We start from the raw sequence: 57,671 nt of genomic DNA, 5'->3' as shown, positions 1-57,671 counted from the left end.
GTTGGAAAGCCGCGGACCCGATAGCGCCCGGCCAATTTCATGTTCTCGCCCTCGTCCACTTCCACTTTTGCCAGGCGCAGGCGCCCATCATAATCACTGAGCACACGCAATAGATGGGGCGCAAGCGCGTGACAGGGGCTGCACCAGGCAGCCCAGAAATCGACCAACACTGGGGTGCGATGCGAGGCGTCTAGCACCGATGCATTGAAGTCCTCGAGTCCGGTACTGAAGTCATCCGAGTGATCATAAGGCTGCGACGACATAAGAAAGTCAATCCTTATTAAGATTTACTAAGTAATTAATATAAAAGGTAATCTGGTATTAATTCCGAGTGCTCTCGCCAGATCCCTCCACGGCCAGGCGGACGCGCTCAGGGGCGTTCATGTTATTATTGGGAGTTTACCGAATTCGCCGACATTTCGCCTGCGAGCGCCCGCTTCTTCACGGCGATTTCGCATCATCACCCCAACCAGTCTCTTAGCGAACAAGCTGATTAGCCACGCCCATGCCGGATTTTGCCAAGGAAGTCCTGACCGTTAATCTCGAGGACGAGATGCGGCAGTCGTATCTTGATTACGCCATGAGCGTGATCGTCGGCCGCGCCCTGCCCGATGTGCGCGATGGTCTCAAACCCGTGCATCGTCGCGTACTCTTCGCGATGAACGAACTGGGCAACGACTGGAACAAGCCCTACAAAAAATCCGCGCGCGTGGTCGGCGATGTCATCGGTAAATATCATCCGCATGGCGACACGGCCGTCTACGACACCATTGTGCGCATGGCACAGCCTTTTTCCATGCGCTACATGCTGGTGGACGGGCAGGGTAACTTCGGCTCGGTCGATGGCGACTCACCCGCCGCCATGCGCTACACCGAAGTGCGCATGGCGCGCATCGCCCACAGCCTGCTTGATGATCTCGACAAGGACACGGTCGATTTCATCCCTAATTACGATGAGTCCGAGCACGAGCCAACCGTCCTGCCGGCACGCTTTCCCAATCTGCTGGTCAATGGCTCCTCTGGTATAGCGGTGGGCATGGCGACCAATATCCCGCCGCATAATCTGGGCGAGATCATCGACGCCTGCCTGAAGATGATCGATGAACCCCTGACCACCCTCGAAGACCTGATTGAGCTGGTGCCGGGACCGGATTTCCCCACCGCGGCCATTATCAACGGCGTGCGCGGTATCCGCGAGGCCTACCGCACCGGGCGCGGGCGCATTCAGTTGCGCGCGCGCACCGAGATGGAGACCCAGAAGCGCAGCGGGCGCGAGGCCATTGTTATCACCGAGCTGCCCTATCAGGTCAACAAGGCCCGGATGCTCGAAAAAATGGGCGAGCTGGTCAAGGAAAAGCGACTTGAGGGCATTGCCGAGCTGCGCGATGAGTCCGACAAGGACGGCATGCGGGTGGTGATCGAGATCAAGCGCGACCACCACGCCGAGGTGGTGCTGAATAATCTCTATCAGCACACCAACATGCAGACCGTCTTTGGCATCAATATGGTGGCCCTGGTCGACGGCCAACCGCGCCTGCTCAATCTCAAGCAATTGCTGGAATACTTCCTGCGCCATCGCCGTGATGTGGTCACCCGGCGCACCCTGTTCGAGCTGCGCAAGGCCCGTGATCGCGCGCATTTATTGGAGGGCTTCACGGTCGCCCTGGCCAACATCGATGAGGTCATCGCGCTGATCAAGGCCTCGGCCAGCCCGGCCGAGGCACGCGAGGGCCTGATGGCGCGGACCTGGGCAGCGGGGCAAGTGACCGGCATGCTTGAGCGCGCCGGTGCCGCCGAGACCCGCCCGGATGAACTCGACGCCCGTTTCGGACTGATCGGGGAGGGCGATCAAAGCGGCCGTTATCGTCTCAGCGAGCGCCAGGCGCGCGCCATCCTGGACCTGCAACTGCAGCGTTTGACCGGCCTGGAGCAGGACAAGATCATCAAGGAATTCGGCGAGATCCTCGAGAAAATCGCCGACTTGCTGGAAATCTTGCGCAATCCGGAGCGCCTGATGCAGGTGATTCGCGATGAACTGACAGCGATCCGAGATCAATACGCCGACGCACGCCGCACCGAGATTGTCACCGACCAAACCGATCTCACGCTGCTGGATCTGATCGCCCCCGAGGATGTGGTGGTGACGCTCTCACATGCGGGTTATGTCAAGGCGCAGCCGCTCTCGGAGTATCAGGCGCAGCGCCGCGGCGGCAAGGGACGTATCGCCGCCACCACCAAGGACGAGGACTTCATCGACCGACTGTTCGTGGCCAATTCCCATGACACCGTGCTGTGCTTTTCGAGCTTCGGCAAGGTCTACTGGCTCAAGGTCTACGAGATGCCCCAGGCCGGTCGCGGCGCGCGCGGGCGGCCCATTGTCAACCTGCTGCCGCTTGAGCAGGGCGAGCGCATCAATGCCACCCTGCCGGTGGCGGAATATGATCAGGATCGCTTTATCTTCATGGCCACCAGCAAGGGCACGGTCAAGAAGACGCCGATTAGCGAATTCTCACGACCGCTCTCGCGCGGCCTGATCGCCATCGATCTGCACGAGGACGAGTATCTGATCGGCGTCGCCGTGACCGATGGTCGCCAGGACATGATGCTTTTCACCAGCGCCGGCAAGGCGGTGCGCTTTAACGAGGAAAACGTCCGCTCCATGGGACGCACCGCCCACGGTGTGCGCGGCGTGATGCTGGAAGAGGGCCAACGCGTCATTTCCCTGGTTGTCGCCGAGCCGGGTGCCGTGCTGACAGTGACCGAAAACGGCTATGGCAAGCGCACCCCGGTCGAGGAATTTCCGACCAAGGGTCGCGGCGGCAAGGGCATCATTGCCATTCGCACCAGCGAGCGCAATGGTGATCAGATCGGCGCCGTCTTGGTGCGCCCGGGCGATGAAATCATGCTGATCACCAACGGCGGCACCCTGGTGCGCACATCAGTCGATGGCATTTCCCTGCTTGGTCGCAGCACCCAGGGCGTGCGGCTGATCAATCTGGGCGATGGCCAGCGTTTGGCGGGTATCGAACGCATTGTGCCGCTCAATGGCGACAATGATGGCGAGGATGACGAGGCTGGCGACCCGCGCGGCGGCAATGATGGGGACAGGCCGGAGAGTGAACCTGGCGCCGGAGAGGTTCATGGCCCGGATCTCGAGGGTGAGGGTGAGGCTGAGGATGGTGAAGACTAGGTGACGGATATGGGGCTGATACACACACGGATTGAGTTAATCAATCCGAGGGATACGTCCTTGAAGCCAATGAGTGTTGATGCCCTGGTCGACACAGGTGCAATAACGCTCTGCATACCAGAGCATATTGTCATCCAGCTAAAACTCAGTGAGCTGGAAAAGCGGGAAGTCACAACAGCGGATGGCAAGAAAACCCTTGTCCCTTACGTGGGCCCCATCCAAATTCGCTTTGAAAACCGCAATTGCTTTACCGGCGCATTGGTTTTGGGGGACTCCGTCCTGTTGGGGGCGATCCCGCTTGAAGACATGGACTTGGTGATTAACGCCAGATTGCAAGAAATGACAGTGAATCCGCAAAGCCCTAACATTCCCGCCGCTGTCGTCAAGAGGGCGAGCCCCTAACAGCCGTCGCGGCCAAGCCGGTTTCGCTCTCGATCAACCGAAATGGAGAAGACTGAATGACCCGACCCTACAACTTCAGCGCCGGCCCGGCCATGCTCCCGGAGCCAGTGCTCCAGCGCGCGCGCGAGGAAATGCTTAATTGGCACGATAGCGGCATGTGCGTGGCCGAGATGAGCCATCGCGGTAAGGAGTTCATGTCCATCGCCGAGGGCGCGGAGGCTGATCTGCGCGAGTTGCTCGGCATTTCGGACGAATACCGGGTGCTCTTCCTGCAGGGCGGTGCATCAAGTCAGTTCGCCATGGTGCCGATGAATCTGCTGCGCGGACGCACCAGCGCGGATTACATCAACACCGGCAGTTGGTCAAAAAAGGCCATTGCCGAGGCGCGGCGCTTCTGCACCCCAGCCATCGCGGCCAGCACCGAGGATGATCGCTTCAGCCGCGCGCCGGTGCAGGATGAGCTCAAGCTCTCCCCCGATGCGGCCTACGTCCATTACACGCCGAACGAGACCATTGAAGGGGTTGAATTCCCAGAGATACCCGACACTGGCGATGTGCCCTTGGTCGCTGATATGTCCTCAACGCTCTTGTCGCGGCCGCTCGATGTGTCCCGCTTCGGACTCATCTATGCTGGGGCGCAGAAGAACATCGGCCCAGCTGGTTTGACCATTGTCCTGGTGCGCGCGGATTTGATCGGCGAAACCCTGCCCGGGACGCCGGCCATGTTCGACTATGGCATTCACGCCAAGAATGATTCCATGTACAACACCCCGCCAACCTATGCTTGGTATCTGGCCGGTCTGGTGTTTGCCTGGCTCAAGGAACTTGGCGGGCTTGCGGCCATGGCGGAGATCAACCGGCGCAAGGCGGCCAAGCTCTACGCGGCCATTGATGATTCCAGCTTCTACGCCAATCCGGTCGAACCGCGCGCGCGCTCATGGATGAACGTGCCTTTCACCCTGGCCGATCCGGCGCTGGATGGCGATTTTCTCGCCGGCGCCAAGGCGGCTGGACTGCTGACACTCAAGGGTCATCGCTCGGTCGGCGGCATGCGGGCCAGTATTTACAATGCCATGCCAGAGGCGGGCGTCGAGGCGCTGGTCGAGTTCATGCGCGAATTTGAGCGCACGCGTGGGTAATAGGTCAGGAAATCCAATAGCAGGTCAGGGAATTCAAATAGCAGGGCAGGGGATTCACATGTTTAAAATTTTAACCCTCAACAATATCTCCCTCGCCGGACTGGAGCGCTTGCCGCGCGACCGCTTCGAGATCGCTTCGGAAATTGCTCACCCCGATGGCATTTTGGTCCGGTCGGCGAAAATGCACGACATGCAGATTCCCGAGAGTGTCCAGGCCATCGGCCGCGCCGGCGCTGGCGTCAATAATATTCCGCTTGAGACGATGAGCGCGCGCGGCGTGGCAGTATTCAATGCGCCCGGGGCCAATGCCAACGCGGTCAAGGAACTGGTGCTTGCCGGCATGTTGATCGCGGCGCGCAATCTGGCGCAAGGCTGGTCCTTCGCGCGTGGCCTCTCCGGGGAGGACGCGGCGATCAGCAAAGCTGTCGAAGCGGGCAAGAAAGACTTCGTCGGCTTCGAGCTGCCCGGGCGCACTTTGGGGGTCATCGGCCTGGGCGCCATTGGCGTGCTGGTGGCCAATGCCGCGCGCGCGCTGGGCATGAAGGTGATCGGCTACGATCCCAGCATCACGGTGCGGAGCGCCTGGAAGCTGGAATCCAACGTGCAGGCAGCCGTGTCCATTGACGATCTGGTGTCGCGCGCGGACTTTATCAGCTTTCATGTCCCCCTGACCGAGCACACCCGCCACATGATCAACGCCGAGCGCATCGCGGCCATGCCCGATGGGGCGGTGCTGCTGAATTTCTCCCGTGATGGCATTATCGACGACAGCGCGGCCATCGCGGCACTGGACAGCGGCAAGCTCTATGCGTACGTTTGCGATTTTCCCAGCAATCTGCTGAAGGATCATCCGCGTGTGGTGACCCTGCCGCATCTCGGGGCATCGACACGGGAGGCCGAGGAAAACTGCGCGGTCATGGTAGCCGACCAGCTCCGCGCCTATTTGGAAGACGGCAATGTGCGCAATTCGGTGAATTTCCCTGACATCGATCTGCCGCGCAACGGCGGCTATCGCATTTCAGTGGTGAACAGCAATGTGCCCAACATGGTCGGGCAGATGTCTACCCTGCTGGCCGAGTCTGATTTGAATATCATCGATATGCTCAATCGCTCACGCGGAGATCTCGCGGTGACGCTCATCGACATCGACCAAGCCTGCCCGCCAGCGACGCTCGACCACATCCGAGGTATCAAGGGCGTGTTGCGGGTGCGAGCCTTGGGTTAATAAGCCAATGACTGACTCCACCGCTCGCTTGAAAGCGGTGCGCGAGCGCATCGACGCCACCGATGCCGAGATTCTGCGGCTGTTATCCGTGCGCGCACGTTGTGCGCAGGAAGTCGCCGAAATCAAGTCCGCGCAGGCCCCCCAGAGCCACTTTTATCGTCCCGAGCGCGAGGCCGAAATTCTGCGCCGCATCAAGGCGGACAATCCTGGCCCGCTGCACGACGAGGAAGTCGCGCGCCTGTTTCGTGAGATTATGTCCGCCTGTCTGGCGCTGGAAAAACCTCTCTCGGTGGCCTATCTCGGTCCCGAGGGCACCTTCACCCAGGCCGCCGCGCTCAAACACTTTGGCCACTCTGTGCACACCCTGCCATTTGGCGCCATTAGCGACATTTTTCGCGAAGTCGAGGCGGGAGCCTGCCATTTTGGCGTTGTGCCAGTGGAGAACTCCACCGAGGGCGTGGTCAGTCACACTCTCGATACCTTCATGCAGTCGCCGCTGCATATTGCCGGAGAGGTCACCCTTCGTATTCATCATCACCTGATGAGCCGTGCCAGCGCGCTCGATGGGATCAAGCGTGTCTATTCGCACCAGCAGTCCCTCGCCCAGTGCCGTGCCTGGCTGGATCGGCACTTACGGCAGGCCGAGCGCATTCCGGTTGGCAGCAATGCCGAGGCCGCGCGCTTGGTGGCCAATACCGAGGATGCCGGCGCCGTGGCTGGCGAGGCGGCGGCGGAACTCTATCAGCTGAATCTACTGGCCAATCGCATTGAGGACGACCCGCGCAATACCAGCCGCTTTCTGATCATCGGCCCCGAGGATGCGCCACCCAGTGGCAAGGACAAAACCAGCCTACTGCTCTCCTGCCGCAACGAGGCCGGTGGTCTCTATCGGCTCCTGACCCCCATGGCCGAACATGCCATCAGCATGACGCGGATCGAATCGCGCCCCTCGCGCCAGGGTGTCTGGGATTATGTGTTCTTTGTTGACCTGTGCGGTCATCGCGACGATGCGCGGGTGGCCGCGGCGCTCGACACGCTAAAATCCTCCGCCAATCTCTTCAAGATTCTCGGTTCCTACCCTGAAGCGGTGCTTTAAGCCGTCACTGCCGGGTATCACCGCGACATACCAGCCAAGGATATTTCACAATGTCCCCAACCAAAGCTCCTTTTCAGCCCACCCCGGCGCCGCAGATCGCGGCGCTGAATCCCTACGTACCCGGCAAGCCCATCTCTGAACTGGAACGCGAACTGGGTATCCGCGAGTCGGTCAAACTCGCCTCGAACGAAAATCCGCTTGGGCCTGGCGAGAAAGCGCGCGCTGCCTATGCCCAGGCGGCGATGGAGCTTGGGCGCTATCCCGATGGCGGCGGCTTCGCCTTGCGCCAGGCCCTTGCCCGTCATCATGGCGTCGATGCCGAGATGGTCACCATCGGCAATGGCTCCAATGATGTCTTGGACCTGGTGGCGCGGACCTTTCTGCATCCCGGACGGGAATCCGTCTTTTCCCAGCATGCGTTCGCCGTTTATCCCATCGCCATTCAGGCGGTCGGCGCGACACCCCAGGTCGCGCCAGCGCTCGACCATGGCCATGACCTGGACGCCATGGCGACGCTGGTCAATGAAAAGACCGGCGTTGTATGGATCGCCAACCCCAATAATCCCACCGGCACCTGGCTGACGGCCGAACCACTGAAAGACTTTATCGCCAGCCTGCCCAAGACCTGTATCTGCGTGCTCGATGAAGCTTATATCGAGTATGTTTCAGATCCTGATTTTCCCAATGGAGTGGCCTGGCTGGACGATTTTCCCAATTTGATTGTCACCCGCACCTTCTCGAAAATTCACGGCCTGGCGGCACTGCGAGTCGGTTATGGGCTGAGTCACCCGCGGGCGGCTGAGTTGATGAATCGGGTGCGCCATCCATTCAATGTCAACGCACCCGCTCAGGCCGCCGCCGTGGCCGCGCTCGAGGATCAAGATCATATCGCGCGCTCGGCCGAGCTTAATCGGGTTGGTCTCGCGCAGTTTAGCGGTGGGTTGCAGGCGCTTGGCCTGGAGATAATCCCCTCGCTGGGTAATTTTGTCACCGTCGATCTTGGCCGTCCGGCTGGCCCGGTGGACCAGGCGCTGCTGCGCGAGGGTGTGATTTGCCGCCCGGTGGCCAATTATGGCCTGCCGAATCACTTGCGCATCAGCATCGGGCTTGAAACGGAAAACGCCCGCTGCCTGGCGGCGCTGGGCAAGGTACTGGGCAAGGAACCGGGGGGCGAGGTGCTGACGGCATGATCGAACGCTTGGCGGTCATCGGCGTCGGGCTGATTGGTGGGTCGCTGGCACGCGCGCTGCGCATGGCGGGGCAGGTCGGCGAGATCATCGGCTGCGGTCGCTCACGCGAGAATCTGGAGCTGGCGGTCGAGCTGGGCGTGATCGACCGCTATGCGCAAGATCCATCCATCGCGGTACGCGATGCCGATCTGGTATTTCTGGCCGTGCCCATGGGCGCCATGCGCGAGCTGATCAAGCAGATCGCGCCACTGCGCCGCGCCGATGCCGTGGTCACGGATGGTGGGAGCGTCAAGAGCAGCGTGGTGGCCGATACCCGCGCCGCCTGTGCCGGCATGCCAGCTTGGTTCGTGCCCGGGCATCCCATCGCCGGCACCGAGCGCAGTGGGGTAGGGGCCTCATTTCCAGAATTATTCCGCCAGCGCCGGGTGATCCTGACCCCGCTGCCCGAAACCGACCCACAGGCCACTGAACGCGTGCGCGCCATGTGGCAAGCCACGGGTGCGGAGGTGAGCGAAATGAGCGTCGCCCACCATGACGAACTTCTGGCCGCCACCAGCCATCTGCCGCACATGCTGGCCTTCGGTCTGGTCGATGCCCTGACGCGTATGGACTGTCGTGATGAAATTTTCCGTTACGCCGCCGGGGGGTTTCGTGACTTTACCCGCATTGCCTCCAGCAACCCTGTGATGTGGCGCGACATCTGCATCGCCAATCGCGAGAGCCTCAGCGCCATGCTCGCGCGCTTCAGCACCGAGATGAGCGACCTGGCCGCCAGCATCCGTGATGCCGATGGCGAGCAACTGCTGGATATCTTCACCCGCGCCAAGGCAGCGCGGGATGCATTTGTTGATGGTGCCTCACCGCTAGATTAGGTTCTGCTGCCCCCCCCTGGTGCACCAGGTGGCAAGAGGTCCGCTCGAGTTTCATTGTTCCTCCAAAATCCCCTGTTCACCCTCGGATTTCGCAATAATCACCGCCCCGCAGGAGTCACTGGTGATGTTGACCGTGGTGCGCATCATATCGAGCAGACGGTCCACCGCTAGCACCAGTCCGATGCCTTCCAGTGGCAGGCCGACCGCCGATAGGATAATGGCGATGGCCACCAGGCTGGCGGCGGGAATACCCGCCACGCCAATGGAGGTGGTCAGCGCCAGCAGCACGACCACCAACTGGGTGGCCAGGCCCATCTCTATACCATAGGCCTGGGCGATGAAAAGCACCACCACGCATTCATAGAGCGCTGTCCCATCCATGTTCACCGTGGCACCCAGAGGTAGCACGAAACTGCTGGTGCGATTGGATACCCCGGCGTTTTTCTCCACGCACTCCATGGTGATGGGCAGGGTGGCCGAGGAAGAGGCCGTCGAGAAGGCCGTGAGCTGCGCGGCACTGACAGCCCGATAATGTCGCAGCGGACTCACGCCGCCAAGAAAGCGCAGCAGCAAGGGTAGGGTGACGAAAAAATGGAGACTGAGCGCCAGCACCACAGTGAAGAAAAACTTCGCCATCGGGATAAAAGCCTCCAGCCCGGTGCTAGCGACCGTTTTGGCCACCAGCGCGAAGACGCCAATGGGCGCGAATTTCATCACCAGATCCGTGATTTGGATCATGATTTGGAACATGCCGTTGAAAAAATTGAACTGAGCCTCGCGATAGGGTGTCTCGATGCGGGTCAAGAAAAACCCGTAAAGCAGGCTGAAAAAAATCAGTCCCAACATCTGTCCGGCACTGGCGGCCTCGACCACATTGGTCGGTATCATGCGCAGAAAAATCTCGACAATGTCGCCGCTGTCCTTGTCGGCAAAGCGTTCGGTCAGGGCACCGCTGTCGGCTTCCAATCCGAATATCTCGGCCGCGTTGCCCTCGACCACTCCCGGTTGGATCAGGTTGACCACCGAAAGACCCACGACCACGGCCAGAAAGCTGGTCATCACATAGTAGCCAAGGGTTTTCAGCCCCAGTCGCCCCAGAGCATCCGATTGGCCAATGCCAGCAATGCCGATGATGATGGAGGAAACAATCAGCGGCACCACCAGCATTTTGAGCGCATTGAGAAAGAGCGCGCCAATAAAGCTGAAAACCGCATGGAAACTGACCCCGAAAAGAGCCGCTTCTTCGCCAGTGAGCAGACCGAGCAGGACCCCGAACGCGAGACCAAGCAGAATCTGCCAATGCAGTTTGAGTTTCATAATCGACATGGGTTTCTCCAGCGGCAGCCTCCGCGGTTGGATTCATCCGAGTACCAAAAGCCAGCCGTCAGGCAAAAACGGAAAGACCACGGATTGGGAGGACTGCGGATTGGAAATTATTCGTGGTCGTTAACTGGTGCTATGATCTCCGGTTTGGACTTCACTTGCATCGCCCACCGCAAGCCTGGCGGGCAGTGCTTTCGGGGCAGGTAGAATCATGGGTTTTCGTGTTTTCTATTTGATCAACCGCTCGGGCGAATGCGTCTCTTCGGTCAGTGCCGTGGCCATGAGCCCAAAGCAAATTTGCGAGCAGATGGTTGGCCGCCTGCATTCGCCAGACGACTATCTGGGCATACTCGATGCCGAAGATCGTGTGCTGCAAATTCTGCCCGAGCCAGAGCAGTCGCGCTACTACATTGAGGTGCCATTGGATGCCGCCAAGGCATCTTACGGGCGCTATGTTGATCGCGATGAATTGCTGCAGCTGATACTGCATCTGCCAGAGCGGCTCGATGAGCGCAGCATTCCAGGGTTGAAGTACAAACCCTGGTAGTGTTCGGCCAGAACAATGCGCGCGACTCGGACATCAATTCAGTGCCCGGTCGCTGGCATTTTCCATCATCCCGGACGCCTCCGTTAGAGATACAGATTGGTCGCCACCAGAAAGAACACCAGCACGGCGATGATGTCGTTGCCGGTCGTGATAAAAATCCCCGTGGCCATGGCCGGATCAATGCCAAAATGCTTCAGCAGCATGGGCACGGATGCCCCCATGGCCACCGCCAGCAGGGTCACGCAAAAGAGCGCGAGCCCAGCGGTGCCGGCCAAGCGGAGCGGTGATTCCAGGTCAATCACCAGCCCCAAGCCAAAGACCACCGCCGCCAGGACAGTGGCGGCTGTCAGCCCATTGACCATGGCGCCCAGCAGTTCACGGCCCAGGCGCCAGGGCAGGTCACCGATCCAGAGTGTTCCGGTCGCGATGCCCTGAATCGCCACTGTGGCGGCCTGAATGCCGGCATTGCCCGCCATGGACATCACAATGGGAATGAAGCTCGCCAGAATGGCGGCGGCAGCAATTTCCTCCTCGTAAGAGCCCACGATAGTGCCAGATAAGGTCGCGCCCAGCAGACCAGCGAGCAGCCAGGGTAGGCGAGTTTTGACGATGCTGAACACAGGCGCGTCCGGGCGCGCCTCGGGCGACAGGCCGCTCATCAGGTGCGCGTCTTCCTCGGCCTCGTCGCGGGTCACCCGCTGGAGTTCATCGGAGGTGATACGCCCAAGCAGGCGGCGCTCGCCATCCACCACGGGCACCGAGGTGAGCGCGTGGGTCAGGGTGATTCGGACCACTTCTTCCTGGTCCATCTCGGAGCTGACGGCGATGGGATCCGTGCGCATGGCCTCGGCCGCGCGCCTTTCCTTCGGGCTTAGCAGCAGATCGCGCAGCTTGAGGTAACCGAGCAGGTGCCGTTCATGATCAACTACATAAATAACCGAGATTTTCTTGATCACACTGGCGTTGCGGCGCACCTCCGAAACCACTTGATCCAGGGTCCAATCAGGTGGCACGGCGACCAGCTTGCGAGTCATGATGCTGCCGGCTGATTCTTCGCGGTAGCCCTTCAGCTCCAGGATGTCATTGGCGCGCTGAAGTTGCGGTAGCAGGCGTTCCTGGACTTCCTCGGGCAATTCCTCGAGTGCATCAGCTCCAGTTTCTGGATCAAGGGAATCGAGAATCTCCACCAGACGCTCAATGGTGGCATCCTCAAGCAGCGCGGCGCGGAAGTCGTCGTTGAGTTCAGCAACAACTTTGGCCGCAGCCCCGGCGGGCATATAGAAAAAAAGCTTTCGCGCTCGTTTGAGCGGCAGGTTGACCATCAGCTCAATGACATCGCGCGGGCGCCAGCGTCGCACAATGGCGCGCACCCGGTCGCGATCGCCAGCCTTGATTAACCGGCCGATCTGCCTGATGACAGTCTTGTTCTCAGAGGACAATTCGCCGGTTGCGGAATGCGTCCACCTTAAAGGTGCTTGGTCAGCGCTACCCGATGGCGATGTCAGAGTATTTGCTTGATTTGGCATGACAGGCAGAGCGCGCTTAAGAAGGATGCGGCTTAAGCAGATTGTTTAGACAGATTCAGCACTCGGTCGCACTCAAGCTCGTTGTAGATCACATATTCCTTGAGCTCTCGTCTGAGATTGCGAATATGGGTCTGGATTAGCACGGCCGAGGATTTGGACTCAACTAGACGACACCAGGGAACCGACTTGAGCGTCCGATGACGCAGGTAATCGGCGCCTTCGCGCACGTCTGTGATGTTTTGCGTGATGCCGGTGAAATAGGAATTATCCGTACATTCGGCAATATAAACGTACCAACCCTCAGGCATCGGCGGCAGACTCCCAACGTCTCATGGCAACAGCGATCAGGGCGGAAGGTTACCACAGCCTGGCCCTGCAGCCATGAGGGCTGGTCAAGATTCTTTCGGGATTCTGGCGCGCATCGGAGATCGCGCTTGGGCAATATGCGCTAGATCAGTAATCACTACTTTACATAATATAGATTATGCGCAATCTCCAAGGGGGCTCCGTCCAGCGCCAAGCCGCGCCAGGACTGGGCGCTGGCGGATTCGCGCGCGCTGCTGGCCGCTGGCTTCGCGGCTGATTCGTCCGCGCTGCCGGCACTGCTGCAACGCCTGCATCTGAGCACCGCCGATGCCGCTGCAACGGTCGGCGTCCATCCCCGAACCTTGCGCGCTTGGCTCGCGGGTCGCTGCGCGCAACCGGCGGCCGTGCGACTGCTGGCGATCCTCGCGGGCTTCGCGCCCTGGGATGGCTGGGACGATTGGGAGGTCGACGGCGGATATTATTTTTAGACAGTCGACATGGGAGATCTGGCGTCAGGACTTACCACCTTTGGCACCAACCGCCCACTCGGCCCTGGGCGCATCAGCACAATCTGCCGGTTGTGCTCGGGACCATAGCTGACATGCAGCGGAAGATTCGGACCATAGAAATACAGCCGGTCGAAAGGCGTCTCGGCGATGATCCATTGCGCCACCTCGTGCATGTCTTCGTCTTCGATAATGAAATCCACCGCCGCGCCCAGGCGCGGGCAGATGGGGTTGCCGAGGCGATTACGCTCATGCGCGGCATGTTGGTCGCGCTTGGGATCGATGCGACCGGGGATCTTTTTCGCCAATTCCGGTGAGCAGAAACCGTAGGTGAGCCGGATCATGCCGAACCAGTCGATGACCGGGTCGAGCACCTGCTCGGTCAGCTCCAGCAAGGCGTTCCAGCTCTGCGGCTCTTTGGGCTGATTGGCGAGACCGGTGGCCGCTTGCGTCTCGCCGCATTCGATCAGATCGCGAAAGCGCAAAAAGCGTCCGCAGGGATCATCCAGCGCCGGCGGGGTTTGGCTAGGTTGCAGGTTTAAGCCATGCACCTCCCAGCGGTGCCGGGCGAGTGTCTCATCGACCACCTCGGCCGCGGGTCCGTAGCCAGACAGATCGAACAGCCCAAGCGCGTCGAGTTGCTCATCAAAGGCAAGCTGCGCCGGGTAGTCGGGATGTTCTTCGTTGATGTAGCGCGACTTCCAGAACAGATAAGGCGGCGTGAAAGGCTCGACGTAATCGAAGGTGTCGATGTCCTGCTCGCGCAGCTTAATCTTGATCCGCTCATGCAGGCGTGGCAGTGCCTGGCCGTCGAAGGCATCGAAGATCAGCAGGGTCAGCTTGCCGGAAGCGATATGAATCTTGATCAGATCGGCCTGCTGCACCTCGCCGTAGAGCATGGCGCCGGCGCCGACATAGACCCGCAGCAATGCTGGGAGTTGATCAACCAGACTGGCATGCAGTTGCAGAGACTGGCCGGGTTCCAGCCAGCCGAGGCCATGCTCGGCGGCGTCCTGACAGGCTGCGGCGATGGCCTCGGGGTCGGCGATGGCGCGCAGGCGCTCCAAACCGGCCTGTTGGGCGCTCGGGTAGTCGCCGAAAAAGGCTTTGATGTCGCGTTGCAGACCAGGTTCGAGATGCTTGTAGGGTCGGCGCCGCTCGAACTGACGCAGAGCAAAATAGACCTCGAGATCCGCCTTGCGCGCTTCGGCAGCCTGTTCGAGCAGCGCATCAATGTAGTCGTCGCCCGGCCCCTCGCCTAACGGGTCACCCAGCTGATCGCCCAACTGGTCGCGCTGATGTTCTTCAATAAAGCGCAGCGCCTTGCCGAGGGTGCCGAAGGTTTCGGTCAGCGGCAGTAAGTCCACGACCTCCTCCTTGTGGGGTTGTCGCCCGAGGGTCAGCCACTGCGCCCACAGCCGCTCGAGCGCGTCGCGGTGTTCGGCATAGCGCTCGGCGCGGCGATCGCGGCGCGTGGCAGGGGCTTCGCGCGGTCGCGGTGCCGAGGGCGCGCGTAGCCGGTTGCGCCGACCGCGACTGCGCTCAAGCAGAAAGCGCTGCTCGGCGTCTTTGTCGCGAAAAACATAGAGCACCCCGGGCGCGACAGTGATGGGCTCTTCATCCAGCGCACTGGTGAGGAACTGGCGGATTTCGGCTGGGGTGAAGTATTTCTGGAAGGTGCCGCGCTGGGTCAGCAGGCCATCGCGAAAGCGCTCGCCCCCGCCAGCGTGCTGGCGTTCACCGATCATCACCGAGACCACCAACAGCCGCTCGGCCAGCGACCATGCGCGGGTCAAGGCCTCGATACGCTCATCGAAGTCTTCGATCACATTGATAACGAAGCCGAGATTGACAATGTCGGCGGATTCGATGGGCTGATCGGGCGCGTAATAGGGATCCCAGCCTTCGGCGGAGATGCCGTTTTCCTGCAAGCCGCGCAAGTCATCACCACGCCCGCAGCCATAATCGAACAGCCGCTGGCTGCCGTCGAGAAAGCCATGGCGGGCGAGACTCTGAATCGGCGCCGAGAAGCCATAGCGGACCATGGCGGTGCGCTGGCGGGCGGCTTCCCAGTGATCGTGCAGTTGGCCGCCGAACTGAATCGGATCGCCGCCCTGCCCCGGCTCATCGGCCGCATCGGCCTCGCCTTCGACATTACCCAGCGGCAGTAGCTGGTGACCCTCAATGCGATAGCCACGCTCGCGCACTAGCGCCAGCCACTGACGTTGATAGCCGATGCGGGTGGTGTCATCGAACAGCCCGATGGATTCAGCCGCAGCGGTAAGCGCGGCGTATTCCTCCCGGCGCGGATGCTCGGGCGGTAGCAAGAGTTCCTTGCGATGCAGAATGGGCGGATTGAGCGAGTCGGAGTAGGTGCGGTAGCCGACCTGGCCGCTGTCGAGCTGGATGCGCCAGCTGGCCTGCAAGGCTGGGAAAGGATCCTCGAAGAAATCCGCATAGGCGAGCAGCGCGATGTCTCCGTCCCGGCCAAAGCGCACAACATTGAAGGACTTTTCCGGCTCCAACTCAGCAAAGGCGGCCGCTTGCAAAACAACCCGCTGCCGTTCCGCATCGAGTTCCTGCAGGGCATTCAAGTGCACATAGGTGCCGTGGCCGACAATTTTGCCAGGCTTGGCCTTCTTCGCCGTCATGGACTGGTTTCCGCCTTCGTCCCGGTGATAATTATCAGGTAGTTCAACCTAGCCAAATTCAGTTATTCTGCAAGGTATGTATCTTACAGATCAGGGCAAATTACGGAGCCTGTCCATGCGTATGATCTCCTCGGCCGAGTTTCAGCGCCATTTTGGGCGCTACCAAGATGAAGCCATCAAAGCACCGCTTGCGATCACCCGCAATGGTCGCGAACGCCTTGTCTTGCTCTCTGTCGAGGAATACCAGCGAATGAAACGACGGAGCCGGCAAGTGATGGGCATCGAGGACTTCACTCCGGCTGATTTGGATGCCATCTTGCAGGCGGAGCCTCCACCGGAAGCAGCGGCCTTTGACCATGAATGTTCCACTTAACGCCGGTGTCATTCCCCGTCCCGACTCCTGGTCTTGTAATCCGCTACGCTTACCTGTGGCGAGAAGAACACCAAAGAGGCATGGAAGAAGGTCGCAAGGACCGCCCCTGCGCCGTGATCTTGGTCACAACCGATGCCAAGGACGGAAAAAACGTCACCGTTCTCCCCGATTGGTTCGAATGCTTCGATGGCATCTGGGCTTGCGCCAGTCTGCTGCATGTGCCCCTCGACCAGCTCGCCGATGCACTCGCACGCCTGTCAAGAGCGCTCAAAAAGGACGGCGTGCTCTATGCCTCATTCAAATACGGTCGTGGCGAACGCGAGCACAATGGGCGGCGCTTTACTGACCTTAATGAGTCCGGTCTCGCCGAACTTTGATTAACTGGAAGCCAAATATCAGGTAATGGCTGAACACTGGCAATGACCAAGCTCTTCTAACCTGCGGAAATCAAACCCCGAGAGATCTAACCGCACCCCTCTCGAATAAAAGCACCAATGGAGGAAAAATAATCATCCATCACGCCGTACGACACAGGATGCTGACAAGCAATGAAGATTGTCTGACCAGATTGAAGGGAAAACCAACCCTGCTTCGACAGCTCTAGTGGACCTCCAGCAATGCTTTCCCAATAGTCAGGGTATGGCGGCGTTACTCCATACATGACAACAGCCTTTGGAGAGTGTTCGGCGATCTGCCTTTTCAACCAGGCCACTCTATGCGGCGCAAGCTGATGGAGGTAGTCTGCTTTAGACGAAAATAGATTTTTGTGGCTCCAATCGGGAAGCTTCTGGTGCGGTAGTGGCATGAGTTCCAGCAATGCCTCAGTCGCAGTCGCAAGGCGAGCTCTCTGATACATTCGAATATCCTCCTTATCCCGCGCTTCGTCCAAATAGGCAAGGGAGATGGAGATCAACCTCCTCCAGGTTTTTTGAATCCGCGGCATCATCGAGAACCAGCGCGTTTCCCCGATCCTCTCGTGAAATGCGCGGATATCCAGCAGCGAACCTTCCCCCAAATTTCGCCAAGCATTTAGGCGATCCTCAAGGCTCTCGTCCCCGACCCCCTCTTCCATGCCAACGAACCATATCGGAGCAGCCAGCGAGCCGTAGCCAAAAAAGCCGTGAATGTAACCTGCAAGAACGGAGTCATCAGCAGTTGCTGATGCCGTTTTGACAGCCTCGGGGCCAGCATCCTTCAGCTCAGCTGCAAAATTTTGTGAAGCTGCCCCGCCTGGAGAATTTCCCGAACTGGAATGCACTGGTTCCGTCGGTGCTGGAACCAGCCATCCGTTAGTAATACAGTAGTCGATGAATCCTCCCCCCCCTCCTCCATCGTCGTGTCCCTTAGCCCAAGAGACAAGCTGATAGTAATTGGCAACGCTGACCTCGGCGAGTTTCTGCGCAACGATGCTCCACGTCTTAATATTCCGCTGGGCGGTCATTTCGGGTATCCGGCCAATCTTGTATTTCTTTGTGTCTGGGTTCTTTTTTTCCTGCACGAGCGCATCGAGTCTTAAATTGACGGATTCCTCTCCCTGTATACGCTGAAGGTCGACATACTGCAAAGACAGCTTCTTCTCGCCAACCTCAACGAATTGAATGGTGACAATACTGCTGTCAATTGCCCGAATTTCACCAAGCCCCCATTCGGGTTTTTTCGGGTGCTTCACGCGATCGCCGACCTGATAGTCCATAAACGCCTCTTAAGAAATGAAAACATAAACACTCGACGCTTTTCCTAAGCCAAGCATCGCTCTGATCATGTTTCGTAGATATAGAGATGCTTAAAACGCGGCTGAGGTAATTGCTGCTGCAACTCAGGTTTCAAAACTAAGCAGCGCCTTTGTCCTGAGCCAGTTGCCGTGGCAATAAAGGGATCTTCGTCTGGATTTTTCTGGAAGTTACGATAGGCCAACATGAGGGGCTCATAATGGGAATCGGCATGAACACGCCAGATCTTCCCCTGATGCTGAAAGAAACCAGCCGGCTCCCGGTTCCCGCCAGATGTCTGACCATCGAGACGCATGTGCGTCGGGTTCGCAGCCTTTTGTGGCAAGACCACCTGCTCCATAAAATAAGCAAAGCTGCCATGGTTCGCGGAAATATCCTCTTCTCCCACATGGTCACAGACTGAAACAAGGGTTGATCTGCTCAACACCTTGGCGAGTTCCTCATAAATCACCCACTGCCGCTCGATGGAAAGTCGATCAATACGGGCGAGGATGTCGGCGGCGCTCATGTTGTCATAATGCGCGTTCAGTGCCTGTTTTAACGGTTCGAGCTGGGTCTGCTCCGCTGGGGTCAGAGGAACCGGGGGTTGTTCGATAGCGCGCAGTAGTGCCTCGGTTTGGTGTTTATCGAGGGTTTCAATCTCACGCTCGCGCGGCAACTGGGCACGCCAGGCGGCGATGTGGCATTGGCGTTCTTCATTGTTGATCGCGGCGAGACGCTGATCGGCAAGCGCGAGCAGGCGCTCAAGCGCGTGGCGGTCTGCTTCACTCAGATACGCCGGTGCGGCAGCCAGCTCCGCGCGCAAACGCTCGCAGTCGCCGCGATTGGTGGTCGGTAATTGGTCGGCGAGCGACAGACGTGGCTTCATCCAATCGGACGAGCGTTTTTCCTGAGCGCCAATCCGCTCCGCGGCCAAGGCTTGGTAAAGGTGCGCAATGTCCCATGCCGGTTCAATGTCATCGGCCTCAAGCCCCGCATTCAGGGCCGCAAGCTGCGCAGGAATCTGCTGCTCAAGCAGCGAGCGCAGCCGTTCCGGACTTAAATCCCCGCTCTCCCAAGCGCTGAGATCCGCGCTGATCAGCTTGAGCTGGCGCATCAGGCCGGCAATTTCCGGCTCGTCAGGGGTATCGAGAAACAGCCGCTGCAAGCGTTCCAAATGCGCCAGCGTCTCCGTCAGCGCCGCCTCGCCCTCCAACGGCACCTGATAGATCGCACCTAAAACATCACGACGCTCAGCGAGCGCTTTCTGCAATCGCTGCTGGCGCGCGCGAATCGCCCCGACCCGTGCTTGGATTTCCTGCGGGTTCAGCACGGATGCCGCGCTCTCAACCCCCTCGATCAGAACATCACCGCGCTGAATACCGTCGCGCAACTCGCGCACCAGCGTGGATGCATCCGGCTCCGGCAAACGTGGATATTCGTCGCTCTCGTCGAGGATGAGTCGAAACTGCTGACGGTTCTCGACCTGCATGATGGCGCGATTGGCCTGCTCTTCGAGCGCTTGGGCCTCGGTCGTGAAACCGAGTTGGCGCAGACTTTTGATCGCTTTGTCCATGCGGGTGCGAAATCCGCCGACATCGGTCACATTTTGACAGCCTTGGCGGGGAATCCAGTCGCCAATGTGCTCGCCGACCAATTCGCGCCCGATCAGCAGCAGCTTCTCGCAATCCTCGCCCAGTCTCGCGGGCCAGCGCTGCTCGTCGTCCGCATCCTCGCGTGCGCGGGCCAGCGCGGCGGCAGTCTTCAGTAGCTCGCCCACCTGATTCTGCCGCGCGGCGCGCTCAAGCTGCTGCTCCCAGCCTTCGATCTGGACGCGAAACTCGCGCAAGTGTCGCTCGGCTTCAGTGGACTTATCCACCAGATAGGGAATGCGACCTTCGAGGATCTCCGGGATAGGATCAGCCCGGCGCATCTTTTCGGCATTCCGCGCCAGCTCAACCAACTTTTCATAGCGGGTTTCCGTCTCCCAGCGCGTAAGGAATTCCCGCCAGCGCCCCTCGCTATCTTCGGCCAGAAAACGCAGCCGAGTCTTCTCAAGCAGCGCCAGCTCAAGCTGATGCCGACCGCGTTGCACCGGAAAGGCGGCTGTCACCCAATCCGCCGCCGCAACCAGCTCACCGCCCTGCTCCAAGCGGCGTGGTGGATGCTGGCCACCGATCAGCAGCCCGAGCAAAATGCCCGCCGAGGCTGCGTTCATGCCATAGGGCGGCGCGATCAGTTCGCGATAGGATTCCCACAGCGAGCGCTCTGGCTGCTCGCCATGGGCCTGCTTCAGTGCCTCAAAGGCGACTTTCACCTGCTCCTGCTTTGGCTCAGCCAGCTGCCCGCTGCTCGGCAGCGCACGCCAACTCTGCACCAGCAGCGTATTCACCCGGTTCTGCAGCCGCTTGGGTTGCGCCTGCACCCAGGCGCCATCGACCTGGTGGGCGATCAGCCCGCGCGTCAACTGCGCCGCATCGGCCGGACCGCCGCCGGCGCTGGTGGCAAAGCCGTCAAAGGGAAAGGGCAGCGCCTTAGGATAGACTTGGGCAAAAATCTCGGCACCGGCCTGATTCAGCCGACCTTGGGGCAACTCCGTCAAGCCCGCCACCCAATACAGGCGCGCACGGATCGTCTCCTGCACCGCCGCCTTCAGCACCTCCGTGGCGCGCTGGCGTTCTTCAGGCAGAAAGCGCCGAAACCGCTCCTGATCATCCGCGCTCAACTGATCATCAAACACCTGCAAGCGCCCAAGCTGCGCCGCGATGCGCCCATCTTCGTCGGCAACACCCACCACCCAGATGGGCGCCAGGTCGAGGCGGTGCTGCGCCAACTGTTGCTGAAAATTCGCGCACACCAGCGCATCGATCTCAGCCTGATCGTCCTCGCTATGCAGATACAGAAAAATCAGCCGGCCTTTCGGATCTCTTGGCCCCACCGCAACCTTCCAGTCGGCAAAGGCCGTTTCCAGCGCCTTGGCTAGGCTGTGCCGATGCGCGAGTTGGGAAGCAAAGCACCAGTCCGGCGTGGCAATGTTCCGACGCTGGGCAAAGTCCGTTTCCCGGTCGCCCAGATCCGACACCACAGCCGCCGCACGTGCCACAAACAACTGCCGCGCCTGTTCGGCCGTCACGGCGGCCAGACGCGCGCGCAGCCAGTGCTGGAACTGCCCGCGCGTGGAGGCATCGGCGATCAGCTCGTACTGCCCGAGATCGGCATTCCATTCCAGCGCACCCAACTCATCGGTCAGACGCGCGAGGGCAATCTTGACGCTTGGCTCCAGCAGTGCTGTCGCTTCGGCAAGCAGCGCATCGGCCTCGGCGAGCGTTTGCTTGCCAACGCGCATCTTCTCCAGCACCGCCGTGCCAGCCAGGACTCGTCGCTCTTCGTCACCGAGATGAGCGCGGAATTTCTCCAGCAGCATCTGCAAGGTCTCGGCCACCGTGGAACCGGTCTGCTGCTCGGCGGCGATCAGCTCCGGCAGTAAACTGTGCAACACCAATTCCGCCGCGCTCACTTGGCGTGGCCGTCCGTCGGCTTGTACTGCGGTCTCAGAGGCGATAGCGCCAATCACATCTTTGATAAAGGTCAGCGCCGAGCGCGACTGCACCACATCGCGCTGTCGAGTCAGGAACCAGGTCGCCAGCGGATGCAGCGGCCAGGCCCCTGCAACGATCACCCGCGCGAAGCGTTGTGGATCAGCCCACACCGGCAGCCGGTCAAAACCCGGCAAAGCACGGCTGAGGCGCTGCCAGCTCAACTGTTGCGCGCGTACCGCCTCAGTCGGCTGCCACAGCGTCTCGACAGCGGCATCCTTGCCAATCATGTGCGCGAACAAGGTCTCCAGATTGGTCGACAGATAGCGCTTTTCGGCGGCGTCATAACGGGTAATGTAGCGCTGTAAATGGCGCAGATCCGCGCTGCCAAAACGTCGCAGATAGGCTTTTAACTCGTATTGAATCAGCCCGAGAAAGCGCACCTTCGCGGCATTGTCCTGCACGCCCTGATACAACTGCTGCAAGGCCGCATCGCCGGCCAAGCGTGGTTTTTCGGCGGCATATTCAAGATAACGCCCAAACTCATCGAACAGAATCAACACCCCCGCGAAGGGACCATCCGCTCCGCAATAAACATCCGCGAGGGTGTTGATCAAATCCTGCGCCGACTCCTGCCCTGTTGCCGGAATCGGCATACCGTTGGCTTCCGCATAGAGGGTATCAACCTCCGCATAGACGGTGTCATCTTGCTCGCGCAAACGGGCGACGATAGACTCCAAATCCAGACCGGGCAGCCGCTGCGAGAAAGCATCGGTGCGCAGCGAATAATTGCGCTGCACGAACTGCTCGGCGACCTGAAAACGCGGCGAGAGTTCGCGAATCGCGCCGGCATCCAGACCATACTGCGCCAAGCGTGCGAGTACCGCCGCATTCAGCGCCTGCCCGAGATGAAAGCCGGCCATCCCATCGAGGCAAAGCACCAACACCGGGTGCTTCAGCTCAGCGAGCCCGGTCTCGATCTGACGGGCAAGATCCCTGTCGGCTTCGGCAAGATGCGCGAGTACTTGCCGGGCGGGCGGCTCACCCGGCGCGCCAAGCAAAGCGGCCAGCGCGGTGGCCAGATGCGACTTACCGGTGCCATAGCCCGCCACCGTCAGACAGAAAGGATTGACCTCGCCGCCGCGCTGCCCGGCATTGAAAGACCCGACGAGTCCAGCAACGAAGCTTGCCGTATCCGTCAGTCGATAGGCACTCTCGATACCATCCGCCACCGCATCGCTAGCACCGTGAAACTTCGGGCCATGGAAGACGAAGGCCTCGGCTGCCGCACGCGCGCGCTCAGGGCGTTCCTGCACCCAGCGCAGTTGTACCGCCCCGTCGAAGAAACGCTCCTCATTGAAATGCACCAGGTTGCCGATTTGCATGGCCTCTTCCCTCTCCTCATTCAGAATCAAACCAACCCTGAATACAAAGACGCCGTGAGCCGTTCGCTATCGATCAGGCGCAACAGCACCGGCGACCCGGTATAGCGATCCAATTGCAACCAGCCCTGCCCGACCAGCCATTGCAACCAATCGCTCCTGGCCTCCGGCCCCCAACCGAGCAGGGCTGACCAACGCGTCGCACGATCAAACTCGTCGAAGCTGATCTGCGTGTGATCGCCAAAGAGCACATCCCACTGCTGCCACAGAGAGAGCGCATAAGCCGGATAAAAGCTGCCATCACAAGGGGCGCTCGCACGAACAAAGGCCCCCTCCTCCCCAATAACGGGAAGCAGCACACCGGCATCGCCAAAACAAGCGGATTCGGTGTACATTCTCGGCACCAGCGTCGACAGGCCTTTGAGATACCCGAGTCCGCCGTGGCGCTGCGCCAGAGCCTGATGGAAAGCGGCCACGCGAAACTCGCGGCCAAAGAGCAAGGGTCCCTCGGCGAGCAGCAGGAACCAGGCATCCGCAACGCCGCTCGCCGGCTGACCCAGATCAGCCCGTCGGCACAGCATCAAATGCAGCAGCCATTGGGTCACAGGCTCACTGAGGTAAGGATCCTCGCGGCGCACCTGCGCGCCGAGCGTCGTCAGCTCAAGCTGCCATTGACTCCCCTCTCGCGCGGCGGTCAACAACCCCATCCCCAGACCATAATGAATCAGCGGCACGACTTTACCGGTCGAACGTCCAGTTGGAATTCCGGTCGCGGCGCTGATGGTCTCCTTGTCACCGACACCTGACCCTTGCGCAAACTCAAGCAGCGCCGCAAGCAGACGCCGCTCTGGAAGGAAGGTTTGCGGGAAGTTCAGCGGCAAGCGTAAGCTGTTCGCAGCTTCTGTATGAAAAAGCGTGTTATCGTTAATTGCTTGCATCAAACACTCGCTCCTCCAGCGCACTCACCTTCACCAAGAGCGGCACCGTCTTTAACGCGCCACTGCTGGTTTCCACCGGCCCCAGGGACCAGCAATAGCCGCGTTTCAATTGCGCCAGGCGCTGGGCCCAATCGGCTTTCGACTGACTGGTGATCTGCCCGAGCAGGGTGGCGAAACGGTCGATCTCGGTATCCGCCGGCTTGAAGAACAGCTTGTGCGCCGCCTGGAACAGGCGGTCGCGCTGTTCGTTGTTGAAATTACTGGTCGTCTGGGTGGCCAGAATCAACGACAAGCCGAATTTCCGCCCTTCGCGTAACATCTTGTCGATGGGCGAATCGGGGCGGTGGTCAAGGTTTTGGATTTCATCTAGCACAACCGGAATCGGGCGCTGGGTGCTGCCGTGGGTGCCTGCATAGTCGTACAGATCCCAGAGCGCGAACTCGGTGACCAGCTTCTGGATTTCCCGGCCCAGGCTTTTCAATTGTAGAATCTGCACCCAATGCTCAGGGTCGGCGAGCATGTCTTGCCAGGCTGGACCATCGCCCTCGCGGAACGGATCCGCCTTGATGAGCGGCTCCAATTTGCTCGCTAGGGTCACGCCATACTGATTGTGGTCGCGCAAGCGCTCCGGCAAGCAGGACAGCGAAAAGCCGCCACCGCTCGAAACGCCAGCCTCCAACACGCTGACGAGCGTGGAAAACTGCTGGTCGCCCATGCTTTCGTAAACCGAGCTGAAGATGCTCGCGACCCTGGTCGCAACCTCATAGGGGTTCTCCGGCACCGGCGGCGCATTGGGATCGACAACGAGCTGCTGGCGGCGGAAAGGATTCAAGGGCAACTTCGCGGTACGGACAAAATGGCTGTGCGGTGCCGCCATCGTCTCGAACAGCGGTGCGACCTGCCCCGGCAGGAAGCCATCGGTGTAATCGACGATCAGCGCATGCTGGCGCTGCGCCGCCATCTCGGCGAGCAAGCATTGGATCGCATACGTCTTACCAGACCCGGAGGAACCAAAGGCCAGCAGATGACGATTCGGCAGGCGCTCATGGCCATAATGCCAATACACCGGTGTATTGTCGGCTTTGGTGCCGAGCAGCAAGCGCTCCGGCACCTCGGCACTGGCCGCCACCACCGACTCGATGCGCAGCGGCGGCTCTCTCTCGGCATCCCGCTCCTGATCAGCAGGATAGGCCACCGCCAGATTGCCCTGATAGGGATCGGCCACCCTGCTGTCGGGTAACGGGCGATGGCTGACCAACCTCGGCGGGCGCGGCGGAACGGTTCGGAAGCCCGGACGATCCGCCAGCGACACCACATTGTCCCGACGGCCCGTTTCTGCGGCGGCCAGCGCCGCTTCTGCCCCGGCTTCTGCCGTCAGCGGCGGCACCTCGGCCTCCCCGCTGCCCGCACGCACCGCCGTTGCCCGCACTCGCGCGGCCGCATCGCCAAGATCGATCTGCCCGAGTGGGGCGGTTTCATCGAACAACCGCATCAGCCCGACATGGCCGAGCGCGACCTGATAGATGACGAAATCATCATCCGAGCGCAACGGCGCACGGATCACCCCCGCCGGCAGCGCGAGCGGTGTGAGCACCGGCTCCGCACCCGGCTCATTGGTCCAGAAAGTAAAGAGCGCACCCTGCCAGGCGATCTCGAAATAGCCCTCGGCCAGATTCTCCAGTGCCTGATCAAGCTGCAGCCATGCCTGCTCGGGCAGATTCACCACCACGCGCGAGGCGAGCGCGCGCTGCAACTGCGCCCACCAGTAACGGCGATCAAAGCTGTAGCGATGCAGATCGTCGCGATTGGGCGCGAAAAGCTGCGTCAGATGCGCCAATCCGTCCTGCACCTGATCGCTCGCATGCGCGAGATGCACCGGATTGTGCAGCGCGAATTTGCACTCAATCACAGTCGCATGCACCAAGGGCAGATCATCCCCGCGCAGTTCAAGAGACAATTGCAGCAGATCGGGCCGATGCGTGAATGCACTGTCCGCAAACCAATGCAGCAGCGCATCCGCCGGCAATAACTGGCTCACCGTCCCTGGCGGTGCCGCCAGCGCGCGGCGAATGGCCGCGAAACCGACCACCTCGCGAATGCGCTCGCCCTGCCCCACCACGGCACGCAAGGACGACAAGCCGATGATCTCCTCAGCCTCCGCCACCACCCGAGCGGACATCGCCTGGAGCGCCGGGCCATCCTGATAGGGCAGAAGCTCGATCAGCTCGCCATGCACGCGCTCGGCCAGCGCCTTGAGCGTGTCCTGCTCAGTGGAAATGGACAGATTCAGCTCGCCATAATCGCCCAGCCCAGAGGTGAAGCCGACAATCTTGCGCTCATCCCCGTGCTCGGACACGCGCAGCAACTGCTTGTCGATAAAGGGATCAATGCAGGCTACCCATTGCGCATGGCGATGCAGCGTCTGCACCACTGGCTGCCAGGGAGTGTAATCAATCCGCCCAAACACCAGATGATCCCGATGCCCATTTTGCGGATGCCGCAGCCGCGCCGACAGATCGGCATGATGGGTTTGAATGCGAAGGCGTCGATTACTCAGCAGACTCTGCCGCCGGGTCGGGTCGGTCGCGCGAATCGGGCGCGGATACTCGCTGATAGGAAACTGCCCGATGTTGGTTGCATTAAAATCGAACGCAAACGGCAGCGCCGGCTCCGTCTCCCCGGCAAGCTGGCCCTCCAGAAAGCGGAACAAAAAGGCAATGTCATAGAGCCGCGCCTCCTGACCGAGCCGCTCGATCATTGCCTCGCGCCCCGGCGCGTAGCGATGCCCGACCGAGAGCACCAGCGGACGGCCACTTTCGCGATAAGTCTCTGCCACCTGATGACGCCAGGCCGCGAGCCGGTTTTCCATCGCCATGGGCGAGGACGAGGTGGTATAGACCATGACCTCGCAATGAAAAGCCGGCCAATCTTTGCTGGTCTTTTTCAGATAGCGTTTCAGGAACAGGTGCACACCCGAGAGAATGGTCCCCAGCTCGGCCACATGCAGCGCCAGAATGCGCAGCCCATCCTCGGCAAAGGGATAAAGCTGAAGATAATCCTCCAGCACCCGCAGCACGATCTCCTGTTCCTCGGTCGCCGCGATGCTGTCGCTGACATCATCATCGTCATCGCTTTCCTCATCGCGCAGCAGCGTCTGCACCGCCAGACTCTTCGCCGTCGCGCGTTTCTCCCCGAGATAATGCAGCAGCCCGAAGGACTTGATCTCCGCCGATAAGTGTTTGTGCTGATCGACCACCAGCCCGGCGAGCGGGCGATGCATCTCCACCAGTTTCAGCAACTGCCCGAAAGCCGCGTCAGCCTCGCGCCCGAGCACCAAGGCCGCTGCCACCTCCGGGAAGCCATCGCCGAGAAAGCGCAGCCGCCCGGCCATCAGCTCCAGCACCGGCGGGCTGATGCCGAGCACCAGCGCCGAATGTAAAAACCCATCCTGCGGTGCCATCTGCCGATCAACCAACAGAAACGCCTTATACAGCCGGTTCAACAGCTCCTGACTACCGAGTAATCGCGGATCCAGCACCCGCGCGGCCAGCGCCTGATAGTGCTGCAACAACGGCAGGAAATAATCCGCCATCGCCCGATAGAAACCCTGCTCGACACAATAGGTCAGCCAGGTTCGATACGCCGCTGACAAGGCCAGCACCTGCTCCCAGAGTTGCGCATCGACCTGCGCCGGCGACAGCCCATCGAACAGATTCAGCAGTTCAAGCTGGTTCAGCGCATGGCCGACCAGGCGATTGGCCTCCTCGGCATCGGCGGCATAAAAGAGCGCCGTCATCTCTACATCCGGGATGCGAAAAGCCGGCAAGAGCTGATGCGGCTGCGGTGCCTCGTTCCAGCGCGCCAGCACCGTGCGCGCGCACTCGATCAGCACCCGCTCAGGCGCGGTCGGCTCCAGCGCCCACTGGAAGGGCCGCGCATAGCCCTCCTCATCGTCGATCAGATCGACGAACACCTTAAACTGCAAATGCGGTCGCGCCCGGCTGGTGCCGTACTTCAGTGGCGGTTCGTCTCCTTCCGCAAGCGGCAGATGCAGCCGAATCGGCACCACCCGCTCCCAGCTTGACGGCGAGCGCTCGGCCTGATCGCTATCGACCGGCAGGCGCAACTCCAGCCCCTCGAACAGCTCCGGCAGCCCGCCAAGACAGCTTTGCAGCAATTCCTGCGCGAGCAGATTGGCGCCAACACCACCGCTATCGTCGGATTTCAGATCATGCTGAAAGCTCTGCACCTCAATGCGAATTCCCTGCAACTGTTCCCACAGCGGCTCGCCCGGCGTTCGCGCGACATCCTTCAGCGTCTGCCACACCGCTTCAAGCAAACTCTCCAGACTGAGCCGCTTTAGTCGCGTGGGTTTCTTAGGTGCTTTTGGCTTGGATTCCCGCTGCTTCAGCAATTTCAGCACCGGCCCGAGATCGGTCTGCAATAACTGATCACGCGCCTGGGTGTCCCCATCGCAAATAAAGGTCTTCAGGGTATCGAGATAATCCTCTGCCGTTTCATAGAGCGGCAGATCCTCGCACGTGCGCGGCACCGCCAGCCCGCCATTCGCGAGCGCATCCTCCAGTTTCTTGACCGCCTTTTTCTGCTCCGCCTTGCTCTTGAAACGCCGGTGGGAGATGAAATCCGCCGCCGCGGTGATCTGCGCACGGCTCGCCTTCGCCGAACCGATGTCGAAGAACGGCGGAATATTCCAGAACGGCAGCGCCGCATAGAAGCGCTCCGTCACCTCCGTCAAATTGAACAGATCGCGGCCATCCTGAATGACTTCTGCCTCCAGAAAGCCCGCCAGCCGCTCCAACTGCCGGGGCCGCACCGCGAACAACTCCTGCAAGACCGCGTCCAAGCGTTCCATCTCGCTCGGCGTTGCCTCCAAAGCAAAATCTTCGTTCAGCCGATGCACCCACGGCAGAAAACACTGCCCCATTGCCTGCCAGATGCGCGACTCATCGACGCAATGGAAGCTCGCCAACCCGCCCTGATCCGAAGCATGATTCAGCCCGACCAGCACCACCACCAGCCCATCATCCCCAGCGCTGCGGGTGCGATTGCGATACCAAGTCAAGCGATCATCTTGATCGATCCAGCGCCGCTCGCCATCCTCCCCCACGCCGCCGAGCCGTTTCATGTCCTGATCCAGTTCCGCCCGCCGCCCGCCGCGATACCAGTCTTCCCAAAGACCGGTTGCTACCCGAAAATGGCATTCGATCCGCGTGCTCGCTCGCCACTTGTCCGCGTGTTGCTCCAACGCCTCGAAGAACGCGAAAGTGTTATCCGGCGCCAAGCTCTGCACGATGAAACGCGCCTCGCGCGGACCGCCCGGATCGCTCAACACACGATCCCATTCGCTGGTGACATAATCCGTAAGCGTTGCGTTGAACAAATTCAAAATCGATCCTCCCCAGCGCCTGGGTTATGCACGATAGAGACAGCATCCGATAACTCGATCAAAAAGCCGCCCTGTTGCAGTGCTTCCTCCACCCAAGCGATGCTGACATCCAAGCCATAGGATTTCTGCTCGCTACCGCCAGACCATGCTTGGGCGGTTGCTAAAGGCTCCCCGCCCAACGCAATGCCGTAATGCGCAAAAACACGATGATAGAAGTCGTTTAGGCGCAGGTATTCGCCGGGTCGGACGAGAGCTGCTACCAAAAAGCGCAAGTGACCGGGGTTTAGAACAAAGCGTTCGCCCCGTCCTGTTGGAGGTATTACAAGACCAATTTTTTTTGCGATTCGCTTAAAAATCTCAAAGCCATTCTTATCTGCTTCATTCATACTTGACTTGACCCCTTGCGGCATCAAGTCTTTGCGCCTCAATACCCGATAAAGCAGCGCGTCAATTCGACCAAGCGTTGTTTCAGCCAATTGCCGAATCGCCGTGCGTGGCGGCGCTGACGGATCACTGGCTATCCAGCAATAATTTCCTGTAAAACCAGATGTTTTGATTGTCTGATTGTCGGCCCTTGATGCCTGAAAACAAAGGCTGCGCAAGACATGGAAAGAACAAAGCGTTTGCAATAAATCAAGCTTTTCCAATGAACTCAATGGCATGGAACAAATATTGTTCATTTCCGAGGCAAACAGCAGCGCTTCAACCCTTGAAACAGCTGGGACCCAGCCTAGTTTTGCCGAACCCTTCTGTTTGCGAAATTCATAATCGCAAAGCTTGCGTTCAATCATATTGGCCAGTGAATTCAGCGGGCGAATTGCATCTTCGAGAATTGCACGTAAATCAACCTGTAGCTGATGTTCAATCTCCTGCAACCTAAGATGAGATACATGCCTATATTCCGGTCGTTTAACAATCTCAGTAATCTCGGGTGCTTCTGGATCGCTGAAAAGATTGGCTAATTGAAGAAACAGGAGTTCACCACCACGAGCCATAAAGTTATGTCGATCCGTGACAAAACAGTCTTCAGCTTGATGCCATTCATTCAGTTCCTGATTGCCCAACGCCTTCGAATGCTGCCAATCAAGCTCTCTGGCTAACAGCATATTGGATACAGGCAGAAAGGTATGAGTCGCCCAAGTCCGATTTTTCGCAACGCCAACAAAGCCACCAAACAGGCTTTGAATGAGACGCACGGTATCTTCTTGTTCAGCTTGGGTACCCTTTACTGCGGAACGAAGTTGATCAATAGCTGCGAGATACGCTTGGCGATGAACGGGATGGCGAGTTTCGAGCTTTGAAGAAGGGAAAAAAGCAAACAGCTTTAACGAAACACGATCCTTCGGCCAATACTCTTCGAGAGGTCCGATGCCTTCGCAGGCGCGAAATTTGAATTCGCCATTTTCCTCAGAATCGGGGTTACACTTCGGTGAAACAAAAACCAAAAGAAACTCCGCGAGATACTCGATGGGTGTTTGATCTTTATGGTAACGCCGACCGTAAAGACGCAGCGCGGGATTGCTTTTGCTATTGCTGTCTTCTTTTTCTTGCGAAGGAAACGGAGCTAGAAGCTCTTGGAGTGGCATGGTCTCTTCAATTTTCACGCTCATTGGTAGATCTCCAGTCGCTGAGCAGCCTCATCGATAAAATACCGACTCATCTCGACCTGACCGTCGATCGTCGCTCTTAGAATATGAATTTCCGCATCGTTCGCATATTGTGAAGCGAACTTCAACAATTCGGCACCAAACCATTCCAATTGGGCTAAGTGAATCTGCGACAGCTCACTCCCCAGTTCGCCGCAGTGGCGCAATTCAATGAAATCCAGCAGCGGAAGCGTAAGATCTAAGCGGAGATTGCCTTGGGGAAAGACGAGCTGTGGCACCCTTCGGCACGAGTCATAGCCAAGCTCGAATTGATCGAAGTCCAGCGTGCCCATGACCAACTGCGTTGGCTGAACAACGGCCCGATCAGGTCGGCGCAGAGTCAAATACAGGCGGCTATGCTGCGCAGAAAACTGGCCGGCGCTAAACCCTGAAAATATCTCTAGCAAGACACGCAGACAGGCGTCACGCAATCTTTTCTGCTCGATGATATGCAGGGATAAACGACTTTCCTGCGTCCAGCGGTCGTAGTCTCGTAAACGCGGCGACTGTAGAAACGACCCTAGAAATACTTGAGCGCTCGCGCTTTGATTTACGCGGGAAAGTCCAAACAGATAAAGCATTCGCCTTTGGGCAAAACGCCAGCGCACGCCAACGGATTCCCCGGCCCGGCCTGCCCAATAGCGGCTTAGGTGATTCAACGCAGGAGGCAACTCGGCCCACAGACTGCCTTGGCCGCGACCAAGTTGACCTGCAAAATCGGCCCCGATAGGACCACCAAACACCTGCCGGCGCAAAAGCTCGACCGCGCGCAGATTCCTCGCATCCGGACAGTATTGGCCCATGCGATAGCCAAAAAAGGTCTCACTGAACAGAATGCTCTCGAGACCAGCCGTGCCGCGTTCCGCGCCTTTCGCAGTAGAAGTGCCAACTGACTCCTGCGCTGCCTGGCAGCTCATGCCGCCGGTCAGTGAAAACGCCAGGTGAGCCACCATCTGCCGCAACGTCAGGCGCTGCTCGTAGGCCGTCAACCGCTGATAGACCAAGCGTACCCGCTCTTCGGTCGCCGCACCGTTGTGTGCAACCGCATCGCGATTGAGAATCAGCGGACATGCCTCGCGAATCGCGCAAGACTCGCATGCTCCCCAGCCTGGATGTCGAACCATCCGCCCAAGAATGCGTGCGCCCAGAGTCACGTTGTCGAGCCTGGTCATATTGATAATGACCAGATCCTTGGGAAATACCGACAGAGTGTGAGATTCAAGCTCCCCATCGACATAGGGCAAATTCAGCGCCTTGAGAATGCGGCTTTCGATGCCGTCGAGCGCTTCCCTCTCCTCGGCAAAAACCCGCAAGCTGTTCAGCAGCGGCCCGGTGTTGCTCACAATCAACCAAGAACCCGGCTCACCAAAAGCAAGCCGCAGCCATTCCAGCCGCTGGTCGCCACTTAGCTCACTCATGTCTTTAATCACATCAATGCCGCGTCCGCTGATACGGGCATCATCAATGTGTTCACGTTCTTTCAGGGCTTTCTGCAAAGGCTGATTTGCTGGCAGACCGCGCAGTTGTTTTAGCGCATCGAGCGCAACCGTCGATTTCCCATCGCCCGCGTGACCGGTCAGAACCACCACACGATCAGTCGGGCCGCGAAGTGTTTGAATAACATCAGCGACGACCGGAAAGGGCTCGTACAATTCGGCAAAATACTGATTCAGCGCCTGCGACTCAGCGAGTGCATTCGCCCCCGATGCACCGATGTTATGCAGAGAGTTGAGATACGCAACAAAAGGGTTTTGATGCGGAGTTTCTTGCGCCGCTGTTTCAGCAACATTATTTACTTGTTGAGTATTCATAGCATGGTTCCTGCAACCGAGAGTCGCTGTTGCTGACGTCCCTTTGCCGTCTGACGATCTTGCGCTTAACCCCAAGAAATGACGGAGTTGCTCGTGTTGCTCTGGCAAAAAGAAGCGCTCAAGCAACAGCGCTGCAAGCTGATGATAGATTTTCTTTTCTTTCTGACACTCATCGTATATTTCTTGTTTTAGGCCACCGCGAATGCTGCGAGCAATCAACTCGGATCGAAACAAGTGCCCAACGCTAGTACGCTTGAGTTCCTGACTTAACTCAATTTCCCAAATTCCATCATTTTCCAACTTACCAAAAGGATAATGTGTATTTTGGTTTTCTAATGCTTCCGGATAGAATTCCGCACAGATAGTCTTTAATTCTCTATCCCATACTACGAACCTTTCCATACGCGGCTCGTCCCGATCACATCGGGCCAGCGCAACCAAAAGAAGGAGCGGTTTATGTAGCGCTGGCTTCCCATGTAAGGAACCTGTTTTGATACCCTTGAACAGTCGTTCTATATCTTTTTCCATTGCTATAGACTGCAAAGGATGCAACCATGGTCTTCATCATCTTCGCTGTTACCAAATCTATCGATAAGCTTCCTTGATGGCTTGTTTTTTAGAGACACCGGCTCGGCTTTCTCGGCGCGCTCCACAAGCTCATCGAGCGTGCCAGATTGATTCCATGTGTATACCTTACCCGTTTCCTCATCGGCTTTTTCGTAGGCTTTTGCCCGCTCGTACAAATCCGGATGATATTGTTTCAATCCGGCCCACTCCTCACGGCGCTGAAAAAAGCAAAAATAACACCCTGACCGGCTTCTCCATTCGTAATAGCGCGGCATACCAAGGCCAGCTGATTCGAGTATGTCCTGAATATCGTCTTTAGTAAGACCGTCTTCCTTGAAAGGAAAGCGCGTCCTTATATTCCGTTTGCTGGAAATATAGCCAGCGCGATCTGGCTCATCCGCACGAATAGCCACATAGGAGATCACTTTATCGTTTCCGACAAACTCTTCAAATGGTAAAAGCTTAAGGTTGAATGTACACCACCGCTGCTTTGGTGATGGTAAATAATTCTTATGGAATTTCAGGTAGTAATCGAATGATCGCGCGGAATTCAAGCGCACAATCGGTTTTCCGAGATAATCTTGGAGCAAATCAATAAACTCCAAAGTCTCCGGCAATTCCGCCCCAGTGTCGGCAAAGAAATATTCCATCTCCGGCACTCGGTCACGCATATAGATGGCAAGCGCGGAGCTGTCCTTGCCACCGGAGAGACCAAGCAGATGGCGAACAGGTGGTTTTGCGGCGAGGTCAGTCATGGACAATTCCTTCAGTGCTTGCTGCGGGAGGGGTTTGAGGTGACAGTTGTTCCAGCAGCGCGGCGATCACGGCGAGCTGCTCGTTCGGACCGATGTCACTCAGTTGTTTGGCAATGTCCTGCGCCTTGATGCTGGCGCGCTCTTGCTCCTGGCTACTGAGATGAATCACATGGCTTATCTCACCCTGATGAGATTGGACGCGCTTTAGCAACACGGCCTGCGGGCTAGATGCATTACTCGCAACGCCGCGCAGACAGTCTAGGTCCCGCACCTGTTCGGCTCGCGCCCGCAGGCGCAGCGCGGCTTCGCGACGGTGTTCGTCACGCCATTTCGCCGGCGGCATATTGGCGACGAGGGTGGCGACAGATTCGAGCCAAGCGGTATCGCTGTCATAGCGGTTGTCGCACAACCTGAGAATGAAGGCGCCCAAGCCCCGGCGATCTGGCGTTAACTCCTCAAGCCCCTGGTAACGCCCAGCAATGGTCTTGCGTAACTCGGCCAAGTCCTCTGGCGGGTCGTAAAGCAGCGCTTGAGCAAGCTGACGCTGAAAATCGTCGCGCAGCGCGGAATAGGCGTACTTCAGCTCGCGAAGGGCCTCGATCAAATGGTTAAGAAAGTCTTCCAGCGCGGTGCGTTCAAGATTGATCAAGCCCCTTGGCGGGATGTCGCAGGCGCGCGGTAGATCCTCAAACAGCAGCGTTCCTGGGCTGGTGGCCTGCTGAATGGCGCGCCGCACGTCTTTGGCGCGCTCAGACAGGTCTGTGCAGTGCTGGCTGTAGTCGGGTAGCCCGTTGAGGAAGCTCACCAGCGGGCGGACGATGCCAAGCAGGCTGGGGTCGTCCGGCACCCGCCCGATGATGGATTGAAGGTAGCGATCAAACAATTCGCCACGCAGGCCGCCTAAATCGAAGCGCTCAAGCGCGAACAGGTCAGGGCGACGGCACAGCAGTTCGGCCTGATCCAGGGTAAGGCTATCGCATAGGACGCGCTCCTGATAAAGCGCCACTTCGCGTTGGTGGGCGATCAGATAAGCAATGATGAGCACCGGCAGCGAGCCGAGCTTCACACCAAAAGGCCGGCGGCTCAAATTCGTGTAAAGCTCAGTCAGCGGCACCTGGCGCTCACCGCTTTGGCCCAAGGTCTCATTGATGGCGTCCCACAGCGGGCGCAAGCCACAGGGGTCGCCGCCGCCATCAGCACCGGGTTCGGGCGGATAAATGCCGAAATGGCCGTTTTCTTCGCGATGCAGCCGGGTTGCGTCAAGCAGATTGAGATACAGGCTTTTCTCGGCGGGAGTTTTTTCGATACCCAAACCAGGCTTGTCAGCGGCACCGAGCATGGCGGCGATCAACCGCTTGCGCCCGAGGTTGGCGCTCGGCGAGGGGGCATCGCGGTTGATCAGCTCATTGTTCAAGCGCGGGGTTTGGTTGTAGTGGCGTTCGACCCAGTCCGACAGCAGGGCTTGCAGGTCGCGGCGGTGGTTGATCTCTTGTTCTTTACCGTCGCTGAACCAGCGCAGCCGCTCGGGTTCCGCGGTCAGACTGCGAATGATCTGATGGGCTTCCTGCTCGGCATGGCTGAGCCAAGCGCGGTGCTCGCGCGCGGCGACCGGGTCTTGATGCAGCGCCGCTTGTTGTTTGGGTAATTCACACAGGGCCATCCATTCGTCAATCAGTTCTCGCAGCCGCTCGGTGAAGGGGCAAAAGGCGAGAATACCGCTGGGCAAATCCGCCGGCGGCTGCGCCTCCTGCGCACTAGCAAGATAAAACCACAGGGTTAGCTCCTGGGGATTGGCCGGCGCGGGCTTCCAACGCTCGGCAGCGGTAAACCGGGGGATGAAGGCACGCAGTGTGCCATTGTCGATAGTGACCCTTCTTGCAATGATTGGCTTCAGCGGAGTGAGAGCGTTTAAGGTGTCGGCGAGCGAGCGCCCCGCCTGAGCAGCGATTGCCTCGGCAAGCGCTGCACGCAGATCGAAGTCGGACCCCGCCCAGACACGGAAATCTTGGCTGAATTGGCGAAAGTGAATGGCCGAGCAGGCCTGGAGCCGTTCGAGCAAAGCTGGAAGTTGCTTGAACATCTCTTTCAGCAAGGCAGGGCTGGCTTTGAATCCGCGCTGGGCGCCGATCAGGTTGAAGAGGCCGATGGTTTTTAACAGCGCGATAAGGTCTGGACCATTCGGGTCCTCTGCACTGATCTCCAGGCGTTCAAGCGCAGTAACCACTTCGGCCCAGCAATGGTCGGCGAAGGGGCCACCAAGGCCGGCGTTCTGGTTAAGAATGAAATAGTCGTATAGATCCCAAGGCCAGATCCATTCGCCCAAAGTCAGACGGCCCAGGCGCTCTTGCAGACCAAAGGGCTCACCGCTGCCGAGGTAGGAAAAGAGCGTTCGTTCATTCTGAGCATTTTTTTGGCACAGAGTGGGAAGGATCAGCAGACTGAATGGGTGCAGAGGGTAACAGCGAGTAAAGAGTTCCTCGGCTTCGGCGGATTCAAGGCCGTGCGGAAGGGCACCCTGCTCGGCGAGGAGCGCAGTGACATGGGCAAGCCGCTCCCGGATATCCTTGGGGAGTTCCTGTAGCTTCGGCTTGCGCACGAAGGCGGCGGCGAGCACCCGCAGAGCTTGCTCGGCAGTTTCGAGAAAGGCAATGGTCTCGAAGCGGCCCTGAACTTTCTGCCACTCATCGCGCAACTCGGTGCCTAAGCGCGCGCCATAGTGCTCAAAGGCCTGGTGTAACAGGACGATGATCTGCACCGGAATAGGTTCGGGCTCGCAGCTGTGCTCGGCAAGCAGTTGCAGCAGATGCAGCTCGGGCCGTTCGGGATGGAAGGCGGCGTATTCGAGGAATTTGCCGAGTTCGTCAATTTCTATCAAGACACCCTGCCCGCCGGCTGTCTTCCAGGCGTTCTGAACCTGTTTCAGCAGGCGCACGACTTCATCCATCGGCGGGCCGGCTTCGGCCTGGCTCAGCAATTTTTCCCGCAGGCGCGCATCCAGGCTGGCCTGCTCGGCGGCGCTGGCAAGTGCCAGCAGAAACTGGCGTTGCAGGCTGTCTGGCAGTCCACTGATGGCGACGCGCAGATACCCGCTGCTCGAAGCGATCGCGTTAGTGATTTGATCAGCCAATTCGGAATCGACTCCGCGCAACACCCGCCCAGCGGTCTGCGCGGCCTCGGAATGCGGGTCGGACAGCAACGCGCCGGCGAACAGTGCGAAAGCAGACTTACCAACACCGTAGGGACCAATGGCGGCGAGCGCGCGTGGCCGGGGTTCTGCGGTCAGTCCAGCGGCTATCTGGCTCAGACATTGCCGGGTGCGGGAGGTAGGCCGATAGGCGGCGATGAGTTCTAACGCTCCGCCATCGCGGGCGAGATTGATCGCTCGGGTATAAACCGACTCGATCTCGATGCACTCGGCGAGCACAGGTGACTCAATGTAATTAGTCACAAAAAGTATCTTCTATAGTAGTCCCGCAACACTGCTAACGGCTCCGGGCGACGCTCACGATCGCGCCAGAACAGTTGATGCAGACCCGCGGTGTCGCGCAGTGCGTACTGATCGGGACGGGTGGCGATCAGCCGCTCAAGCTGCGTCATCAGTCCTTCTTCATTTAGCCGGAACACCGCGCCAGGCGCGGCCCAAGCGCCCTCGGCATAGAGGATGGAACGCACCGGGAGGGCTTGAAGATCGGGCTCGGCGGCAAAGCGCTGCGCGAGGGCAAAATCCAGCGCCAATTGGGGCATAAAAGGACGCGAAGTGCGCGGACTGCGGTAGCCCCCGTCCGGATCGGCTTCGACCAGACCCAGCGGTGCGAGCAAAGCATCGAGATGTTCATCGGTGCGCCCCGGCACGGCGGCGTAGAGGCGCAGCAGGGTGGATATATCAGATTTGAGGGTAGTTTCTGCACGAGTCGTCAGATGCAACTCGGTGGCGGCAAAGTCTTTCATCGCCAAAAGCGCATCGGCGTCTTTGAAGCGAGGCGCGGCGAAGCGGTTGAAGAACCAAAAAAAACCGGTCGCCATCTCAGCATTGGAAGCAATTAGCCAGTGGATGATCCACAGGGTCGCGTCATCTTCTAGATAGGGATCGGCGCGCTCACCAAGCAGCGCATCACCCAAGGCGGTGATACACGCAGGCGCGGCATTTTGCTTCGTGTCAAACTCAACCAAGTTGCAGACACGCAGCCAGTATTGAATGGCCTTCACCATGTTGCGCCCAACACCAAGGGTGCGCATCGCCTGCTCATGTTGGTTGAATACATCTGCATCCTGCCGCAGCGCCATCAGGCTCTTCGGCAACCAGCCGACGCGCAACGGAAAAGTCTCGTGGCGACCGAAGCTGGTTTGCTGGTGTTTGAGCTTCATGGCGGGATGCTGCGATATCGAGCTAACTTTCTAGGAATGTTTGCTGGCAAGCAATCACAAAGCGGCGCGTAAACCAAAAACCGCCCTTCGTTTTCCAACGCACGACGTGGGAGGCATCTCCTTTGGCCGCCCTGGCCGCTTGGCGAAGGCAATTAAGCTGACACAACACATCAAATCGAAAGGTTCGCATTAAGCGCCTCGTTGCCTTCGGTAACAGATCATGATGGATCATCCATGCCTGCGGAGAGGTCAGACATGCTTCAACAAAGCGGAGCCAAAACGCGCGCAGTTATCGCTCAAGTTGCGATATAATGGCTACAAATAACTAATAATTGTGGCTTTAGCGCCATAAATAAAACGAATTTACAGTGCCTCACAAGCTGCGGCAGGGAGCCATGGCTCAGGCCAGACGTGATCAACACGGATTTTTCCGTGTAGACTAAGCCTAAATCCACATGAAGGCAATCACTGGGAGATGCTCAATGTCGCATCCATGTCGCACTACTTACGCAAGGACTTGCGTAACACAAGAAAATCTGTTCTCAAGACATCGAGACCGGTAGGTGAACCGCAACGGGCGCGGCCTGTGCGCGGGTTTCTGCTTCGGAGCTAAGCTTGCAACAACTTCGGGCGAAGCCGTAGCCGTAGCCACTGGCAAGATCAACATCATAACGGCGCGGAGGCAGGCGAGCCCATGGCCACCATCATCCCCTCCGACCTAACCCGCCTGGCACTGAGCGGCGCCCATGAGCCAGAGATTGCCACCCTCGCCGTGCTGCGCGATCGCCTGCCGGCGGCCTACACCGTCTTTCACGGGGTGCATTGGACTCGCCAGTACAATGGCCACACAGTCTATGGCGAGATCGACTTTGTTGTGCTCAACCGCGCCGGGCAGGTGCTGTGCACCGAGCAGAAGAACGGTCCGCTGGAAGAAGCCGATGGGCAGCTGATCAAGCACTATGGCGACAGCCGCAAGAATGTCGGTGAGCAGATTCAGCGCTTCTTGCCGGTCGATGTGCTTGGTTTGTATATCTACTTGCCGTAGTAGACTCAAAACCGCCCATTCGAGGAAAGCGAATTCATGACCGCCATTCAATTCAAAGTCCCAGACCAGGTGGAACAAGCCTTCAACGCCGTCTTTGCTGACCAGGATAAAGACGCCATCATCGCTGATTTGATGCGCCAGGCAATCGCTCGCGCCGAAAGCCAAGGGCAACGCCATAAGGCAATCAGCCGAATCCTCGACCGCCGGACACGGGCGCCAATCAGAACCGAGGCAGACATCGCTGCTGCCAGGCGCGAGGGTCGCCCGTGAACCTGATCGTCGATGCCAGCGTCGCCCTGAAATGGTTCTTTCGCGAACGCGAGGACGAAGACGACGTTGAGCCAGCCTTGGCTCTACTCGCTGGTATCGACACCGATCACTATCGGCTGTGGCAGCCCCCGCACTTTCTTGCGGAAGTCGCTGCCGTGCTCGCCCGCGAGAAGCCCGATGCGGCTCTGGAGGATCTGGCCGATCTCCGCCTTATTCCATGGCACACCGTTGATAACCAAGTTTTCACGACCATCAAAACCGAAGGTCTGCTCCTGCCACCAGAGCTGATCGCCCGCGTCGCGAACCTCGATCCCTAGCCGCCTGGCACCCGCGCCGAGGATTACAACCTGCCCAAAGGCGAGCGCATCAACGAAGCCACCAATCGCTCCTGGAATCGCCTGACCGCGCTATTGACCCGCTTCCGCAAAGAGCTGGACACTCGACATCAAGGAGACGCCACCATCGGACTGTCCCGCGTCTTACATCTTGTTTCATTTTATGAGGGTTAACAAAGATGACCAATAAAATTCAAGATCTGGATGTTGTTGCTTTACTTCGCGATATACCAGAAGAAGGATTAATTAAAGGACAAGTTGGAACCGTGGTTGACCAACTTGGCGAATCCGCTTATGAAGTTGAATTCTGTGACAATAATGGCAAAGCTTACGCAATGCTTGGAATTCTTGAAGAGGATCTGATTGTACTTCATTACTCGCAAGCCGAGGCTGCGTAGAAAATAATGAGGCACCAAACTGAATATTTTTAGAATGAAAAATATGGCGAGATACGTGCCTGTTATCCCAACGCTCTCGACAAAGTCCGCCCATTTCCCATCAGGACAGCCATCCCATGGCCACCATCATCCCCTCCGACCTGACCCGCCTGGCACTCTCCGGCGCCCACGAGCCGGAGATCGCCACCCTCGCCGTCCTGCGCGATCGCCTGCCCGCTGCCTACACGGTCTTTCATGGGGTGCATTGGACTCGCCAGTACAAGGGCCACACTGTCTACGGCGAGATCGACTTCGTGGTGCTGAACCGCGCCGGGCAGGTGCTGTGCATCGAGCAGAAGAACGGTCCGCTGGAAGAAGCCGATGGCCAGCTGATCAAGCACTATGGCGACAGCCGCAAGAATGTCGGTGAGCAGATTCAGCGCTCGCTCGACAGCATCCGCGACAAGTTCACTTATCAGCTCGGCAAGCAGCAGCGCCTGGAGCTCGAGTATCTGATCTACTGCCCGGATCATGCCGTGCGCCAGCTGACGGCGCCGGGCCTGGATGCCGAGCGCATTGTCGATGCCCCGCAGCGTGAGCGCCTGGCTGAGCGCATTCAGGCCATTCTACCGCCGGGGCCGGCAAGCCAGGATGCGCGGGCGCAGCAGGTGGCGGGATTCTTCCACCAGACCTTCGAGGTGGTGCCGGATGTGCATGCCTATATCGGCGAGCAGGAGCGGCGCCATACCCGCCTGTCCCACGGGCTGCTTGATGTGCTGGCCAATATCCGCATGCGCCAGTTGCGCCTGCATGTGCTGGCCACCGCCGGCAATGGCAAGACGCTGGTGGCGCGGCATTTCTTCGATGACTGTCTGAAGCGCGGGCAGCGGCCGCTGTTGTTGTGCTTCAACCGCCCGCTGGCGGAGCGGCTGAAGCATCTGGTCGGGCGCGGCGGGATGGTGGAGACCTGGTATGGCTTCTGTGACCGCTTTCTGAAGGCGCGCGGCGTGACGCTCAATTTCGCGGACATGCACAGCGATCCAGCCTTTTGGACGGCGGCGGCCAAGCAGGTGGAGGAACAGGCGCTGACGCAGGAGCCGGCGGATGACTGGCGCTTCGATACGCTGATTGTCGATGAAGCGCAGGATTTCGAGGGCGACTGGTTCGAGGCCGTGCGGCTGTTTCTGCGCGAGGACGCGGCCATGCTGTGGCTGGAGGACCCGAATCAGAATGTCCGTTCGACCACGCCCATGGCGTTGCAGGAGCAGGACTTTGTCGGTTACCAGTCGCTGCTGAATTACCGTTCGCCAGAGACCATCGCGCGCTTTATCCGCCAGGCGTTGCCGGAGTTCAAATTCACTGGCGCGAACGATCTGCCGGGGCTGGGGGTGCAGGTGACGCCCTATCAGGAGTCAAGTGAGCAGCCGAAGCTGGTCGGCCGCCTGGTCGGGCAACGGCTAAAGCAGCGTTTTCAGCCGCAGGATATTGCGATTCTATCCTGTCGGGGTGTCGGCAGCACGGCGCTGAAGGTCTGCGCGCGGGTCGGGAATCATACTCTGAGGCGCTTTACCAATACCTACGATCTACTCGGCAATCAGATCTACTCTGACGGGCAGATTTTGTTCGATACCGTGCGGCGGTTCAAAGGCCAGCAGGCGGCGGCGGTGATTCTGGTCGATGTCGATCCGCGCGAGACCGATCTTCAGCGCGAGTTGCAGGTACTATTCTGCGGGCTCACGCGCGCGACCGTGCATCTGGATGTGGTCTGCGCGGAGAGCAATCCGGTGGTGCGGGAGCGGATTTTTCCGTTGGCTTGAGTACAGACAACGCAAGCTCACCCGGCGTTCCGCGCCCCTGATGTCCGAGCAGCAAGATTCTGCGGCCTTCATGACGTATTCGAACGTACTCCCGGCTGTTCGGGCTGGATGACAAGGATCTGGGCCGCGCTCACTTCCAGTATTTGGCGCAGTTCAAGAATTCAGCGTCTCGCCTGAACTGACATCCCCCACCGGAGGCCATGCATGTGGGACCTCCTGCTGCATGGCTTTACCCCGGCGCAGCTGGCCTTTCGCAGCGGCGGCCTACCCTGTGCCAAGCTGCTCTACACGCTAAAACTCCTGCGCGACGCCTTCGCCGGGCTTGAGATTCTGCGGCTTGCGGAATACCAGAGTGAGTTGCGCGAAGGCACCGGCCATGTCGGCCAGGCGGCATTGATCGACTTGGTGGCCCGCAAGCCACTCGCCGATGCGACTTCAGCGTAAGGCAGATCCGCACCAAGTCCCCTTGGGCGCACGCCCGGTTGGCCCCAATTCAAGCCAACCTCAAACAAGACACGGCGTTCCGCCAATGCCCAACCAAGATACCTCCATTCAGGATTTCAACCCGCTATTGCGCGTGCTCTACGATGGCGGCTGTCCGCTCTGCCGCCAGGAGATCGCTCACTATCAACGCCTCAGGCCCCGCCGGCCAGTGGACTGGATCGATATTGATGCCGCCCCGGGTACCTGCGAATCGCTTGGCATCCGCCGCGAGTCCGCTATGGCGCGGTTTCATGTGCTTGAGGGATCACGTATTCACACTGGTGCCGAAGCCTTTGTCGTGCTCTGGTCCGCGCTCCCGGGTTGGTCTCTGCTGGCCGCCTTGGCACGGGGCCTGCGATTGCTTCCCGTGATGGAACTCGGCTATGCCTGGTTTGCCCAGCGTCGCTGGAAGAAGCGCTGCCAGGATGATCGGTGCGCGGTCATTTGATGACACCGCCCCGTCATTTGCGTCGGCTGCCTCCCCTGGGTGACCCGATTTCTCCATCCCGCCAAGTTTCCCATCAAGGCCGTCGGCTGCTGGCGCAACCATCGCCTATCAGCCGCTCGCCGTTGTTGCCTCCGTCATTCGACTTCGACCGCGCCATGACAGACCACACCCCATCCGCCGACCTGGCTGATCGCACCGCCTTTCGGGTGCTCCTGCCCATCAGCTTCGCGCATTTTCTCAACGACACCATGCAGTCGTTGATGCTGGCCATCTATCCGCTGTTCAAATCCGGGCTCCATTTAAGCTTCGGCCAGATTGGGCTGATCACCCTGACCTTTCAGTGTACCGCCTCCGTGCTGCAACCCCTCGTCGGCTACTACACCGACCGCCATCCCCAGCCCTTCTCGCTGGCCTTTGGCATGGGCTGCACCCTGCTCGGATTGCTGCTCTTGTCGCAGGCATCCAGCTTTCCGCTGGTGCTGATGGCGGCCGCCCTGGTGGGCTCGGGCTCCTCGATCTTTCATCCCGAGTCCTCGCGCGTGGCGCGTATGGCCTCGGGTGGACGTCACGGGCTGGCACAGTCGATCTTTCAGGTCGGAGGCAACGCCGGCACGGCGGTCGGCCCCTTGCTCGCCGCCTGGATCGTGCTGCCCAATGGCCAGGGCAGCATCGCCTTCTTCTCGCTGCTCGCCCTCCTGGCCATGCTGGTGCTGACGGGCGTGGGCTTTTGGTATCGTCGCCAGCAGCGCGACCCAAAACGCAGCGCCCCAGTCACCCATCATGGGCTGCCGCGGGGGCGGGTCGCGCGCACCCTTGCCGTCTTGTTCGCCCTGATGTTTTCCAAGTTCTTCTATCTGGCCAGCATCAGCAGCTATCTGATCTTCTATTTGATGCACCAGTACAAGATCGACACCCAGACGGCGCAATATCACCTCTTTTTCTTTCTGTTCGCGGTCGCGGTCGGCACCCTCTTGGGCGGTCCGCTCGGTGATCGCATCGGACGCAAACGGGTGATCTGGATCTCGATTCTTGGGGTCGCGCCCTTCACACTGGCCCTGCCTTACGTCGGCTTGGGCGCCTCGGTGGGGCTGACACTGGTCATCGGCTTTTTGCTGGCCTCGGCTTTTCCGGCCATCGTGGTCTATGCCCAGGAACTCATCCCAGGGCGCATCGGCACCGTCTCCGGGCTCTTCTTTGGGCTCGCCTTCGGGCTGGGCGGCATTGGTGCTGCCGTATTGGGGCAGCTCGCCGATCTCTGGGGCATTGTCCAGGTCTACCAGATGTGCGCCTTTCTGCCGCTGATCGGTCTGCTCGCGGTGTTTCTGCCCGATCTACGAAAAGCCCCAGGTGAGGGCGTCACGGTGGACAGGGTTGCCGTGCGAGCCTGAGGCAGTCGAACAACGCCCGTTGTGCGATGTTCGTCAAGCACATAGCAACTCTTGCCCTTTGACAAACACGGACTTTGCTCTGGCGCATAGCCAAAATTGTCGCGCACATACTGCACTGCGTCTTGTTCGTTGACCCGGTCGCCGTTCGCCCATAGCCAGTGCTGCGTGTAAACAGTCGGACAACCGCTCACGAGCCTGGGCGGCTTCTTCTGCGGCGCCCGCACAGCATCTCCGGCATGGAACGACTGAGCTCTCCCAGGTTCCTGGGCGACCCGTGCGTGCATGCCCTGCTCTCAGACCCCGGCGGAGTCCCGGCATCAGGCCAGAACAATGCCGCGACTGTTGCCTTCCGGTCTTCGGACTACGTCGGCTCCGCTAGCATCAGTGTCGGGGCTCTATCACTCAGCCTACAAGCCCCCTGTGTTCGCTTCGCAGGCGGGATCGCTCCCGCACCACGCCACACTCGGTTCCGGTGGATGGCCAAACCTTGCCGGCTCGGGACTTTCACCCGGTGGGTCGCAATAAGAAGTTTCAGATTTGTTTATCCGTTCGCTCTCTTCCCCTCCTTCCAAGCTTTGCCTGGCGCAACCGGATTATGATCAAGGCCGCATGGGATATATCGCCTGCATTTCGGTTGATTTTGATCTATCATACTAAGTGTGATGGATAACGGGAGCACAAGGGTACGTGAGGATCTTCAAGAACGCTTGGTTCGAGCGCTTTGCGCGCAAGCAGAAGATCCGGGATGACATGCTACGCGAAGCTGTCCCGCGAGCAGAGCAGGGTTTGATCGATGCTAATCTCGGCAGTGGAGTCATCAAACAGCGTGTTGCGCGCTCTGGGCAAGGTTGATCAGGTGGCTACCGGACTCTGATCTTTTACCGTCAGGCGCATCGTGCCTTCTTCATCTACGGATTCGCCAAGAGCCAGCAGACCAATATCAGCGATGAGGAAGAAGCAACATTCAAGAAGGCAGCACGGTACGTCCTTGAGTTGACAGACAGCCAACTCTCCGCGCTGATCCAGAACGGGCAATTCTCAGAGGTTGAAGATGATGGCGAAACAGTATCGTAGCGACGCAATGGCCTCGCTACACGAAACTATGGAAGCGCTCCACCAGGTGGGCGCCATCGATAAGCAGACCATGCGCGAATTCGATGACGCCTGCCTGACACCGGTCGAACCCCTCTCTCCCGAGGCCATTCGCGCACTGCGTGAGCGCGAGCACGTTTCTCAGCCAGTGTTTGCCCGGTATCTCAATGTCAGCAAGAACTTGGTCTCGGACTGGGAACGCGGCGTTAAGCGTCCCGGCGGGCCAGCGCTTCGGCTTCTAAATATCATCGAGAAGAAGGGAATTCAGACAATCGCCTGAACTCCCGCCCTACCAGCAGCAGACTGTAGATGGCCAGGTCGAATAGCGCAAGGTCGCGCAGACGCTTGCTGAGTTGCAGCCGAATGCGAATCGCCCAGATTTCTTGGAGCTTCAGCGGTGGTTTCTGCCCGACCAGTCTTCCTTGGAACGCCGAGATGTTCCTTTAAGTACCCTATAGCGCTAAAATGCGCCAAAAAGGAGATCCTTAATGGCCGTCAACGTCAAGCTGCCCGAAGAGTTCGTCAGCCAGGCGAAGCACTATGCCCGGGTTGAACATCGCTCGGTGCCCAAGCAGATCGAATATTGGTCGCGGATCGGCAAGATCGCCGCGGAGAACCCTGACCTACAATTCTCGGTGATTCGCGAGATCCTGATCGCCGATCAGGAAGAGGCGGTTGGCGAGTACCAGTTCGGCTGATGCGCCTGCTCGTTACACCGACCTTCGCTCGCGCGGTCAAGAAACTCCATCGCAGACAGAAGGTCGATCTCGACGAAGCGGTGAGGATCATTGCGCAAGATCCCGCGATCGGAGAGGCCAAGGTCGGTGATCTCGCCGGTGTCCGGGTCTATCAGTTCCGTATGGCCAACCAACTGTGACTGGTCGCCTACCGGATCACGGACGCGGACACCGTCAAGCTCCTGATGGTCTGCCCACACGAGAATTTTTATCGAGACCTCAAGCACGTGGAAAGCTGACCAAGCGATTAGCGTCGGTCTGCGCGCGATTCTCAAACAAGTGTCCGCTAACCGTTGGATTGCCGCCGCCCCTCGACCGGGAATGAGCGTCCGCATGTGGCCGAAAGTGGATTTCCGATGACCCGCGCTGTCAGAAAATGCTGTCGTGGTCGGACTCCCCAAGCAGGTCGCCATCGGCTGCCTGCTGACAAGGTGCTCATGAGGCGGAGAATATTTTGGTGCACCGGGCGGAAGCTCTGAATCCCTTCGCCCAGTTGTCTGGTACGGCAACTTTCCATGCGCGGTTGGAAAAAACCACTTTCTCAACATCGCATGTCTTCTGCGCCATCACATTGTTCGCTGTTATCCAGCGAAACACGCGAGTGATCAAGAACGCCGCAACATTGATCTGCTGTCACTCAAGGCTGAGACATGCTTTCACCCGGTCGCTGACCGGGATGATCGCGCCATCACGGGCTTTCCTTGGGCTCGTCGATTTCAACCATCACCTCGTTGCGTCGCAGAAACGGCAGAGAAAACGGTGAGTTATAGCGCGCATAGACGGGCGTCCCGATGGGCGTGAGGCCGTCCGCCTGAACCGCTTTAAGCAGTTTTCGTTCGTGCTCAAGATAGCGGCTCTCACCCCAGCCGCCGGAATAGCGCAGCACGGCCATCAGTCGTTCGGGTTCCTCGCGCAGTTTGATGCGCGGGTCTCGGGGACGCGGGAGAGTGTCGAGGGTAAAGCGACTCGGCATCACGAAGCTGATCCGGTAGGTCTCGCTCGCGGTTTGCGCCGCTTGTTGCTTGACCGGCGCGGTCATCGGGATGCGCGTTCCGCCCTTGTCCGCCTTGGCAACCACTGGCGTCTGACTGACCGGCGCCGTCATGGCGATTTTCTCGGCCGCTTGATTGTTGCCGAAGATAAAGTCGGCCAGACGCCGAAAGGCCTCGCCGCCGACCTTATCGAAACGGCCGGTCACCTCGGTCTCGGCGAGCACTTGCGGGGCGTAACGCCGGACCTCGAACACCGGTCCCTCGCTAACGACGGCGTAATCGGGTTCCTCGGTGGCCATCACCTGTCCTCCCGGTAAAAAACCTTGCACCGCCAACACCAGCCCGATCAGTAAGGGATCTCTTGTTCGCATTTGGGGCCTCCTCAGTGCCGGTTCGGCCATTTTCGTGACGTCCTCACTTCATGGGGGCATCCGCAACCTCGGGCAAGCTGCCATCCCGCTGGGTCTCTCCTGGCCACCAACGCGCTGGCCAACCCGGCCATCCTCCTCTGCGTCGCGAAACAGCGCCATTTCTCCCGCGCTTTCATGGCTGCGCGAAACCATTCAGGCGGCAATACTCGCAGAGAACGGTTGAGGGACCGCGGAACAGCCGGACGCCCTTGCCGATCACGATTTCTTCGCTCGCCGGCCCTTGCTGCCGGCGGCGTTTCAGACCGATAACGCCATAAGTCTGATCCTCACTGAGGATTCCAAACCGCGTCCATTCCATCACCCCACCCGGGGCTTTCCTCTTCCCGTCCATTCGCCTGGAGTGGCTGCCCTGTGCAGACCGCCACCGGCGAGGAGGTTTCCTATGCAACAACATCCGTGGCGGATTCCCCGCCGCTGGAAGGTGCTGTTCTGGCACCTCGCAGACTGGCTGCTCGGCACGCGTGTCGCGCCACTGCCGCCGCCGGAACCGCATCCTCTGGAGTCGCCGACTTATCAGCGTCGGCGTTCGTTGTCATCCCACCCTGGAGAATGATCATGCTGAACAAAGCCCAACTGATCGGCCATCTCGGGCGTGATCCCGAGGTCCGTCAAACCAAGAACGGCCAAGGTGCTGTTGCCAATCTGACCCTGGCACAGCATCAGCTCTATGTCGCAGGGGCGGACAAGGGCTATCTCGTGTCCTACCAGGATGACCAGCGAAAGCGGCTTTGGCTGGTGCGCATCGACAGGCGATTGCATCGGTTGGTTTCGATGCCGGGATCTGAAATGAAAGCGAACATACTGATTTTTAAGCCATTTCGCCTATTTCGCGCGCGTGTGATCGGCTAGAATTGCCGTCATGAAGCATCCCATCGACCCGAAAATCGATTGCGTCTTCAAAGCCTTGCTTGGTGCGGAGAGCAATCGCGCGCTGCTGATCCACTTTCTCAACGCCATTTTGGGCTCGGCGCTCGCCACACCGATCACCGAGGTGGAGCTGCTCAATCCTTACAACGAGAAGGAATACCTCAACGACAAACTCAGCATCGTCGATGTGAAGGCGCGCGATCAGCGCGGCGGTCTGCATCAAGTCGAGATCCAACTGCTGACCCATCCCGATCTGCCGGCGCGCATCCTCTACAATTGGACCGATCTCTACAGCGCGCAACTGAGCGATGGCGAGAAATACAACCTACTACGGCCAACCCACGGCATCTGGCTGCTTGGCGAGGATCTCCTGCCGGAGCGTGCCGAGTGGATGCATGAGTTTCGCCTGCGCGACAGCCTCGGGCGCCTGCTGCTCGACCACGGCGGCATCTGGCTGCTGGAATTGAACAAATTTCACGCCGACAGTATCCAAACCGAACAGGAGCGCTGGCTGAAATTTTTCAAGGACGGCGAGCAGCTCGACGCCGACGCCCTGCCGCCCTGGATGCAGACAAAGGAGATGAAACAAGCCATGAGCACCCTCAAAGCCTTCTCCGACAAAGAGCGCGCCTATCACGCCTACCAGGCGCGCCTGGAATTTCTGCGCGAGCAGCACAGCATTCAATCCTACCTCGCCGAGCTGCGCGCCGAGGCTGAACAAGAACGCGACAAGGCCAAGCAGGAACGCGCCAACGCCGAGCAGGAACGCGACAAGGCCAAGCAGGAGCGCGCCAACGCCGAGCAGGAACGCCGCGCCAAGGAGACCGCGCTGGCCGAGCTTGCCCAGTTGAAGGCGAGACTGCGAGACCAAGGATTCACGGAATAGTCCAGCTTGCCCCAGCTTGCCCCAGCTTGACAGTCGATGCGCGCTTGGCGATCCCAGTCAGGGAAGCAGGAACCGACAGCCTCCGTGGTATCCAATTCACACGGGTGCCGAAGGGCAGGCTAATCACATAATGTGATTGGCAAAAAAATCGCGCGCGAGCAGGGGGGTATCCCCCCTGCACCCCATAGCCGTCAGGCTAGCCATTTTTTTCCATAATCTCAACATGATAGAGGCACGCTTCGTAACTTCTCAAAAAGCAATGGCAAAGATAACAGCTGGCTAGCAAGATAAGGTAGAATCCTTGACAAGAAATCGCCACAACGAGCCATTTATTCCGTCCCATGCCTGGTAACGATCCACTTCCGAGGGTTGCTGCATCCGAGTGCACGCCGCTGGTGGAACAGTTGCTGGCACAGATCGAACGACTGCTTGAGCAGACGCATCGACAAGCGGAGAAAATTCAGCAATTGCGCGATGAAATCGCGGTGCTGAAAGGACAAAAGACCAAGCCCAAGTTCAAGCCAAGCGGAATGGAACAAGGGACCAAGACCGGCGATGAACCCGATACTGACGCTGAAGACGGAGACGGAGACGGTGGAGCGAACAGCGATGGTCAAGCAAGCAGCGATACGCAAGCAAGCGGCGATGATGAAGAAGGCAGCGATAAGCGCCCACCGCCCAAGCGTCCCGGCTCCTCCAAGCGCAACAAAACCGAGCAACTGCCGATTCACGAGACACTCGCCGTCGCGCCATCGGTTGCGGTTCCCGAAGACTCACGCTTCAAGGGCTATCGCGACTTCGTCGTCCAAGACCTGCGCATCCAAGCGCACAACACCTGCTATCGCTTGGAAGTGTGGCAGACCCCCGAGGGTGAGTATCTGCTTGGGGAATTGCCCGCCAGTCTCAACGGCAAGCACTTCGGCGCCGAGCTGCGTCGCTACATGCTCTATCAATATCACCACTGCCATGTCACCCAGCCCCTGCTGCACGAGCAGCCGCGGGAATGGGGCATCGACATCTCCGTGGGCCAGGTCGACGCCCTGCTCAGCGGTGGCAATGAGGACTTCTTCGCGGAGAAGGACCAACTGCTGACCACCGGCCTAGAGGTCAGCCGTTACATCATTCCGGCGCGCGCCATCAAGGCCACAACGGCGATGTCACCCAGATCGGCAATGACTGGTTCGCGTGGTTTGCCAGCACCGGCAGCAAGAGTCGCATTAACTTCCTCCAGTGATCGTCAGTGACGGAGCCGGCAATTCGCCATCCTGCTCCATGCGCTGTGCTGGGTGCATGCCGAGCGGCTGGTGCATCAGCTCATCCCACTCAATGACCAGCATCGTCTGGACCAAGAGCGGGTGCGCGGGCAGATCTGGGATCTGTATGCCGACCTTAAGGCCTATCAGCGTGATCCCGATCCCGCGTTAATCCCGGTCCTTGAGGCGCGCTTTGAGACGATCTTCACTGAGCAGACCTCCTTTGCCACCCTCAATCAGACGCTCAAACGCCTGCACCGTCACAAGCAGAAACTGCTGCTGGTTCTAAAACGCCCGGAGATCGTGCTGCATACCAACGGCTCCGAGGGTGACATCCGCGGCTATGTGAAGTGGCGCAAGATCAGCGGCGGGACGCGCAGCGAACTCGGCAAAAGCTGTCGCGACGGCTTTGCCAGCCTGAAAAAGACCTGCCGCAAGCTCGGCCTTTCCTTCTGGGACTACCTCGATGATCGCATTGGAGGGCATCACAACATCCCGCCGTTGCCTGACATCATTCGCGAGCGTGCCGCGGCGACAGGCGGCGCGGTGCCATGAGAGATTGAGAAGTTACACCAAGATTCCGTAACCTATTGATTTGGCGGAGAGGGTGTCTGCCGTTCTGGCCAGAATACGGGTTACTGAGGGCGACTGAGGTTCCAAGGGGCTCGAAAGATCAAGCATTTAGTCTATGCTTGTCGTTTTGCGTCGCGTATGATCGCCGTTCGAGTGTGGGGCGAGGTGTGGGGCGACCCCACACCTCGCCCCACACAGTCCAGAGGGGCGAGACCACCGGGGGCTTGCCCGGTACCGACGCGAGGGCATCGACGTGGCAAAACTGACAGCACGGCAAGCGGCGACGGCAAAGCCTGGCCGACATTCCGATGGCGATGGGCTGATTCTGGCCGTGAGCAAGACCGGCAAGCGATCCTGGTTCCTGCGCTTCCAGATAGGCGGCAGGCGCCGAGACATGGCGCTTGGCAATCTCGGCGATCTGCCGCTCGCCCAAGCGCGCGAGCGAGCCTCCGAGCTGCGAGCCCTGATCCGCAAGGGCATCGACCCCTTGGAGCAAGCACCCGCCGAGGAGGAGCCCCCGGTGGGTTTTACCTTCACCCAAGCAGCGGCGCGCTACATCCGCGCCAAGCGGCGCGAGTGGACAAACCCGAAGCACGCGCGGCAATGGCTCGCGACGATGAAGACCTACGCGCGGCCCGTCATCGGTTCCATGCCTGTCTGCGACATCACCACCGAGCAAGTGCTCGCGATTCTCTCGCCGATCTGGAACAGCAAGACCGAAACCGCCAAGCGCGTGCAGGGCAGGATCGAGAACATCCTCGACTATGCAGCGGCGATGCAATGGCGTGATCCGCTTAACCCGGCCAGATGGCGCGGGCATCTCGACAAGATCCTGCCAGCGGCATCGAAGGTAAAACGCCAGCGCAACGGAGGGGCGACCCGGCATCACCCGGCCATGCCTTTTGCCCAGGTTCCGGCCTTCTACGCCGAGCTGGTTGAAGCTGAGGGCATCAGCGCGATGGCGCTGCGCTTCACGATCCTAACCGCCTGCCGCACGAATGAAGTGCTGCAAGCGCGCTGGTGCGAGATTGATCTCGACGCGGGCGTCTGGACAATCCCACCCGCGCGCACCAAAGCCAAGCGGCAGCACCGGGTTCCCTTGGCCGATGAAGCACTCGCGATCCTGAACCAACTGCCGCGCGTCGATGATTGGGTCTTTCCCGGCCAGCGGCGCGGCCGACCGCTGTCGAACATGGCACTGCTCAAGGCAATGAGGGATCGCGGCTATGGTGTGGCGGGTGACCGTGGCGACTATGTTCCGCACGGTCTTAGAAGTTCGTTCCGCGATTGGGCGGGAGAAGTCTCCAGTTTTCCAACCAACATCGCCGAGGCGGCACTCGGGCATGTCATTGGCGACAAGACCGAAGCCGCCTATGCCAGAGGCGATCTGTTCGCCAAGCGGCGCAAGATGATGGAGCAATGGGCGAGCTGGTGCACCCGCCCGCCGGCTGCCGTGGTCGATCTGGACGCGCGGCGCGCTGAGCGCGGCTGACCCACCGGGGGCTTGCCCGGTCGACATCGGCAAGCCGATGCAAGCCGAGTGGACCCCCGGTGGATCATAACCCGTCCAACAATTTGCACTTTCCCTGATCGAGATCAAGTCAGAGTCTGTCGCATAAGCGTTAACAGTCTGGCGAATATAACGCCTATCCCTGCCAATATCCCTGTATATCTCTCAGTGTTCGATAACGGGAAAGAATCGCAGAATCAGCGACATAACTAGACGATCACCGTGCACGTGCGTAGCATCCTATCGCGACACATGACGATAGGAGCCGACATCATGTCCAGCACGATTATTCGACCGCGCGGCTATCGCGCACCCGCCCCAGCACCTGCCGAGACACCACCGACCGCGCTCGAACCGGCCTCGACCGTGACCGAGTTCGCCGCGCGCTATCGGCTACATCGCTCGACCGTCTATGCCCTGGCCAAGCGCGGCGAGCTGCGCCTGACCCGCCTAGGCGGCAGGGCGACGAGGATCCTCGCCAGCGACGAGCGCGCGTGGCTCCAGACCCGGAGGGCGGCATCATGAGGGAGGGAGGAGGCGAGCCCCCGGTGGGTGACAGCACCGGGGGCGAGAAACGCGAGAGAGAACATGCAGATGAGCGCACCGACGCGCACGCGAATGGTACCACCGGGGGCTCTGCCCGACCATACCGCCTGCCGCTGCCGCGACTGAGCGACCTGCCGGCCTCGCTGGTCGAGCAGTCGATCTGGTATCCCTACCGGCATATCTGGCCAGATGGCGCCAAAAAACCCAAGAAACCGCCGGTCGATGCCCGCCGGCCCGGCGCGGCGCTCGCGCGCAAGGAGGCGGGGGGCGTGCCAGCGGCTGCCGCGCTCGCCTATGCCCGCGAGCATGGCCTCGATGGCATCGGCATCCGCCTGCCAACTGGCACATGGGCTGTCGATCTCGACCACCATCTCGACGTGCGCACCGGCGACCCACAGACCGCGCTCGCGCTCGACGTCATGATCGACTGGCCGTCCTATGCCGAGCTGTCGCCCGGCCTCGACGGCGCGCACATGCTCGCCGAGGGCGATCTCGACCGCACGCGCGTCGATCATGCCCAGGGCGTCGAGGTCTACGCACCCGGCCAGTACCTGACCATCACCGCCCGACGCCTGCCCGGCTCGCCCGCCGATCTTTCACCTGCCGACCCGGCACCGATCCTGCGGCGCTATCTCGCCCGAGACCTCGCTAGTGAGCCCCAGGAGCCCGCGCGGGAGCCCCCGGTGGGTCATGACACCCCTGGCACTGTCGCGGCCGTCATGGCCCGCCTATCGCGCTGGGCGCGCGATCTGATCGAGCAGGGCATCGCCCGGCCCGAGCATGGCGAGCCCGGCATCGATGCCTATGGGCGTGACCGCTCGCGCGCGGTCTATGGCGCGCTGCGCGACCTGATCGCCACCGGCGCCAGCGATGATCTGATCCTCGACATCTTGATCGACCCGGCGCATGGCATCAGCCGAGCGGCCTTGGAGCGCCGAGGAGGCGGCAGTGAGGGTGCACGCGAGTGGTTGCTGCCGCAAATAGGCAAGGTGCGCGCCGAGATGGCCAGCGAGATGACCCGCGACTTCGGCGACATCCTCGCCAGCAATGACCCGGCACCGACCACCGGGGGCTCGCCCCCGCCGGCCCGGCTGGTGCAGGCGCTGATCACCGCCGAGGGGTTCGAGCGCGCGCTCGCGCGGGCGCTCCGACAGCCCTGGCTGGTCGACCGCTGGCTGCCGGGTGGCGGCACCCTGGTGGCCATGATCGCCGCGGCGAAATCGGGCAAGTCGTTCGTGGCGCTGGACATGGCCTGCCATATCGCCGCCGGCCTGCCCGAGTGGCACGGCTATGCCGTCACCCAGGCGCCCGTGCTGTACATCGCCGCCGAGGGGCAGCATGGCCTGCTGGTGCGACTCGCCGCATGGCTGCGGGCGCATGACCGCGACCCCACCGGGGGCTTGCCCGGCCTCGACATTGAGCCGCTACCGATCCGGCTCGACGATCCCGAGCAGCTCGCCGAGCTGGTGCCTGTGATCCGCCGGCGCATCGACATGGGCGCGCGCTACCGGCTGATCGTGATCGACACCCTCGCCCGCAGCATGACCGGCGACGAGAACAGCACCCGCGACATGGGCGCGCTGATCGACGCCTGCGGGCAGCTCCAGCGCGCGGGCATGACCGTGCTGCTGATTCATCACTTGGGCAAGGATCGCTCTGCGGGTGCCCGAGGATCGAGCGCGCTACCCGGCGCGGTGGAGATGCAGCTCGACATCCGCTCCGACGGCCTGCCCGCCAACCCGATCACTGTCACGGCCCCGCTCGCCAAGGACATCGAGCCCCCGCCCCCGCTGCGCCTGCGGGCGCGCGTGGTGGATGTCGGTACCGGCGCACGCGGCGAGCCGATCACCAGTCTGGTGCTCGCGGGTGCCGAGGGCGAGGGTGAGGAGCTGTCGCTCGACATTGAGGAGCGGCGCGCGATCCTGCGGCTGATCGCCGAGTTCGGCGAGCGCGGCGAGCGCATTAGCCCGGCGCGCAATAGCCCGCTGCGGGCGTACAAGCAGCTCGCTGATGAGCCTGGCTATCCCGGCCTCGCCGATGGCGCGATCCAGACCATGGTGCGCGATCTCCAGCGCTCGGGATACCTAGCCGTCGAGACCCGGAGGAATGCCCGCCGGCAAGAGGAGGAGTGGCTCGTGATCACCCCCGCCGGGCGCGTCTATGCCGAGACTGGTCGAGCCGATGCAGCGGCGGCAGCGGGAGCCGCTGCCGAGTTCGAGGGCGTCGAGCCCGGCCTGGCGGCAGCGGCATGACCTGCTATCCCACCGGGGGCTTGCCCGGCTGGCATCGGCTTTGCTCAAAGTGCTCAAAGTCCGCTCGAAGTCCAGACATTGAGCACCGCGCGCACCCCTGAGCGGTGCGCGCTCCACGTCCCCCCCCCTATAGGGGGGGACTTTGAGCACGCACCACAGCGAGCAGGGATTGAGGGTTTTGAGCAGGGCTGTTTGCTCAAAGTACTTTGAGCACTTTGAGCAAAGCCGATGCCAGCCGGGTTAGCCCCCGGTGGATCGACCGAGACAGCTGACCGAGCAGCAAGCCGGGCGACCCCCCGGTGGATCAATCGAGACAACTGACTGAGAGGATTTACCCATGCAAGCCGACCCGAACTGCCCTTATGCCGACATCACCGACGAACGGATGGATCAAGACATCCGCGAGCGCTATGGCCAAGTGCTCGCCCTGGTCAATCAAACGGTCGCGATCAACTGCATGCCCTGCAAGCGTGACAGCTTTCTGCGGGTGTTCCCCCGCTCTCGCGTCCAGCGGCAAGACGACGGCCGCTGGACAGTGCATGTGCATGCCTGAAGGTACTTCCGAGCCGTCCACCCTGCGGGTGTTTCGAGCCCCGCAATTTGCGACAGTTTGTGTCGCGAAACTTGTTGAACAATCAACCCCAGGAGCTGACCCATGCTAGCGACATCACTCACGACGCCCGAGCTGTATGACCCGGCCGCATTGATGCAAGCCGCCATCGCCGAGAGCGACGAAGCGATCCGCGCGGCCGAACAAGACCGGCCCGAGGATGCCGAGCGACTGCTCGCCCATGCCGACGTGCTTGCAGCTCGCGCCGATCAATTCCTCGCAGCCGAGCACCGGCAAGCACTCGCCGAGCAGCAACGGCAAGCACTCGCCGCTTGGCATGTCCTGCCCGAACCACCCGGCCTCTGGCCCAGCTTGCCCGATGACAGCCTCTGGCCTGACTGGTGCGGCCTTGGCCCGCGCGGCGAGCTGCTCGACGTGAAGGAAGTCGCCCAGGTATGGGCAGATGAAGCCGGCCGGGTGAAGTCGCGCCTGCTGTCGATCCCTTCTCGCATCGCCCCGACTCTGCTACGCGCCAATGAGCTGCGCGACGTCGAGTTGCACCTGCAAGACTCGCTCAATCAGGTGCTTGATGAACTGAGCGCGGAACCTGCCAGCGCGGGAGCACAAGCCCGGCCGACAGCACCCGCCGAGGATGACGCGCAAGCCGAGCCAACCGCACCCGCGCGGAAAGCCCGCCAGCACTCGCGGAAAGCCGCCTGAGCGGCCCGCACGGCTGACCCTGCTCGATTACCCGCCCGACACCTGCAACGGCTCTATGAGCCTGTGAGCGCGTCATGCAAGATTCATTCATCGACAACCGCAGCACCATGCAAGCCGTGCCAGATAGATTGCAGCCTATGAGACGCGGCGTCACAGATTGTTTAATGCGAGCAGCGTCACCGGCTCGCCCGGTCGGGTGCTGACCCGGCTGATTTCACTCGCCCGGGCGCCAAATACCCGACAGCCCCCCTTAACGCCCGCGAAATGTTACCCCCAGCGTTAACCCGAGCGCTGTCCGAGTGTGGGGCGGAATGTGGGGCGAATCGAGAAAGCTCTAGAAATTATCCTGAAGGATCAGAGCATTACACAATTAGATGGCGGAGAGGGTGGGATTCGAACCCACGGACCCCGTAAGGAGTCACTTGATTTCGAGTCAAGCCCGTTCGACCACTCCGGCACCTCTCCATATACTCATTCAACAATGAGGGGGTATTGCAGCATAAGGCTCATGGTACCGATCCACCCTAACGCTCATGGTTCCAGCCACCACGGGTGATGAATCCATGTGTTTTAGGGTAAAGCACAAAGCTACTGCTTCGCAGCAAAGTTTTGTGGGATGCCTGTTAGGCGAATTCTG

At 59.9% G+C, this 57,671-nt stretch carries 45 protein-coding genes, 1 tRNA gene and 2 pseudogenes (1 of these 48 cut by a window edge); 32 read left to right on the top strand and 16 right to left on the bottom strand.

The features are described from left to right. On the bottom strand, positions 1 to 263 hold the 5' portion of the coding sequence (locus Thiowin_RS11700) for a thioredoxin family protein (RefSeq protein ID WP_328987897.1). 118 nt of this gene lie to the left of the window's left edge; only the first 263 of its 381 coding nucleotides appear in the window; the start codon lies at positions 261 to 263; the stop codon falls past the left edge of the window. Positions 264 to 505: 242 nt separating this feature from the next. Between Thiowin_RS11700 and gyrA the strand changes: the two genes are divergently transcribed. From gyrA to Thiowin_RS11665, 7 genes are all read left to right on the top strand, one after another. After that, positions 506 to 3,190, top strand: coding sequence for a DNA gyrase subunit A (gene gyrA / locus Thiowin_RS11695; RefSeq protein WP_328987896.1), 2,685 nt, complete (start codon positions 506 to 508; stop codon positions 3,188 to 3,190). A 69-nt stretch (positions 3,191 to 3,259) separates the two neighbouring features. Beyond that, on the top strand, positions 3,260 to 3,592 hold the full coding sequence (locus tag Thiowin_RS11690) for a clan AA aspartic protease (protein WP_408034197.1): 333 nt from the start codon (positions 3,260 to 3,262) through the stop codon (positions 3,590 to 3,592). Positions 3,593 to 3,648: 56 nt separating this feature from the next. Next, positions 3,649 to 4,731, top strand: coding sequence for a 3-phosphoserine/phosphohydroxythreonine transaminase (gene serC / locus Thiowin_RS11685; protein WP_328987894.1), 1,083 nt, complete (start codon positions 3,649 to 3,651; stop codon positions 4,729 to 4,731). A gap of 58 nt (positions 4,732 to 4,789) precedes the next feature. Further along, on the top strand, positions 4,790 to 5,956 hold the full coding sequence (locus tag Thiowin_RS11680) for a phosphoglycerate dehydrogenase (protein WP_328987893.1): 1,167 nt from the start codon (positions 4,790 to 4,792) through the stop codon (positions 5,954 to 5,956). A 7-nt stretch (positions 5,957 to 5,963) separates the two neighbouring features. Next, entirely contained in the window at positions 5,964 to 7,052 is a 1,089-nt protein-coding gene (gene pheA, locus Thiowin_RS11675; protein WP_328987892.1) for a prephenate dehydratase, read from the top strand. Between the two features lie 50 nt (positions 7,053 to 7,102). Further along, the gene (gene hisC / locus Thiowin_RS11670; protein WP_328987891.1) at positions 7,103 to 8,242 is read left to right on the top strand and encodes a histidinol-phosphate transaminase; all 1,140 of its coding nucleotides are present in this window, start codon (positions 7,103 to 7,105) and stop codon (positions 8,240 to 8,242) included. After that, a complete protein-coding gene (locus Thiowin_RS11665; RefSeq protein WP_328987890.1) occupies positions 8,239 to 9,114 on the top strand; it encodes a prephenate dehydrogenase in 876 nt (291 codons plus the stop codon). The genes hisC and Thiowin_RS11665 overlap by 4 nt, the downstream gene beginning before the upstream one ends. A 51-nt stretch (positions 9,115 to 9,165) precedes the next feature. Here Thiowin_RS11665 and Thiowin_RS11660 read toward each other — a convergent pair whose 3' ends face one another. Continuing rightward, complete coding sequence (locus Thiowin_RS11660; RefSeq protein ID WP_328987889.1) at positions 9,166 to 10,440, bottom strand: dicarboxylate/amino acid:cation symporter; 1,275 nt, start codon at positions 10,438 to 10,440, stop codon at positions 9,166 to 9,168. A 277-nt stretch (positions 10,441 to 10,717) separates the two neighbouring features. On the opposite strand from Thiowin_RS11660, the gene Thiowin_RS11655 reads away from it, so the two are divergent. Then, entirely contained in the window at positions 10,718 to 10,984 is a 267-nt protein-coding gene (locus tag Thiowin_RS11655; RefSeq protein ID WP_328987888.1) for a hypothetical protein, read from the top strand. Between the two features lie 83 nt (positions 10,985 to 11,067). Here the strand turns inward: Thiowin_RS11655 and mgtE are convergent, their stop codons facing one another. Together mgtE and Thiowin_RS11645 are read right to left on the bottom strand one after the other, a co-directional pair. Next, on the bottom strand, positions 11,068 to 12,423 hold the full coding sequence (gene mgtE, locus Thiowin_RS11650; RefSeq protein ID WP_328987887.1) for a magnesium transporter: 1,356 nt from the start codon (positions 12,421 to 12,423) through the stop codon (positions 11,068 to 11,070). A gap of 119 nt (positions 12,424 to 12,542) precedes the next feature. After that, entirely contained in the window at positions 12,543 to 12,818 is a 276-nt protein-coding gene (locus tag Thiowin_RS11645; RefSeq protein WP_328987886.1) for a GIY-YIG nuclease family protein, read from the bottom strand. Between the two features lie 360 nt (positions 12,819 to 13,178). Between Thiowin_RS11645 and Thiowin_RS11640 the strand changes: the two genes are divergently transcribed. Next, positions 13,179 to 13,304, top strand: coding sequence for a hypothetical protein (locus Thiowin_RS11640; protein WP_328987885.1), 126 nt, complete (start codon positions 13,179 to 13,181; stop codon positions 13,302 to 13,304). Here Thiowin_RS11640 and Thiowin_RS11635 read toward each other — a convergent pair. Further along, positions 13,301 to 15,973 (bottom strand): DNA phosphorothioation-associated putative methyltransferase, encoded by a 2,673-nt coding sequence (locus Thiowin_RS11635; RefSeq protein ID WP_328987884.1) that lies wholly within the window; start codon positions 15,971 to 15,973, stop codon positions 13,301 to 13,303. The two genes, Thiowin_RS11640 and Thiowin_RS11635, sit on opposite strands and share 4 nt — an antisense overlap. Positions 15,974 to 16,088: 115 nt before the next feature. On the opposite strand from Thiowin_RS11635, the gene Thiowin_RS11630 reads away from it, so the two are divergent. Then, entirely contained in the window at positions 16,089 to 16,346 is a 258-nt protein-coding gene (locus tag Thiowin_RS11630; protein WP_328987883.1) for a type II toxin-antitoxin system Phd/YefM family antitoxin, read from the top strand. Between the two features lie 113 nt (positions 16,347 to 16,459). Further along, positions 16,460 to 16,723 (top strand): class I SAM-dependent methyltransferase, encoded by a 264-nt coding sequence (locus tag Thiowin_RS11625; RefSeq protein WP_328987882.1) that lies wholly within the window; start codon positions 16,460 to 16,462, stop codon positions 16,721 to 16,723. An 86-nt stretch (positions 16,724 to 16,809) separates the two neighbouring features. Here the strand turns inward: Thiowin_RS11625 and Thiowin_RS11620 are convergent, their stop codons facing one another. The 9 genes from Thiowin_RS11620 to Thiowin_RS11580 all read right to left on the bottom strand — a co-directional run bounded on the left by Thiowin_RS11620 (position 16,810) and on the right by Thiowin_RS11580 (position 38,462). Continuing rightward, on the bottom strand, positions 16,810 to 18,039 hold the full coding sequence (locus tag Thiowin_RS11620) for a DUF3553 domain-containing protein (protein ID WP_328987881.1): 1,230 nt from the start codon (positions 18,037 to 18,039) through the stop codon (positions 16,810 to 16,812). 65 nt (positions 18,040 to 18,104) lie between these two features. Further along, positions 18,105 to 22,976, bottom strand: a complete 4,872-nt coding sequence (locus tag Thiowin_RS11615; protein WP_328987880.1) for a coiled-coil domain-containing protein — start codon at positions 22,974 to 22,976, stop codon at positions 18,105 to 18,107. A gap of 26 nt (positions 22,977 to 23,002) precedes the next feature. After that, positions 23,003 to 23,911, bottom strand: a complete 909-nt coding sequence (locus Thiowin_RS11610; RefSeq protein WP_328987879.1) for a hypothetical protein — start codon at positions 23,909 to 23,911, stop codon at positions 23,003 to 23,005. Next, positions 23,898 to 29,318: a type IV secretion system DNA-binding domain-containing protein gene (locus Thiowin_RS11605; protein WP_328987878.1), complete on the bottom strand. Its 5,421-nt coding sequence runs from the start codon at positions 29,316 to 29,318 to the stop codon at positions 23,898 to 23,900. The genes Thiowin_RS11610 and Thiowin_RS11605 overlap by 14 nt, the downstream gene beginning before the upstream one ends. After that, positions 29,315 to 30,928 carry a hypothetical protein gene (locus tag Thiowin_RS11600; protein WP_328987877.1) on the bottom strand — a complete coding sequence of 538 codons (1,614 nt, stop codon included), beginning with the start codon at positions 30,926 to 30,928 and terminating at the stop codon, positions 29,315 to 29,317. Before Thiowin_RS11600 ends, Thiowin_RS11605 begins: the two co-directional genes overlap by 4 nt. Continuing rightward, positions 30,925 to 33,303 carry a hypothetical protein gene (locus tag Thiowin_RS11595; RefSeq protein WP_328987876.1) on the bottom strand — a complete coding sequence of 793 codons (2,379 nt, stop codon included), beginning with the start codon at positions 33,301 to 33,303 and terminating at the stop codon, positions 30,925 to 30,927. Before Thiowin_RS11595 ends, Thiowin_RS11600 begins: the two co-directional genes overlap by 4 nt. 2 nt (positions 33,304 to 33,305) lie before the next feature. Next, complete coding sequence (locus Thiowin_RS11590) at positions 33,306 to 34,097, bottom strand: phosphoadenosine phosphosulfate reductase family protein (RefSeq protein ID WP_328987875.1); 792 nt, start codon at positions 34,095 to 34,097, stop codon at positions 33,306 to 33,308. Next, the gene (locus Thiowin_RS11585) at positions 34,090 to 37,545 is read right to left on the bottom strand and encodes a hypothetical protein (protein WP_328987874.1); all 3,456 of its coding nucleotides are present in this window, start codon (positions 37,543 to 37,545) and stop codon (positions 34,090 to 34,092) included. The genes Thiowin_RS11590 and Thiowin_RS11585 overlap by 8 nt, the downstream gene beginning before the upstream one ends. Further along, positions 37,542 to 38,462 carry a DUF4007 family protein gene (locus Thiowin_RS11580; protein ID WP_328987873.1) on the bottom strand — a complete coding sequence of 307 codons (921 nt, stop codon included), beginning with the start codon at positions 38,460 to 38,462 and terminating at the stop codon, positions 37,542 to 37,544. The genes Thiowin_RS11585 and Thiowin_RS11580 overlap by 4 nt, the downstream gene beginning before the upstream one ends. 694 nt (positions 38,463 to 39,156) lie before the next feature. Here Thiowin_RS11580 and Thiowin_RS11575 point away from each other — a divergent pair. From Thiowin_RS11575 to Thiowin_RS11520, 12 genes and pseudogenes are all read left to right on the top strand, one after another. After that, entirely contained in the window at positions 39,157 to 39,507 is a 351-nt protein-coding gene (locus Thiowin_RS11575; protein WP_328987872.1) for a nuclease-related domain-containing protein, read from the top strand. A gap of 36 nt (positions 39,508 to 39,543) precedes the next feature. Then, complete coding sequence (locus Thiowin_RS11570; RefSeq protein WP_328987871.1) at positions 39,544 to 39,777, top strand: hypothetical protein; 234 nt, start codon at positions 39,544 to 39,546, stop codon at positions 39,775 to 39,777. Next, the gene (locus Thiowin_RS11565) at positions 39,774 to 40,094 is read left to right on the top strand and encodes a PIN domain-containing protein (protein WP_328987870.1); all 321 of its coding nucleotides are present in this window, start codon (positions 39,774 to 39,776) and stop codon (positions 40,092 to 40,094) included. Before Thiowin_RS11570 ends, Thiowin_RS11565 begins: the two co-directional genes overlap by 4 nt. Before the next feature lie 197 nt (positions 40,095 to 40,291). After that, entirely contained in the window at positions 40,292 to 40,510 is a 219-nt protein-coding gene (locus Thiowin_RS11560; protein ID WP_328987869.1) for a DUF4926 domain-containing protein, read from the top strand. A gap of 116 nt (positions 40,511 to 40,626) precedes the next feature. Continuing rightward, positions 40,627 to 42,306 (top strand): ATP-binding domain-containing protein, encoded by a 1,680-nt coding sequence (locus Thiowin_RS11555; RefSeq protein WP_328987868.1) that lies wholly within the window; start codon positions 40,627 to 40,629, stop codon positions 42,304 to 42,306. Positions 42,307 to 42,510: 204 nt separating this feature from the next. Then, positions 42,511 to 42,750 (top strand): hypothetical protein, encoded by a 240-nt coding sequence (locus Thiowin_RS11550; protein WP_328987867.1) that lies wholly within the window; start codon positions 42,511 to 42,513, stop codon positions 42,748 to 42,750. 85 nt (positions 42,751 to 42,835) lie between these two features. Then, positions 42,836 to 43,237: a thiol-disulfide oxidoreductase DCC family protein gene (locus Thiowin_RS11545; RefSeq protein ID WP_328987866.1), complete on the top strand. Its 402-nt coding sequence runs from the start codon at positions 42,836 to 42,838 to the stop codon at positions 43,235 to 43,237. Between the two features lie 155 nt (positions 43,238 to 43,392). Continuing rightward, complete coding sequence (locus Thiowin_RS11540) at positions 43,393 to 44,625, top strand: MFS transporter (protein WP_328987865.1); 1,233 nt, start codon at positions 43,393 to 43,395, stop codon at positions 44,623 to 44,625. A 687-nt stretch (positions 44,626 to 45,312) separates the two neighbouring features. After that, positions 45,313 to 45,699 (top strand): annotated as a pseudogene (locus tag Thiowin_RS11535) (type II toxin-antitoxin system RelE/ParE family toxin). Next, positions 45,680 to 45,997 (top strand): helix-turn-helix domain-containing protein, encoded by a 318-nt coding sequence (locus tag Thiowin_RS11530; RefSeq protein ID WP_328988068.1) that lies wholly within the window; start codon positions 45,680 to 45,682, stop codon positions 45,995 to 45,997. Before Thiowin_RS11535 ends, Thiowin_RS11530 begins: the two are co-directional and overlap by 20 nt. A 208-nt stretch (positions 45,998 to 46,205) precedes the next feature. Beyond that, positions 46,206 to 46,415: a TA system antitoxin ParD family protein gene (locus tag Thiowin_RS11525; RefSeq protein WP_328987864.1), complete on the top strand. Its 210-nt coding sequence runs from the start codon at positions 46,206 to 46,208 to the stop codon at positions 46,413 to 46,415. Then, positions 46,415 to 46,693: pseudogene (locus Thiowin_RS11520) on the top strand (type II toxin-antitoxin system RelE/ParE family toxin). The gene Thiowin_RS11525 and the pseudogene Thiowin_RS11520 overlap by 1 nt, the downstream one beginning before the upstream one ends. A gap of 449 nt (positions 46,694 to 47,142) precedes the next feature. On the opposite strand, the gene Thiowin_RS11515 reads toward Thiowin_RS11520, so the two are convergent. Then, a complete protein-coding gene (locus tag Thiowin_RS11515; RefSeq protein WP_328987863.1) occupies positions 47,143 to 47,817 on the bottom strand; it encodes an SOUL family heme-binding protein in 675 nt (224 codons plus the stop codon). A 411-nt stretch (positions 47,818 to 48,228) separates the two neighbouring features. On the opposite strand from Thiowin_RS11515, the gene Thiowin_RS25295 reads away from it, so the two are divergent. The 9 genes from Thiowin_RS25295 to Thiowin_RS11470 all read left to right on the top strand — a co-directional run bounded on the left by Thiowin_RS25295 (position 48,229) and on the right by Thiowin_RS11470 (position 57,034). Then, on the top strand, positions 48,229 to 48,726 hold the full coding sequence (locus Thiowin_RS25295; RefSeq protein WP_408034196.1) for a single-stranded DNA-binding protein: 498 nt from the start codon (positions 48,229 to 48,231) through the stop codon (positions 48,724 to 48,726). Between the two features lie 10 nt (positions 48,727 to 48,736). Further along, entirely contained in the window at positions 48,737 to 49,630 is an 894-nt protein-coding gene (locus Thiowin_RS11505; protein ID WP_328987862.1) for an Rpn family recombination-promoting nuclease/putative transposase, read from the top strand. Positions 49,631 to 50,025: 395 nt separating this feature from the next. Beyond that, a complete protein-coding gene (locus tag Thiowin_RS11500) occupies positions 50,026 to 50,874 on the top strand; it encodes a hypothetical protein (protein WP_328987861.1) in 849 nt (282 codons plus the stop codon). A gap of 60 nt (positions 50,875 to 50,934) precedes the next feature. Further along, entirely contained in the window at positions 50,935 to 51,438 is a 504-nt protein-coding gene (locus Thiowin_RS11495) for a hypothetical protein (protein ID WP_408034195.1), read from the top strand. A gap of 271 nt (positions 51,439 to 51,709) precedes the next feature. After that, a complete protein-coding gene (locus Thiowin_RS11490; RefSeq protein ID WP_328987860.1) occupies positions 51,710 to 52,948 on the top strand; it encodes a tyrosine-type recombinase/integrase in 1,239 nt (412 codons plus the stop codon). 291 nt (positions 52,949 to 53,239) lie between these two features. Further along, entirely contained in the window at positions 53,240 to 53,491 is a 252-nt protein-coding gene (locus tag Thiowin_RS11485) for a helix-turn-helix transcriptional regulator (protein ID WP_328987859.1), read from the top strand. Then, a complete protein-coding gene (locus tag Thiowin_RS11480) occupies positions 53,488 to 55,764 on the top strand; it encodes an AAA family ATPase (protein WP_328987858.1) in 2,277 nt (758 codons plus the stop codon). Before Thiowin_RS11485 ends, Thiowin_RS11480 begins: the two co-directional genes overlap by 4 nt. A 337-nt stretch (positions 55,765 to 56,101) precedes the next feature. Then, positions 56,102 to 56,317, top strand: a complete 216-nt coding sequence (locus Thiowin_RS11475) for a hypothetical protein (protein WP_328987857.1) — start codon at positions 56,102 to 56,104, stop codon at positions 56,315 to 56,317. A 102-nt stretch (positions 56,318 to 56,419) separates the two neighbouring features. Continuing rightward, positions 56,420 to 57,034, top strand: coding sequence for a hypothetical protein (locus tag Thiowin_RS11470; RefSeq protein ID WP_328987856.1), 615 nt, complete (start codon positions 56,420 to 56,422; stop codon positions 57,032 to 57,034). Positions 57,035 to 57,409: 375 nt separating this feature from the next. Here Thiowin_RS11470 and Thiowin_RS11465 read toward each other — a convergent pair. Further along, a tRNA-Ser gene (locus Thiowin_RS11465) sits at positions 57,410 to 57,499 on the bottom strand. Positions 57,500 to 57,671 lie beyond the last annotated feature (172 nt).

The organism is Thiorhodovibrio winogradskyi (genome assembly GCF_036208045.1).
Classification (GTDB): Bacteria; Pseudomonadota; Gammaproteobacteria; order Chromatiales; family Chromatiaceae; genus Thiorhodovibrio; species Thiorhodovibrio winogradskyi.
This window is presented reverse-complemented; position numbering and strand designations above follow the sequence as displayed.

What these genes read in the sequence shown, in the direction of transcription:
- Thiowin_RS11620 (WP_328987881.1), bottom strand. Translation starts at nt 18,039, where the DNA reads ATGGACTATCAGGTCGGCGATCGCGTGAAGCACCCGAAAAAACCCGAA.
- Thiowin_RS11590 (WP_328987875.1), bottom strand. Translation starts at nt 34,097, where the DNA reads ATGACTGACCTCGCCGCAAAACCACCTGTTCGCCATCTGCTTGGTCTC.
- Thiowin_RS11515 (WP_328987863.1), bottom strand. Translation starts at nt 47,817, where the DNA reads ATGCGAACAAGAGATCCCTTACTGATCGGGCTGGTGTTGGCGGTGCAA.
- Thiowin_RS11555 (WP_328987868.1), top strand. Translation starts at nt 40,627, where the DNA reads ATGGCCACCATCATCCCCTCCGACCTGACCCGCCTGGCACTCTCCGGC.
- Thiowin_RS11560 (WP_328987869.1), top strand. Translation starts at nt 40,292, where the DNA reads ATGACCAATAAAATTCAAGATCTGGATGTTGTTGCTTTACTTCGCGAT.
- Thiowin_RS11545 (WP_328987866.1), top strand. Translation starts at nt 42,836, where the DNA reads ATGCCCAACCAAGATACCTCCATTCAGGATTTCAACCCGCTATTGCGC.
- Thiowin_RS11660 (WP_328987889.1), bottom strand. Translation starts at nt 10,440, where the DNA reads ATGTCGATTATGAAACTCAAACTGCATTGGCAGATTCTGCTTGGTCTC.
- Thiowin_RS11610 (WP_328987879.1), bottom strand. Translation starts at nt 23,911, where the DNA reads ATGCAAGCAATTAACGATAACACGCTTTTTCATACAGAAGCTGCGAAC.
- gyrA (WP_328987896.1), top strand. Translation starts at nt 506, where the DNA reads ATGCCGGATTTTGCCAAGGAAGTCCTGACCGTTAATCTCGAGGACGAG.
- Thiowin_RS11690 (WP_408034197.1), top strand. Translation starts at nt 3,260, where the DNA reads ATGAGTGTTGATGCCCTGGTCGACACAGGTGCAATAACGCTCTGCATA.
- Thiowin_RS11575 (WP_328987872.1), top strand. Translation starts at nt 39,157, where the DNA reads ATGGCCACCATCATCCCCTCCGACCTAACCCGCCTGGCACTGAGCGGC.
- Thiowin_RS11665 (WP_328987890.1), top strand. Translation starts at nt 8,239, where the DNA reads ATGATCGAACGCTTGGCGGTCATCGGCGTCGGGCTGATTGGTGGGTCG.
- Thiowin_RS11505 (WP_328987862.1), top strand. Translation starts at nt 48,737, where the DNA reads ATGAAGCATCCCATCGACCCGAAAATCGATTGCGTCTTCAAAGCCTTG.
- Thiowin_RS11600 (WP_328987877.1), bottom strand. Translation starts at nt 30,928, where the DNA reads ATGAGCGTGAAAATTGAAGAGACCATGCCACTCCAAGAGCTTCTAGCT.
- Thiowin_RS11655 (WP_328987888.1), top strand. Translation starts at nt 10,718, where the DNA reads ATGAGCCCAAAGCAAATTTGCGAGCAGATGGTTGGCCGCCTGCATTCG.
- Thiowin_RS11580 (WP_328987873.1), bottom strand. Translation starts at nt 38,462, where the DNA reads ATGAAGCTCAAACACCAGCAAACCAGCTTCGGTCGCCACGAGACTTTT.
- Thiowin_RS11525 (WP_328987864.1), top strand. Translation starts at nt 46,206, where the DNA reads ATGGCCGTCAACGTCAAGCTGCCCGAAGAGTTCGTCAGCCAGGCGAAG.
- serC (WP_328987894.1), top strand. Translation starts at nt 3,649, where the DNA reads ATGACCCGACCCTACAACTTCAGCGCCGGCCCGGCCATGCTCCCGGAG.
- hisC (WP_328987891.1), top strand. Translation starts at nt 7,103, where the DNA reads ATGTCCCCAACCAAAGCTCCTTTTCAGCCCACCCCGGCGCCGCAGATC.
- Thiowin_RS11635 (WP_328987884.1), bottom strand. Translation starts at nt 15,973, where the DNA reads ATGACGGCGAAGAAGGCCAAGCCTGGCAAAATTGTCGGCCACGGCACC.
- Thiowin_RS11530 (WP_328988068.1), top strand. Translation starts at nt 45,680, where the DNA reads ATGGCGAAACAGTATCGTAGCGACGCAATGGCCTCGCTACACGAAACT.
- Thiowin_RS11480 (WP_328987858.1), top strand. Translation starts at nt 53,488, where the DNA reads ATGAGGGAGGGAGGAGGCGAGCCCCCGGTGGGTGACAGCACCGGGGGC.
- Thiowin_RS11485 (WP_328987859.1), top strand. Translation starts at nt 53,240, where the DNA reads ATGTCCAGCACGATTATTCGACCGCGCGGCTATCGCGCACCCGCCCCA.
- Thiowin_RS11615 (WP_328987880.1), bottom strand. Translation starts at nt 22,976, where the DNA reads ATGCAAATCGGCAACCTGGTGCATTTCAATGAGGAGCGTTTCTTCGAC.
- Thiowin_RS11680 (WP_328987893.1), top strand. Translation starts at nt 4,790, where the DNA reads ATGTTTAAAATTTTAACCCTCAACAATATCTCCCTCGCCGGACTGGAG.
- Thiowin_RS11595 (WP_328987876.1), bottom strand. Translation starts at nt 33,303, where the DNA reads ATGGAAAAAGATATAGAACGACTGTTCAAGGGTATCAAAACAGGTTCC.
- Thiowin_RS11470 (WP_328987856.1), top strand. Translation starts at nt 56,420, where the DNA reads ATGCTAGCGACATCACTCACGACGCCCGAGCTGTATGACCCGGCCGCA.
- pheA (WP_328987892.1), top strand. Translation starts at nt 5,964, where the DNA reads ATGACTGACTCCACCGCTCGCTTGAAAGCGGTGCGCGAGCGCATCGAC.
- Thiowin_RS11475 (WP_328987857.1), top strand. Translation starts at nt 56,102, where the DNA reads ATGCAAGCCGACCCGAACTGCCCTTATGCCGACATCACCGACGAACGG.
- Thiowin_RS11550 (WP_328987867.1), top strand. Translation starts at nt 42,511, where the DNA reads ATGTGGGACCTCCTGCTGCATGGCTTTACCCCGGCGCAGCTGGCCTTT.
- Thiowin_RS11540 (WP_328987865.1), top strand. Translation starts at nt 43,393, where the DNA reads ATGACAGACCACACCCCATCCGCCGACCTGGCTGATCGCACCGCCTTT.
- Thiowin_RS11570 (WP_328987871.1), top strand. Translation starts at nt 39,544, where the DNA reads ATGACCGCCATTCAATTCAAAGTCCCAGACCAGGTGGAACAAGCCTTC.
- Thiowin_RS11630 (WP_328987883.1), top strand. Translation starts at nt 16,089, where the DNA reads ATGCGTATGATCTCCTCGGCCGAGTTTCAGCGCCATTTTGGGCGCTAC.
- Thiowin_RS11645 (WP_328987886.1), bottom strand. Translation starts at nt 12,818, where the DNA reads ATGCCTGAGGGTTGGTACGTTTATATTGCCGAATGTACGGATAATTCC.